A 56,667-nucleotide genomic window follows, 5' to 3' on the forward strand; every position below is an offset into this window, starting at 1 on the left:
CTGTTGGCACTGCCAAAATGGGCCGTGAAGATGACGCCATGGCCGTAGTCGATAGTCGGCTGCGAGTACATGGCATTAGCGGGCTACGTGTGGCTGATGCGAGTATTATGCCGACGATTACCAGTGGCAATACCAACTCACCCACGCTGATGATTGCGGAGAAAGCAGCCGGTTGGCTCCTTGCTGAGCGCGCTCAATGATCGGCCAACATACCGTCACACGAGCCAGCATAGCCGTGATTATAAGTGTGTTGACGCGCACGCGGGTTAGGCGCAAAATGACCCCAGTTGGTTAGCAAGTCGAACGTTGTCAGCAGCATAGAAGCGCCTCAAGCGTTAAATCTGGTGAAGGTTTCTTGTTCTACCCACTGCACTTCGGGTATTTCCCGGATTTAATTAGCTACATCGAGGATTTCGATCATGGCAACTGGCACAGTTAAGTGGTTTAACGACACTAAAGGCTTCGGCTTCATTTCTCCTGACGACAATGGCGACGACTTGTTCGCGCATTTCTCTGAAATTCAGTCTGAAGGTTTCAAATCTCTGCAAGACGGCCAGAAGGTTTCCTTCGACGTCACCCAGGGTAAAAAAGGCCTTCAGGCTTCTAACATCAAAGTTGTTTAAGTTAATTCTTAAATATTGAGATGTTAGCAATCACCGCCTAGCGTTGATTGACCAAAGAACCTCGCCAAGTGCGGGGTTTTTTGTATTTATACGATTGAGTGCAACGATACCTACCTCACACCTCACACCTCACACCTCACACCTCACACCTCACACCTCACACCTCACACCTCACACCTCACACCTCACACCTCACACCTCACACCTCACACCTCACATTTATATATTCCATTTTGATCTTTAAATGTTTCTAAAAATAACTTTTTAGAATATGAAGCTGGCCTCACAATACCTCATGTTTATTTATTGAGGGTGTTGTGGTGATGTCGGTTGATGCTTGGATTGCAGTCACGGTGGTGCTGACCATTTTTCCGCTCATGGCGTTTTCACGTCTAGGGCCGGATATCATTCTGCTGGGCGCGGTGATTGTGTTGATGACGCTGGGTGTGATTGACCCACAGCAGGCGCTGGGAGGCTTTTCCAATAGCGGTCTGTTTACCGTTGCCTTTATGTATGTGCTGGTAGCCAGCATTCGTGAAACTGGCGGTATCGATCTGATTATCCGCTATGTGCTTGGACGCCCTGTTAAAGAAAGAGGTGCGCTCATCCGCCTACTACTACCCGTCGCGACACTCAGCGCCTTTGTTAATAATACGCCCGTGGTCGCCACCTACATTCCTGCCGTCATGAGCTGGAGTCGTAGGCTGCGATTATCTCCCCAGCGACTCCTGATGCCGCTTAGTTTTGCGTCTATTCTAGGCGGGACGATTACTTTATTTGGTACCAGCACTAATTTAGTGGTGCATGGGCTGTTGTTAGAACGCTACCCCGAACTGGGTATGGGGCTGTTAGATTTAGCCTGGGTGGGTATTCCTGTGGCAGTGGTGGGGCTGGTTTATCTGATCGTACTTGGGCCGCGTTTACTGCCTTCCCGAGAAGGGGTGGCCAATGCGTTCGCCAACCCCCGCGAGTTCACCATTGAAATGGAGGTCGACCCGGCGGGCGTGCTGGTTGACCGCAGCGTTGAAGAAGCGGGACTGCGCCACTTACAGGAGCTGTTTCTGGTTGAAATTGAGCGCGCAGGCAACGTGGTGAGTGTGGTTGGCCCTGGTGAACAGTTAAAAGGCGGTGACCGGCTGGTGTTTGCGGGGACCTCCGATGCCGCAGTGGAGTTGCAGCAAATTCGTGGTTTGATTCCTTCACGGGATGATACGTCCAGTCTGGAGAAAGAGTTCAAGGAGCGCCGTTTGGTTGAGGCGGTGGTTTCTAATCAGTGCCAGTTTATCGGTCAGCGTATTCGCGACGGCCACTTCAGAACCTTGTATGGGGCGGCGGTGCTGGCGATCTGCCGAGGTGGCGAGCGCGTGAAAGGCAACCTGGGCCAAGTGCGGTTACAGCCTGCAGACGTTCTGCTGCTGGAAGCACGACCACCGTTTATTGAGCGTCATCGTCAGTCACGCGACTTCTTATTGATTAGCGAGCTGAATGGCGCCGCCCGGCCCATACACGAAAAAGCACCGCTAGCATGGGGCCTGCTGTTAGGGGCCGTGCTACTCGCTGCCTTAGGCGTACTGAGTATGCTCAACGCCGCCATGTTAGGGGCGGCATTAGCGCTTCTTACGGGGTGTTGCTCTGTGGGGGCAGCCAAGCGCGGCCTGGATACACAGGTGCTACTTACGATTGCTGCTTCTTTTGGTGTGGGTGCCGCGCTGCAGAGCTCCGGTGCTGCGCAAGCGATGGCGGGTGGGGTACTCACTTTTGTGGCGGGGAATCCTTTACTGCTGTTGATCGGCACCTATTGCGTGGTCGTGCTACTCACGGAGCTGGTGACCAATAACGCAGCAGCGGTGATTATTTTCCCAGTGGTGATGAGTGCCGCAGAAAGTTTGGGCGTTAGCCCAATGCCCTATGTAGTGGCGGTCATGTTTGCCGCTTCGGCGAGCTTTTTAACCCCTATCGGCTATCAAACCAATCTGATGGTGTATGGCCCCGGCGGCTATCGGGTCAGCGATTTTCTTCGTCTGGGGAGCGGTTTGAATATACTGACCGGCGCGATAGCGCTACTCTTGATTCCCCTGGTGTGGCCCTTTTAAGTTGAGAACGCATTTTTTTAAGCGGACTGCCGCTCGCGGTAAACGCTGGTTTGCGCTAGGGTGGCGCTTTTTAGATAAGGAATACGATTTCATGACTGCTCCTGGCGAACTGATTATTGAACCGAAAGATGGTCAACCCGCCGATGCGTGTGTGTTTATTATTCACGGCTTAGGTGCGGACGGTCACGATTTTGAACCGCTGGTGCCGGCGTTAGGGTTGCCCAAATCGGCACATGTGCGCTTTATTATGCCCCATGCACCGCGCCTGCCGGTGACGATTAATGGCGGCATGGTGATGCCCGCTTGGTACGATATTCTTGCCATGGATTTGGGGCGCAGGGTAGACGAGAGCCAGCTTAAGAAATCTGCTGAACGAATCCAGGCGCTGATCCAAGAGCAAATCGACCAGGGTATCGACAGCCAGCGCATTATTGTGGCGGGTTTTTCACAAGGGGGCGCGGTTGCCTATCACGCAGCGCTTACTTTTCCCGCGCCGCTGGGCGGACTCTTAGCGATGTCGACCTACTTTGCGACAGCAGACAATATCGTTCTCGCAGAAGCCAATCGTCAGATTCCGGTGGAAGTGCAGCACGGTAATTTTGATCCGATTGTGCCCGAGAGCCTGGGCCGCAGCGGCGCCGATCGCCTAAAAGCGATGGGCTACGCGGTCAATTATCGCCAATACCCCATGGCGCATGCGCTCTGCCCGCAGCAGGTTAACGATATTGGAAAGTGGCTAAGTACTCGCCTAAGCTGAGCGCTTATTCGTGACCGATGCAAGGATGTAGCGAAAACGAATGATAGCTTCCTTTGACGCAATAGAAGTGCTGCTGGCGCTGTGTTTAACGGGGTCGGCGTTTGTGTGCCTGTTTGATCGCCATCTGATTCGCGCCTGTTGTTTCTTCGTCGTGTTTGCAGTCTCGATGGTGTTGGCTTGGTGGCAACTTGATGCGCCCTGGCTGGCAGCGGCAGAGCTGTTGTTGGGAGTAATGCTGACGGGCCCCTGCTTTTTCTATGCGCTGGGGCATCTTTCTCCTGGCGCTTCATCGCCTCTTAAACACGATACATTCAATGAGCCTTGGTCACGGGTGGCCATGCGCGTAGTGTTGGCGCTGGCTTGGTTTGTCATGGTCGGCGCGGCTATTCGTTATGTCATCGCCGACATGGTGTATTCACCTTCGGAGCATCCGTTGCTTTTAGCGGGCGTGTTGATTGCGGCCAGTGCCTTGGGGGCGTTTGCGTTGCATCGTCATCTGCTGCGCCGTTTGCTGGCGTTCAATATTCTTGGCTCTGGGGTGTTTATGCTGCTGGCTGGCGTGGCGGGCACCTCTGCGGCTGCCCAAGCGTTGATCAGCGTGGGGCTTCTTGTTGCGTGGCTGGGGTCGATGCTTGGAGCACTGTTGATAAGGCAGTTGTTACATCTGGAAGGGGTCAAGGCCTTGGGGCGTGACGGCGCCCTCAAGGAGCGCACTTCATGATCTGGCGGTTTGGTCTCTTCGATAGCACTTTTGAACCTCTTTTCAGCACCCACTGGGCACTAATAGGCGCCTTGGGTTTGCCGCTGCTTTTGGGTCTGTTAGCCGCCCTGTTTCCCCCTAAGCGTGCCTTTCCCGTTGTGCTCGCTAGCCTGCCAGTATTGGCGTCTGGAGTGATGCTGCTGGCTGCCTTTGAACAGGCGGGGCTACTGCGCTGGCAGTGGGAAGTGGCCGGTATTCACCTGTCGCTACGCTTAAACGGGCTGAGTGTGCTGCTGCTATTAACAACACAGTTGATCGGCGTTGCTGCGGCGCTTTATACCCCTGGCTATTTACGACTGAGCGAAACCGGGCCGCTGGCACGCTGGCTATGGCCTTTGATGGGCGTTTTGTTGAGTGCGCTTTCGTTAATTTGGTTAGCCACCGACTTGCTCACCCTGTATATCGCCCTGGAGTTAATGGGACTGGCAGCGGTGGGCATGTTGATGCTTTCAGGGAAAGTTCCAGCCATCGTGGCGGGGATGCGCTATTTACTCTTGGCACTGGTCGGGTCGCTCACTTACCTGCTCGGCGTGGCGCTGATTTTAGGCCACTGGGGGCGGTTGGATTTGCAGGGCTTAGCCGAGGTAGTAGAGCCAGGTCCAGTTGCATGGTTCGCCGCCGCGCTAATAGGCGCCGGGCTTGCTTTAAAAGCTGCACTATTTCCCTTACATGCGTGGCTGACCCCCGTGCACGAGAATGCCTGGACACCGGTGAGCTCGCTGCATGCCGCACTGGTGATCAAGGCATCGCTGTTCATGCTGCTGCAGCTCTGGAGCATCCTGCTGCCGGATACGTTCTTCGCTCCGCGTGTGATCGCCTGGTTGGGCATGTTGGCGATCGTATGGGGTGGGCTGTTGGCTTGGCGAACAGACTCGCTTAAAACCTTGGTCGCTTCCTCAACCGTTGCGCAGTTGGGCTATCTGATGGTGGCTTTCCCTCTGTTACTGGGGCCGGATATCGCACCGTTACCGCGTGCCTTGGCTTGGGAGGGTTTTTGGCTGCAATTAATGGGTCATGCCTTTGCCAAAGCGGCTATGTTCATGGCTGCTGGCAACCTGATATTGGCCACTGGCGAGAGCACGCTTAAAGGGTTGGCCGGCACCAGTCGCCGTTTGCCGCTTTCACTATTAGTGTTTGGCATTGCCTCGATCACCCTAATGGGCCTGCCACCGAGTGCTGGCTTCACGGCTAAGTGGATGCTGCTTCAGGCGATGATCATTACTGAGCAGTGGTGGGCGGTGGCAGCGCTATTAACCGGTACGCTGCTGACTGCAGCCTATATTTTTCGCATGTTTCGCTACTCCTTTGATGAGACGGCGCCGCGCCATCGGTATCAGCCGTTGGCGCCGGGTATGGACTTCATTGCACTGTCTCTCGCATTAACTGCTTTCGCGCTTGGGCTACTAGCACATTTTCCGCTGGAATTGATGCATGGAGGAAGCCCATGAACGCCGCGTGGTTACCGTTAACCGCTTTGGCCACTTCGTTGCTGGTCGCCGTGACTATTTTTACACTGCCTGAAGAGGCTAGGCGGCTCCGTACGACCATTAACCTCGTGGCAGCGGTGTTTAAGATTATTCTAGTCACCCTGATGGTCAGGCGGGTCGCCGCCGGGCATGAAGACATTTTTAGCTTTCAAGTCATTGGTGGCCTTGATTTCGTACTGCGTACCGATGCACTAGGGGTGATGTTTGCCGGGCTGTCATCGCTGCTGTGGCTATGTACCACCATTTACGCCATTGGTTACCTGGAAGGTTCTGCTAATCGAAAGCGTTTCTTTGGCTTCTTCAGCCTCTGCGTCGCCAGCACGATCGGTATTGCGCTGGCTGATAACCTGTTTACCTTTCTGATTTTCTACGAAATGTTGACGCTCTCCACCTACCCGTTGGTGGTGCACAACGGTACGCAGCAAGCCCTCAATGCAGGACGCGTCTATTTGCGCTACACGCTAAGCGCGGGCGTGGTACTGCTGCTGGCTGCGGTGCTGCTGTATACCCTGACAGGGGACCAATCGTTCTCTTCTGAAGAGGGCTTGGGCGACTATTTAAACGATCATCGTGGACTGCTAACGCTGATATTTACCCTGTTAGTAGGTGGGCTTGCGGTAAAGGCTGCCATGGTGCCACTGCATGGATGGCTACCGAGAGCGATGGTGGCGCCTGCGCCAGTGAGTGCGCTGTTGCATGCGGTGGCGGTGGTTAAGGCGGGGGCTTTCGGCATTCTGCGGGTTGTTTACGACCTCTACGGTATTGAGCTGAGCGTAGAGCTGGGTGTGATTACCGTGTTGGCAGTGGCAGCGTCCATCACGATTATTTACGGTTCTTTAAGGGCGATTGCCCAGGAGGAATTGAAACCACGTCTGGCGTTTTCTACCGTCAGCCAAGTCTCCTACATCATTCTTGGGATAGGCCTGTTTGGCCCTTTTGGTACTGTCGGGGCGCTAGCACACTTGCTTCACCAGGGTTTAATGAAGGTCACGCTGTTCTTCTGTGCCGGTAACTACGCCGAAGAGTTGGGGATCCATCGCATTGACGAAATGGATGGTGCCGGTAAGCGTATGCCACTGACCAGCATTGCGTTCACCATTGGCGCGTTAGGCATGATTGGCCTACCTCCCGTGGCTGGGTTTATTACCAAGTGGTATCTCGGAGTCGGTGCGATTCAGGCCGAAATGTACTGGGTCGTTGCCGTATTGGTAGCGAGCAGCACGCTCAACGCCATCTACTTTTTGCCGATTGTACACCGCTTGTGGTTTCGACTGGGGCCATCCCATGGCAAAGGCAGTTGGCCCAAAGAGCAGCGTTTAGGCCGTTTAGAAACCCATGGCTGGCTGCTTTGGCCCATGGTGTTTACCGCTATGGTCAGCCTGGGCGCGGGGTTATTTGCCGGGCTCCCCTTTAGCCCCTTGGATTGGGCCGCTCGCGTGGCGTCCGGGGAGTATCTGCCATGATGACATTGCTGCTGGTGTTGGCACTGCTTTGGCCGCTTGGCGTTGCGGGTGGCGCGGTGTGGAATGCCTACCGTACCCCCGCCGCACAGCGGGGCTATTTTTCAGTGTTATGGCTAAGCGCTGCTTGGCCAGCGCTATTGTTGGCCTATGGCGGGGAGGCGCACTGGACAATCGATGCCTGGATGCTGGGTGGCGAATGGGAGCTAAACTCGCTAAGCCGACCATGGCTTGCATTTACTGCGTTGCTTTGGAGCATCGCCGCCCTTCATGCCAGAGGCTATTTTGCGGCGGAGCAGGAGAAGGCCCAAGCGGGGGATCAGGACGCACAGCGGCGCTTGCTAAGGCTTTCGGTGCTGTGGCCATTAACCCTGCTGGGCAACGTGCTGCTGGTCATTGCCCAGGATATCGCCAGTTTCTATTTAGGTTTTGCGCTGATGACCTTCGCCGCCTACGCCTTGGTGGTACATAGCGGTACAGACGAGGCCAAGCTGGGTGCCAAGGCTTATTTGATATTAGCCGTCGTTGGTGAAGGGCTCATTTTAGGTGGGTTTTTATGGGCGGCAGGAGAGGCCGACACGCTTTTGTTACAAGGTGTGCGTGAGGGCATCCTGGTCGCCGAGCATGGCGCCTGGATGGCCGCCTTGCTGTGTTTGGGGTTTGGCGTAAAAGCAGGCGTAATCGGTTTGCATGTATGGCTGCCGTTGGCGCATCCGGTAGCGCCTGCGCCAGCCAGTGCCGTGCTGAGCGGGGCGATGATTAAGGCCGGGTTGCTAGGCTGGATTAGTGTACTGCCATTAGGTAATGAGCAAGTGTCAGAACCGCTAGCCCAGTTTGGCAACGGTATGTTGATCGTAGGCTTGGCGGCAGCATTTGGCGCCGCGCTGTATGGCGTCTTTCAGCGCCATCCAAAAGCCGTATTGGCCTACTCCAGTATTAGCCAGATGGGCATGATGACCGCCCTGGTGGCGATGGGATTGGTCGCGCCAGACGTATGGCCGCTGCTGTGGCCAGGTTTAGTGCTGTTTGCTGCTCATCACGCGCTGGCAAAAGGCTCGCTGTTTATGGGCACCAGTATCAGCGAGCATTTACCGCGCTGGCCGCTACCATTGATATGGGCACTGCTAGCGCTGCCCGGTATATCGCTGTCGGGCGCTATCGGCGCGGGCATGGTTAGCAAGTGGGGAGTGAAAGGTCCGCTCTATGAAATGCACCATGAGTCGCTGATCAAGCTGCTCAGTTGGGCCGCTGTGGGCACTGCGGCGCTGGTGAGCGTTGCCCTCTGGCGACAGTGGCAGCAACGTCATAAAGGGGGCAGCAACCTAGAGCAGAGGGGCGCCTGGTTAGTGGCCATCATCGCAGCGTTGTTGACGCCGCTTTGGCTTCCCCTGCCTGCTGGCAGCATCGAGATGCCGCCGCTGAAAGAGTGGCAGGGGATCATGTGGCCATTTCCGGTAGGCGTACTGCTCGCGGTGGTGGGGTGGTTCCTAACGCGCCCATTGAAGGGCAAAACGCTTCCCGCGGGCGATCTATGGTGGCTCTATGCATTTGTTATTGGCGCTGTGCTGGTGCCTATCCGGGCTTTGGGTCACGGCTGCGGCCGACTGAAATCGGCAAGCGTGGTAACCGCTCAAAAAGCCGAAGAGACGTTGATGGGCCATTTAACTCGGCTATTGTCGGGGGAGTCCTGGTTGCGTCACCATACTAGCGGTTTAATGATGATGCTTGCCGTACTACTAGCGGCGCTAATGATGTGGGAAGGCCAGCAATGATACGTCTGTTAGAAAAACAGTTGTTTGGAACGCACCTAAGCAGGCATTTATCAGGAGCTCTCTGTGGGTAAGCTTGCGCGGGGTCGGCGCGCTCTGGTGCCCGGCGATATCCCGCAGCGTGGCTGGCACGATATTGCCTGGCGTGTGGTACGAGCCGCTCGCCGAAACCGTATTACCATGTTGGCCGCAGGCGTGGCTTTCTACGCGTTGCTGGCATTGTTCCCCACTATCGCCGCGGTGATTTCACTCTGGGGTCTGCTGTTTGACCCTTATGAAGCAGGCCAGCAACTGTATGAGATTAGTCGTTTCATGCCCCCCCGATGCCGCTAAATTGATTGATCAACAGGCTCAGCAGGTGGTTGAAAGTGCGGAGTCAGGTAACTTTTTGGGTGCCCTCGCCGGACTGTTGATTGCAATGTTTATTGCCTCGAAGGGGGTGGCGGTGTTGGTGATCGGCCTAAACGTGGTGTATGGCGAAACTGAAAAGCGCAGCCTGTTACACCGCAGTACGGTATTGGTATCACTGACCTTTGGCTTGATTATTATGACGCTGATTTCGCTGGGTTTTATCGCCATCGTGCCGGTGGTGGTTAACTCCCTGGCGATTGATCCGCCGTTGGATAAGATCCTTCAATGGCTACGCTGGCCAGCGTTGCTGTTCATGATGAGCATGCTGATCGCACTGCTTTACCGCTATGCGCCTTATCGACGGTCCGCGCAGTGGAGCTGGTTAAGCTATGGCACGCTTCTGGCAACGGTGATGTGGCTATTGGGTTCCGGCGCACTTTCGCTCTATGTGCGCTATTTCTCAACTTTCAGCGAGCTTTATGGATCGCTAGGTGCCGTCGTGGCACTCATGATCTGGTTTTGGTTGTCTGCATTTGTGGTGCTGTTTGGTGCGGAAGTTAATTGCGAAATGGAGCGTCAAACCTATAACGACACCACAACGGGGGAGTCGCGTCCGCTAGGTGAGCGTGAAGCGTTTGCCGCTGATACGATTGGTGCCCCCCGGCCGGATATGGGGTCGACCGGCGATTCAGAGAGTTAGACGCTGAGCATGGGACAGGGTAAGGCCCCTCCTACCCCTGAGGCAGGAGGGGGAATCATCTTTAATAGATGTACTTTATAACAACTCCTCCGCTGCCAGCGCCAAGCGTGAACGTTCAACGCTTTTCAGTGTGATGTGCCCGGCGTGGGGCCAATCACGAAAGCGCTCAACTACCGCTGCCATGCCGCAGGTGTTAGCCGTGAGATACGGCGTATCGATCTGCCCAACGTTGCCCAGACAGACAATCTTCGTATTGCGCCCCGCCCGGGTGACCAGTGACTTGAGCTGTTTGGGAGTAAAGTTTTGTGCCTCATCAATGATTAAAAAAGTGTCGTTTAAGGTGCGGCCGCGCATAAAGCTCGGTGAGCGTATTTGTACCCGCGAGCCAATCAACTGCCGCGTGGCGCCGTTGTCCCAGCTTGATTCTCCCTCCTCATTGCGTAACAGGTTGTCCATATTGTCGTGGAAGGCCCCCATCCACGGCGACATCTTCTCCTCTTCGGTGCCGGGTAGAAAGCCAATATCTTCACCCATCGGAATCGGCGCGCGGGTAAACACAATGCGCTCAAACAGCTTGGCATCCAGCGTCTGCTGAAAGGCGGCGGCCAGAGTCATAAAGGTTTTACCCGTACCGGCATTACCCGCAATGGTCACTAGGTCAATATCGGGGTCCATCAGAAGGTTTAAGGTGAAATTTTGCCGGCTGTCGTGAGCGTGGACGCCCCAGACACCTGCGTGATGGCGGTAGTTAGTCAGCAGTTGCAGACGAGCCGAGGAAGGCCCCAGTTCACGAATGATCGCCTCAAACTCGGCGCCGTTTTCGCTATCCGAGACCAGCATGCCAACGTGCCATTGGCGGGGCATATTCCCAGTGAGCTGATAGAACGTATGGTGACCAACGCGTTCAACGGTCACATCTACATTCAACGTTTCCCAGAGTGACGCACCATCATGGCCTGCTGAGGCGTAAACCTGTGCGCCTTCGATCATGGCGTCGCTGTCGGAGAAAGCTCGGTCGTTAAGGTAATCTTCAACCGGTACTTTCAATGCAGCGGCTTTTACACGGAGGTTAATATCCTTGGTGACCAGGATGACGGAGGCGTCGGGGCGTTCTTCGCGTAGGCGGCAGGTCTCCGCCAGTATGCGGTTGTCTGGGCTATCATCTAGGGCGTCAAAAAGTTTTAAGTCGCTATAGCATAAGAAGTGCAGGCGTCCTGTTTCGCCGCTGATGCGTGGAATCGAAATGCCGCGTTGGATCTCGTCAAAGGTGACTTGGCTAGTAAGGTCAGAGAGCGTACGGCTGATTTGGCGAGCCGTGCGAGCGATTTCACGAACACCGTTTTTGTGCTTATCAAGCTCCTCCAGAACTGTCATGGGGATAACGACATCGTGCTCATCAAAGTGATAAAGCGCGGCGGGGTCATGAATGAGGACATTGGTGTCCAACACATACAGCCGAGTGGCTTTCTTATCGAGTCGTACCATCGTTGGAATCACTCCTTGGTTGACGGCAACTTCGACACTGGCAGGTGCGTATTACGCCTAGATGACACTTGCCTGTGTCTCCCTCACGTGGCGTGTCCTGGCGGCTCCTTATTTAGCTATTTTTAATAGCGTGGAAGGCTTTGGTGTTTTTCGCCACAAAAAAGATTTCAACGATATGTCAGCCGGTTCTGTGTGTTAGTTCTGTGTGTTAGTTCTGTGTATCAGTTCTGGGAGGCTAAGAAGTGTGCCACTTTCGTCAATAAGGCAGTGGCAACCACGCCGCGGTTGTCGCTCTCAACGTAGCGGTAGTAGTGACTATCTAACGCAAGGTCATGGTTAAGCGTGCACAGTGTGCCCGCCTCCAGGGCACCTTTAACCAGCGGGTAAGGCAGTAGCGCCCAACCGGTTGCGTTGATAACGGCGTCGCGAATGACCTCAAACATCGTTAGCCCAAGATAATTGCCTGAAAACAGTGCTTCACTGATCAGCTTGTCATCCTGCACGTGGGTTAAACACACTTGGGTGTACTGAGCTAAGTCGTCGCGGTTAACGCTAGGCAGGCGACTCAGCGGGTGTTGAGGCGCGGCCACTAAACGCATGCTGACCGGTGCTAGGTTGGCGGCGTTGGCGTCAATGCCTTCAGCGGTGTACAGGCCAAAGGCAATATCCACCGTTTGGCGCTGCACAAACTGGGTATGCTCCTGAGGAGGTACCAAATAAACCGAAATCGCGGTGAGCGGAAACTGCTGTTTTAGGTCATGCATCACCTGACGCCAAAAAACTTCAGGCAAAGCGTCATCGCGGGCAATGCAGAGTTGGCTTTCAACGCCCTGCAAATGCTGGTGGCAGTGCTTTTTGATCCGGCTGGCGCTGGTGAGTAACCGGTAGCAGTCGGGCAGTACGCTATCGCCTACGGCGGTGAGGGTGAGGCTATTGCCAGAGCGCTCAAATAGCGCCACTCCCAGGCTGTCCTCTAACGCATTAACCGCAGCGCTAAGGGTGCTCCGCTTGAGACCGGTATGCCGCGCCGCGGCGGCAAAAGAGCCATGTTCGGTAACATCAATAAAGGCTTGAACCTGTTCCGCACGCATAATCGTTCCGCTGGACTCGTTGAGCGCCATTTAACTTGGCGCTGAGCGATTCGTGATTGTTATCACTCCCTTCTATTATGGCCCACAATTTGACTAATGCTATGGAGTTATCCGCGTGACCCCCTTTGTTGCCGAGCGCCGTGCGCTAAAATTCTCAGCCATTTCAGCTAGCCTGTTTGCGTTTACCGGGCTTGCGCTAGGGCTTACCAGCGGTTCAATCACCATCCTATTTGATAGTGGCTATTCGCTATTGAGCTTAGTGTTGGCATCGTTATCGCTGTATGCCCTCAAGCAGGCGCGCAAACCGGCGGATGATCACTACCCCTTTGGGCGGCTGACGGTGGAGCCGCTTGCGGTGCTGCTCAAAGGCGTAGTGATCGCTATGGTTTGTATCGTGTCGCTAGTGTCCGCCCTGTGGAGCCTGCTTGATGGTGGCCGTCTGGTGACGCTGGACTTGGCGCTGATGTTTGGCGTAGTCAACGTAACGGGCTGTTTATTAACCTGGTGGTGGCTGGCGCGCTACGCTCGTGTCGCGCGCTCCTCGCTGTTAGCCGCCGAGTTACGCCAGTGGCAGATGGATACCTGGCTGAGTGCCGCTGTCATGCTTGGATTTGGGCTTACTTGGGTGTTAACTCAGTCGCCCTGGGCCAGCTATGCGCGCTTTGCCGATCCTGTGATGGTGCTGATCATTGCAGGCTATTTCTTACCTATGCCGATCAGGATGGTGAAAGGGGCATTACGTGAGCTTATGTTTGGCGGCTCATGCAGCAGCGTGCGCCAGAATGTGGTGCAAGATGTCGCCGATTTTGATGTTTGCGCCGACGATGTGCGTCTGGCCCAGGTGGGCAGTTTTCTGATGGTGGATATCCAGCTCGACAAACAGCAGTTCAATGATGCCCAAGAAATTGTCGATAGCGTAGAGCAGCGTTGTAAGCGGCTAAATCTGCGCCCGGTGACAAGCCTGACACTGGTTGCTGGCTAAGATGTACGAAAAATATTGACGTTCTGTTTAAACCAATGCTATTTGGCGCTACCGACAATAGGTGTCGGCCTAATATTGATACGTTGAGGGTTGTAAAAACATGCCATTGCGCCGCTGTTTACCCGTACTGCTGCTGACCGTCATGGTCGCTGGCTGTGCAAGCTCTACCATTGCTCCAAGCTATACCTCCAGCAATCCTGATGTCATGCGGATTGGCGGTGAACGTCCCTCCAATCGGGATGCAACGGTCGAAAGCGCCGGTTCGTTCTGCCTGGAAACTACAGAACGTTGGAACGAGCATGGCCGTACCCCCGATGACCAAACGCTATGGGCGAAAGACACCCTACGTAAAGTGGTGCCTTGCAAGCAGTAATCGTTAGCAGAACCAAAACCGCCAGCTTCGATAAGCTGGCGATTTTGTACGCAAAGAGAATCGTTAGTCCTGTTTCTTTTCCGGTTTGCCTTTGCGCTTTGTACTCGCGAACTCTTCTAACTCCTTCTCGCTCATCGAGTCATACATCTCTTTAGACGAACCATAAAGTTCGCTCGGCTTGGTTTCGCCGCGCTTGGCGGAAAGTGCCGCGCCCGCCGCTTTCTGCTGTGCTTTAGAGGTTGCTGGCATTGCTGAACTCCTTTCGGTTAGCTTCCTTTTACCGACTGCACTATTAAGCATTTAACAATTAAACACTGCATTATTGAGCATAGTAGCTGGGGCGCAGCTTTCCAGAAGCATCAATCAAACCTTCCACCTGTTCTAATCGGTTGACTTTCTTTTGCCTGTCGCGCTATTAACCTAAAGGGCGAAATGCGCCTCCACAGTAAATCTTGAGTATCAACGCTGTTAACGAAGAGAGTGACATGACACCGGCTATTCATAGCGCGAAACACGCAGGATTTGCCTTTCAGCTTCATGAGTACGAGCACGACGCCTCCGCACAATCCTTCGGGTTGGAAGCAGCGGAGAAGCTGGGCGTAGCAGTGGAGCAGGTATTTAAAACGTTAGTTGTGAAGCTGGATGGCAAACAGCTGGCAGTGGGCATTGTGCCGGTAAATTGCCAGTTAGGCTTGAAGCAGATCGCCAAGGCTGCAGGGGCCAAGAAAGCAACGATGGCGGAACCATCGGAAGTGGAGCGTACCACCGGCTATGTGCTGGGCGGCGTTAGTCCACTGGGCCAAAAGCGGCGTCTGGCGACGTTTATCGATAGCTCCGCAGAAACTTTTGCCAATATTTATGTCAGTGCCGGGCGGCGCGGGCTAGAGATCGAGCTCTCGCCTAGGGATCTAGCCACCCTGAGTCAGGCCGCTTTTGTACCTTTGGCAACGTGATGGCGGCGCAGGCCGAAGCACTTTCTGGTATGGTGCGGTTACGTTTGTGCGTCACTTGCCCTCCAGGGGGCGCACGCTGTGTTTCTGATGGCCGCCCACCTGTGGCCCAAGCAAGGTAATATCGTGTCTGACTCCTCTTTCTCCTCGTTAGCGTTGCCGCAAGCTTTGCTGAGCAACCTTGCGTCCCTTGGCTACCATGAAATGTCGCCAGTGCAAGCTGAAAGCCTGCCGCCTATGCTGGCCGGACGCGATGTGCTGGCGCAGGCGAAAACCGGCTCAGGTAAAACGGCGGCCTTTGGCTTAGCGCTGCTGGCTAAATTGAAAGTAGAGAGCTTTGCGGTGCAAGGCTTAGTTCTGTGCCCCACTCGCGAGCTCGCTGACCAAGTGGCAGAAGAGCTGCGCCGTTTGGCTCGTGGTATGGCGAATGTGAAGATACTAACCCTTTGCGGGGGCGCGCCGTTTGGGCCCCAGCTTGGCTCTTTGGAGCATGGCGCGCACATTGTCGTGGGCACGCCAGGGCGTATTGACGAGCATTTGCGCAAAGGGTCGTTGACCCTCGACTCGCTCTCGATACTGGTGCTGGATGAAGCCGACCGCATGCTGGATATGGGTTTCCAGGCCACTATTGATGACATCATTGCCGATACGCCAACTGACCGCCAAACGCTGTTGTTCAGCGCGACCTTCCCCGATGAGGAGTCCTCGGGCGGCCTAACGGTGATGACCCGTGGCGTGATGCGTGAACCCGTAATGGTGAAAATCGCCGAAGTGCACGACGCCAGCACAATTCAGCAGCACTTTTATAGCGTTGCCGATGAAGACGCGCGATTTGACGCCCTGCGTCAGCTACTGCTGACCTATCGGCCTGCCACCAGTGTAGTGTTCTGCAACACCAAACGTGAAACCCAAGCAGTGGCTGAACAGCTAACGGATGCCGGGTTTAGCGCCGTGGCGCTGAATGGCGATTTAGAGCAGAAAGACCGTGACCGGATACTCATCCTGTTTGCTAATCAGAGTGCCTCTATTCTAGTGGCCACTGACGTTGCCGCCCGAGGTTTGGATATCGCCCAACTGGACGCTGTGTTCAATTACCAAATTGCTCGCGAGCTTGATGTCCACGTGCACCGGGTAGGTCGCACGGGTCGCGCGGGTGCCAGCGGTATTGCGTGTACGTTAGTGACCCCTAAAGAAAGCTACCGCTTAGAGCGACTGGAAGGGTTGCTGGAACAGCCTATTGCGACTGAAAGCTTGCCAAAGCCCCAGCACTCATTGCCGTTTGAGCCGCTCATGGCAACGCTGCAATTAGCCGGTGGTAAGAAAGATAAACTGCGCCCCGGCGATATTCTTGGTGCGCTGACCAGTGAAGGCGGCTTGCGCGGCGAGCAAGTGGGTAAAATTAAAGTGCTCGCGCGCAGTGCTTATGTGGCCGTTGAGCGCGATGTGATTCAGCAGGCTCAGGCCAAACTCGAGCGTGATAAATTAAAAGGGCGGGCTTTCCGTGTTCGCCGTATCCGTTATTGAAAGCGTACCAAAGAGGAGCCGACGCAGCTAACCATGAAAATCCCTAAGCGATTACAGCCCCTCGTCGATGATGGCATGATCGACGAGGTGCTGGTTCAGTTAATGAGTGGCAAAGAGGCGCAGGTCTACGTGGTGCGCTGCGGTGAAGATGTACGCTGTGCCAAGGTGTTTAAAGAGGCCAAACAGCGCAGCTTTAAACAGGCCGTTCAGTACCAGGAAGGACGTAAAGAGCGCAACAGCCGCCGTTCACGGGCAATGGCCAAGAAAACCCGTTACGGCCAGAAAGAGCAGGAGCAGGCATGGCTCAATGCCGAAGTCGATGCGCTTTATCGTCTTGCCTCTGCGGGTGTACGGGTGCCCGAACCTCACGGCTTTGTCGACGGTGTACTGCTGATGGAGATGATCAGCGATGCCGAGGGGAATGTGGCACCGCGCTTGGATGAAGTCACGCTTACCTCAGAGCAGGCCGTTACCTACTACGCCAAAGTCATTCAAGACGTGGTTAAAATGCTTTGCGCGGGTTTGATTCACGGCGATTTGTCGGAATTTAATGTGCTGGTCGATGCCTCTGGCCCGGTGATTATCGATCTACCTCAGGCCGTTGACGCGGCAGGCAACAACAGCGCAGCGGCAATGCTGTATCGCGATGTGGATAACATGCGTAATTACTTCGGCCAGTTCGCGCCAGCGCTTCTGAACACCGAATATGGTAGAGAGATGTGGGCGCTGTATGAAACCGGTGAACTACACCCGGATAGTAAGCTCACTGGCCACTTCGATGCCGACACTCATATTGCGAACGTCGATGAGTTGATGGAAGTCATCGACGATGCCAAAGAGGAAGAGGCTGAACGTCAGGCGCGTATGCGCGACGATGACGACGACGGCGAGATTCCGCAGCCTTATTGAATCAGCGCACTTGATAGCCCTTGAGCAATAGTTCGTGAAGAACAGCCCTGGAAGAACAGCCCCGGTCAATAGCCATAGCTGACGTTAATCGATATCCTTAGCTTGTTAACGGTTGTTGGCCGCTCGCTTCTTGGCAGGGCTGCCAGTGAAAACATGGCTAAGGTGAGGAGTGCGTGTGAGGGGCAGCGTAAAGGGAGTGTCGGCAAGGAGTGCAAAAGCGCTATTAACATCGTTAGCCATTGGCGCCATCGGCGGCACGCTGTTTCAACTGACCGGTTTACCCCTCGCCTGGATGCTAGGCCCATTGATTGCCAACCTGCTGGCTTCTTCAAAAGGCGTGAGGGTCGCAGTGCCCGAGCCGCTGCGCAACGTATTTCTAGCAATAATGGGGATGGTGTTAGGTAGCCAAGTGACGCCCCAGTTAGCGAACCGCGTACTGGACTGGCCTGTTTCCGCCGCGCTATTACTGCTGGGGGTCGCCGCTTCCACCGCCGTTGCCGCTGCCTGGTATCGCCGCTGTGGTTTTGACCCGGTCAGTGCCTGGTTTGGCGCTTCTCCTGGCGCCATGACAGCGATGATACTGCTGGGAGAAAAGTGTGGCGGGGACCCTCAGCGCATTGCGGTTGCCCAGTCGCTACGCATCATTTTAGTCATTCTCTTTTTGCCGCCCCTATTTTGGGCCTATCAAGGAGGGGGTGAGGGGATAGGGCCTGTGCACAGCGGCTTGGAGCATGGTTGGATGCTACTGCTTATCCCGCTATTGTTGCCGCTAGGCCGCTGGCTGCGCATTCCCAGCTCGGCACTGTTGGCACCCCTGCTGATGGCTGCTCTGTTATCCGGTTTTGATATTGCTAGTCTCGCTCTGCCAGGGTGGGGAATGAACGTGATGCTATGGGTCTTGGGCAGTGCCATTGGGTCGCGCTTTCAAGGTATGACGCGCAGGCTTTTTGGGCGTTATTTATGGCAGTCTGGCGTTGCTACGCTGTTAGCGCTGATAGTGTTGGCACTGTTTGCCGAGCTAATCCACCAGCTGTTGGGCGTCGGGCGCGATGTGGCGCTACTGGCGCTGGCACCCGGTGGCATTGGTGAAATGGCGATCCTAGCGGTAGCGCTAAATATCGATCCGGTATTTGTTGCCTTCCACCACTTACTGCGAATGGTCACCCTAATGATCATTGCCCCGTTCTGGGCGCGCTGGCTTATGCGCCGTTCAGCCGCCTGATACTCGAACAATCAAACGTTAAATTATAAAGAACCCAAAGACCGTCAATACCAACGCCAGTGACGTAAGGAAACATCATGCTATCGCGTGTTTTACAGCCGCTATTTCGTTATTTCGAAACACGGGTTAACCCTTACCCGGAAGGCGAGGTCAAAACGCCGCCTAAAGGCTTAATGCCGTTTATTGTGCACTTTTCCCGTCCGATGCTGCCGCTGTTACTGCTAATGACGCTGTTCACGGCGCTGGTGTCGGCGGCTGAAGTGGTTTTCTTCAGCTACATGGGTCAACTAGTCGATTGGCTGGGCAACGTTGAACGTGCAGGCTTTTGGGCTGAAAACGGCCTGTGGCTTGCTGGCCTGGGGCTAGTGCTGCTGATCGGCTTGCCGCTGTTGGTGCTGATGCAGTCACTGGTCACCCATCAGAGTATTTTCGGCAACTACCCGATGATCGGCCGCTGGCTATCCCACCGCCATATGCTGAGCCAGAGCCTGGCATTTTATCAGGACGAATTTGCCGGGCGGGTGTCGCAAAAAGTGATGCAAACGGCGCTGGCGATCCGCGAGACCGTCACCAAGGTGATGGATTTATTGGTCTATGCCATCGTCTATTTCACTGGCGCGGCCTACCTGCTGGGCCGGGCGGATCTGTTGCTGCTGATTCCGCTGGGCTTATGGCTAGTGGGCTACCTGGCGATCATGCGCTACTTCGTACCGCGTCTGCGTGATGTCTCCATGGATCAGGCGGACGCTCGTGCCCAGATGACCGGTCGCGTGGTGGACAGCTACAGCAATATCCAAACCATCAAGCTGTTTGCCGATACCGAGCGCGAGCAGCGCTACGCCAAAGACGCGATGGAAGGCTTTATGGTCACCGTTCACCGCCAGATGCGCTTAGTAACGATCATGAGCGTGGGATTGACGCTGCTCAACACGGCGCTGTTGGTGGGTACTGCGGCCATGGCGATCAGCGCCTGGTACACGGAGGCGATTTCCCTGGGCGTTTTGGCGATTGCCATCGCGCTGGTCATGCGTATCCGCTTTATGTCCGACTGGATTTTGTGGGAAGTCGCCGGGCTGTTTGAAAATATTGGCACGGTTCAAGATGGCATGAACACCATCGCTCAGAAGCCAACGATCAGCGATGCGCCCAATGCGAAAGCGCTTCAGGTTCCCCATGGCGAAATTGTGTTTGACGCGCTGCGCTTTCAATACGCCCAGGCGAAAGGGGAGAGTAAAAACGTCTTTGATGGACTCAGCCTGACCATCAAGCCCGGCGAGAAAATCGGCCTGATCGGCCGTTCCGGCGCAGGTAAATCTACCCTGGCCAATCTGCTGCTGCGTTTTTATGACTTGCAAGGTGGGCAGATATTGATCGACGGGCAAAACATTGCCGAGGTGACTCAAACCTCCTTGCGCCACCAGATTGGCATGGTTACCCAGGACACCTCGCTGCTGCACCGCTCACTGCGTGACAACATCCGTTACGGCAGCCCCCACGCCAGTGATGACGACGTTTGGAACGCGGTGTGCCGCGCCCATGCAGATACCTTTATCAATGATCTGGTCGACCCGAAAGGGCGTCGCGGACTGGATGCCCATGTGGGCGAGCGCGGAGTGAAACTTTCCGGCGGGCAGCGCCAGCGGATTGCGATCGCCCGGGTGCTGCTCAAAAATGCCCCGATTCTGGTTCTGGATGAGGCCACCTCGGCGCTGGACTCGGAAGTGGAGGCCGCTATTCAAGAACAGCTGGATACGCTGATGGAAGGCAAAACGGTGATTGCCATTGCGCATCGGCTGTCGACCATTGCCATGCTCGATCGGTTAATTGTGGTGGATGAAGGGCGCATGGTGGAAAGCGGCACGCATCAGCAGCTGCTTTCACACAACGGCATTTATGCCAGCCTCTGGCAGCGCCAGTCAGGTGGCTTCCTGGGGCTTGATATTGATGGCAACGACCCCAACCAACAGTAGATACATACATCACTGTACATATTTGAACTGTACATACTGAGGTAACGATGAAAGCGATCAAGCTGAATCAGCCTGGCGGTTTGGACAAGCTGGACGTTGTCGACATGGACGCGCCTGGTGAACCGGGCCCTGGTGAAATCCGAGTGCATCTACACGCCAGCTCGCTGAATTTCCACGACTATGCCGTGGTCGCCGGAATGATTCCAACGGAAGACCTGCGCATTCCCATGTCTGATGGGGCCGGAGTGGTAGAGGCGGTCGGTGAAGATGTCAGCGAATTCGCGGTGGGCGACCACGTGGTATCCACCTTCTTCCCGCATTGGCTGGAAGGCCCGGCTAGAGTAGGCGATTTTCGCACTACGCCGGGCGACGGCGTAGACGGCTATGCCCGTGAGCAGGTTGTACGCCCCGTGGAGTGGTTTACTCATCAGCCCAAGGGTTACAGCCATGCTGAGTCAGCGACGTTAACGACCGCGGGCTTAACCGCTTGGCGGGCCTTAGTGGTCGATGGTGACATTAAAGCGGGTGATACTGTGCTGGTGCTGGGCACCGGAGGGGTCTCCATTTTTGCACTGCAGTTTGCCCGCCTGATGGGGGCGCGTGTGATCGCCACCTCATCGTCGAATGAAAAACTGGCGCGGCTGCGGGAAATGGGCGCCGAGCACACCATCAATTATAAAGAGACGCCTGAGTGGGGTAAGCGAGTTAAAGAGCTTACCAACGGTGAAGGCGTTGATCATGTTGTCGAAGTGGGCGGCCCTGGTACGCTACCGCAGTCCATTGAAGCAGTAAAAATTGGTGGTCATATCGCCCTGATAGGCGTGCTCACGGGGCGTGAGGGTGAGATACCGACAGCTAAATTAATGGCCAAGCAGGCGAGTTTGAAAGGCTTGATCGTCGGCAGTCGTCGCCAACAGATCGAAATGATCCGTGCACTCGAAACGTTCGATATGCATCCGGTGATTGACCGGGAATTTCCGCTGACAGAAATCGCTAACGCCTTTCACCACCAGGAGTCTGGTCAGCACTTCGGTAAGATTTGTCTAACGTTTTAAGCCAGTTGGCATAGTCATTTCTACAATCGCTATAGCCAGAAAGCTTGCACGCCTAGCCGAACTTGTGGGCGTGCAAGATCAAATTCACGTTATTCCGGCAATAGGCTATAGACTACCCCCTTTACTTCAAGCTCAAGTATTTCTTTGTAGGGCACTGTAATCCCTTCCACATCGCCTGGCGTACGGTAGCTGTTTTTAATTTCAGTTTCTGGAATTACTTTCACGCCTAACAAGCCGACATGCTGAATTCTGGCACTAAATCGATTACCTTCATGCTCGATCAATAGCCGCTCACCAGCAATGCATTTTTCTAATTTGGCGTGTAGCTCTTCTTCGCTGACCTGAACAACACTCATCGCTTTCTCCTTTAGCTGTTGCCTACGACATCCGTCCTATAAGAGCGTTAAATACTGCTTTTAACGACTTTATTTTAGACTATAAGTTCGGTTATGAGGTTAGCCTTTAGGAATGCCGTGCTAAAGTGCTGGTATTTCTAGCGACAGGAATAGGTACATGGGGGAGCAGCCATCATCAGCCGACACACCTTTGTGGGAAGTCGTTGAGCTTGATCAATTTCATACCCCCGAGCAGACCCAGGCCAGCCAGTGGAGACGTTCATTACGCTCGGCGTCAACATGGCTAGTAGGCAAGAGCGCTGCCGAGCAGCAAGTGAAAGAAGAGAGCGAGCTACACGCGCTACCTGAGGTTCGGCTGGCGCATCTAGTGCCACCCATCGATTGGTCGTTTGCAGCTAAGGCGTTAGCGCAACAGCTTGAAAGCTGCGAAGCACCGGTCACCTTTTTTATTACCCCACCTCATAGCGGCCATACATCGGTGGTTAAACAGTGGGCGGAAGAGCACCAAGTTGCCTGTTTATCGCCACCCACGCTTAACGAACTCACCAAGGGGGGCACTGAGTGGGTAGAGCGCTGTGTCAATCAACAAAAGTGGGCAGTGCCGGCCCTTGAGCGCCACTTTTTACGCCATACCCAAGGGATTCAGGGTATTCGTGAGTTTCTTGAGCGCGCTTTAAGCGGCCGTCTGGGACAGGGCGTGATTGGCTGTGACAGCTGGGCCTATGCGTATCTTCAGCAGGTGATCGGAATTGATGGCGCGCCGGTGTTTACCCTGCAATCGATGGAGGGTGAGCAGCTGTCACACTACTTTGCGGCGATGGCGACTCATGAGGGGCAGCCTCCAGCGGTCTACAGTACGCGAACCGGCAAGCAGGTATTGTCCGATTCAGCATCTGAGCAAAACGGTAAAGCGCCTAATAAAGAGCTCCTGCGCTTAGCGGCTCACTGCCGTGGTCATATAGGACTTGCTTGGCACTACTGGCGCGAGCGGCTGCGTGAGCCAAAAGCAGAAGATGAAGAGGCCCTATGGCTGGTGGATGCCCTCGCCGAGGCGGAGCTTTCCGCCGACACCGGGGATATCGCCACACTGGTACTGCATGCGTTACTGGTTCATGGCGGTCTGGATGACCACGCTCTAGGAGATGTGCTGCCGTTCTCACACCATGAAGCACTGAATGCCCGTTTAGCCCTGCAACGCAAAGGCATTATTTCAAGTTGCGAAGGGCGCTGGCAGATCACACCGCTAAGCTACGCGAGCGTTCGTCAGTTATTGGAATCGCGTAATTATCTGGTCGACCCTCTTTAAGCAGCCCTTCTCGATAGGCCCACGGAGGGCATTCCATGGAAGAACAACAGAAGTACGCGCGACTGTTTAACGATATCGATAGCCAAACGCTGATTACGTTAGGTGTTGTGCTGCTAGCAACCATTGTGCTGATTATTGTCAGCCAACGCGGGCTGAACTGGATCGGCAATCGAATGCACGGCCAAGTGCGTTTTCGTATTTTCGCCTTGGTGCCGATGACACGCTTGCTGATATTGATTACTGCGCTTGCCATCATCGTACCGACTATTATTGAGCCGTCGCTACGCAACATGGTGACCGTGATGGGGGCGCTGGGCTTAGCCATTGGCTTTGCCATGAAAGATTACGTCAGCAGCCTGATAGCGGGCGTTGTCTCAGCGGTAGAGCTGCCTTATCGGCCCGGTGACTGGGTGCAGATTGAAGATACCTACGGCGAGGTCAAGCACGTTGGCTTGCGCACCGTTGACATCCAAACCCCTGACGATGACTTGGTCTATGTGCCGCATTTAAAGCTGTGGGATCACGCCGTTTATAACGCCAACAACGGCGGTACCAGCCTGCAGTGCGTGGCGAGCTTTTATCTTCACCCGGAGCACGAAGCAGGCTGGGTGCGCAAAGCATTGCGCGATGTGGCGCTAACCAGTGCCTACCTGAAGTTCGATAAGCCAATTATTGTCGTAGCTGAAGAGAAACCCTGGGGTACCCACTATCGCATTCGCGCCTACCCGGTGGACCCTCGCCAGCAATTCTTGTTTATTACCGATCTCACCTTGCGTGGCAAAAAAGTGCTGAGTGCCGCGGGCGTACAGTCAGCGATGTTGCCACCGGATGCGGCCTTGGATACTCGCAACGCGGTGGGCTCGGCTTCCTCAAGAGGTAGTGATTAGCTCTCGCTTTCCTCGGGCAGCTCACCGCTGTGATAGACGTTTTGCACGTCGTCCAGCTCGTTGAGCATGCCCAGGAATTTTTCAAACATTGCCACGTCATCGCCTTCAACCGGCGTGGTGGTTTGCGGTAGAAACTGAATCTCGTCAACCTCAAAGTCAATTTCACCGAATGCATCCAGTAGCGCCTGTTTCGCTTTGGCGTAATCGGTATGCGGGGCGAAGACCGTAATGCGCTCGCCTTCCTGCTCGATGTCGGTGACATCGACATCGGCTTCCATCAATGCTTCCAGTACGGCGTCTTCATCGCTTCCGGCGAAGGAGAAGATAGCGCAGTGGTCGAACATATGGCTCACACTACCGGGCGTACCAATTTTGCTCTTGGTTTTGGTAAAGCAGCCGCGTACATCGCCAAAGGTGCGGTTGGGGTTGTCGGTTAGACAGTCGACAATCACCATCACATTGCCGGGGCCAAAGCCCTCGTAGCGCGCGGCAGAGAAATCTTCCCCACCGGCACCGCTGGCTTTGTCGAGCGCTTTATCAATGACGTGAGAGGGTACCTGATCTTTCTTGGCACGCTCCATTAAACCGCGCAGTGCTAAGTTACCGTTCGGGTCGGTACCACCAGCTTTAGCGCAAACGTAAATTTCGCGCCCGTATTTGCTGTAGACCTTGGTCTTTGCATCGGCCGTTTTGGCCATGGATTCCTTACGGTTCTGAAAAGCCCTACCCATGTTGCCGTCCTATGTATGTTTTCTAGACCTAATTTTTCTAGACTTAAGTTTTCTATATGCCCCGCGCACTGAGTAGCGGGGCGGGTGTCTTCAAAAGAGTGAAAAAGAGCGAAAAAGCAAATTTTACCCAACAGCGTACCATGCTAACAGCGTTATTTAAGAAGCTGGCCGAAGTGTTACTTGGCTTAGCGTATACTGGCGCTTACGCCTTATATCGTGATATCGACCTCTCAAGGAGACAACCACATGCCATTGACGCTGTGGCTATCACTTGCCGCGATCTGTGCCATGGGCGCTATGTCGCCGGGGCCAAGTTTGGCACTGGTACTACGCCACACACTAGGCGGCGGCCGCTTTGCTGGCGTGACCGCCGCAATATTTCATGCCCTGGGTGTGGGTTTTTACGCGCTATTGACCGTGTGGGGCTTGGGGGCATTAATTGCCGGCTTTCCGTTACTGTTTCAACTGATCACTTGGTGCGGAGCCGCCTACTTAGCATGGCTGGGAATTAAAGCACTGCGGGCCGGTCAAGCGGGCGCCTTACAGCCGACAGTGATGACTACTACCCGGGGCCAAGCAGCCAAAGAGGGCGTGCTCGTCGCGTTAGGTAACCCTAAGCTGATCCTATTTTTTGTCGCCCTGCTAAGTCAGTTTGTAACCCCGGACATGAGTGCGCTGGCTAAAGCGATTATAGTGCTAACAGCGATGATTATTGATGGTGGTTGGTACGTGTTGGTGGCTGTGCTGCTTTCCTACTCACGCATTTTGCCTTGGCTGCAACAGCGTGCCCACTGGATTAACCGCATTACCGGGGTACTGCTGATCGCGCTGGCGCTAAGAGTGGTCGCTGGGCCGCTGGTGTAAAAAGTAGAGTCGTGGCATGGTGATAGCTATGCCGTTTGAGGTTTTGTGGGGTCGAGTGATGCAAATTTACGACCAAGACTGCTATACCCACCAAGGGCTGCCGTTTAACCTACGCGCGCTGCGTGGCCAAGTACTGCTGGTGGTCAACGTTGCCAGCCAATGTGGCTTTACCCCTCAGTTAAGCGAGCTGGAAGCACTTTATCAGCGCTATCGGGACCGTGGCTTTACCGTGCTTGGTTTCCCCTGCAACCAATTTGGCCGCCAGTCACCCGAGAGCGCGCAAGCCTTTTGCCAGTTTGGGGAACAGAAATTTGGGGTGAGCTTTCCACTGATGGAAAAGGTTAGCGTCAATGGCAGCCAGGCCCATCCTCTGTTTTGCTGGCTTAAACGGGAAGCGCCCGGTGTGATGGGGACCCAATTGATTAAGTGGAATTTCACCAAATTCTTAATAGGCCGCGATGGCAAAGTGATAGCGCGCTTTGGGCCCCGCGACCATGGGAGCCCGCTGCGTCTGGCATTAGAGCAAGCGCTGGATCAAGCCTATCCATAACGCTAATCTGTAAAACAAGAGTGAGACTGCCTGAAAAAGTCAGCCTAAATCTGTTCTCCCCGCCCGACAGCGACGCGGTTCATTAGCGCATTCCAGCGGTGGCGAACCATCATCGTGGTCAATCCCGAAAACAGCGCCCAGCTTTTGCGTCGCCAGCCCTTCAAGCGCATGTTGTGATTAACCAACTGCTTCATCAGCTTATAATCATCAAATTGTCGCCACTCGCTAGCGATTGAAAGTTGGTGGCGAGACATCACCGGGGCCATTTCCAAGCGAAACATCCACTCAAGTTCACTCAGGGTCATATCGTAGCGCTGCACGACCTCTACCATATGGGCGTAATCGCGTTCGCTGGGTTCACGATCCAGCCACAGCGGGGCTAGCGCTAGCCAAAGGTCACCACGTTCATCTACTAGCTGCTGTGCATTCATGGTCGCCTCATTGGAGAAGTCGGTGCTTAGGCAACTATCGTGACGTGAAAGCGCCCCTAGCTCAAGGGCGGACAATAGCGCACGGCTACACAATAGCTCAAGAGCGGACACACGGCACGGAGACAGCTAGAATAGCCCCACTGAGTCAAAATGTTGCCTTGGCAAGGCGATGTTGGTAACCAAATCAATCCTATAACGAGGTTCACTGTGATTATTAAACCCAAAGTGCGCGGCTTTATTTGTACCACCACTCACCCCATTGGCTGTGAGCAGAATGTTCGCGAGCAGATTGAAGCAACCCGCACCCGCAGTTTGGATAAGCAGGCTGGCCCGAAAAAAGTGTTGGTGATAGGGGCTTCGAGTGGCTATGGCTTGGCCGCACGTATTACCGCGGCGTTTGGCTATGGGGCCGATACGCTAGGCGTCTTCTTTGAAAAGCCCGCCACCGATAAAAAGCCGGGTACTGCCGGTTGGTATAACAGTGCGGCTTTCGATAAGTTTGCCAAGCAGGAAGGGCTTTACAGCAAGTCGATCAACGGCGATGCGTTCTCCCATGAAGCGCGGGAAAAAGCCATTGAGCTGATCAAGCAGGACATGGGCGAGATCGATCTGGTGGTCTACTCGCTGGCATCGCCCGTGCGTAAGCTGCCGGACAGCGGCGAGCTGAAGCGTTCCAGCCTGAAGCCGATTGGCGAAACCTACCGTGCCACCGCAATCGACACTAATAAAGACGCCATCATTGAAGCGGAAGTAGAGCCTGCCACCCAGCAAGAGATCGACGACACCATCACCGTCATGGGTGGCGAAGATTGGGAACTGTGGATGGATGCCCTTGACCAAGCCGGTGTGTTGGCGAAAGGCGCACGCAGTGTGGCATTTAGCTATATCGGTACCGAAATCACCTGGCCGATCTACTGGCATGGCGCGTTAGGTAAAGCCAAGGAAGATCTGGACCGTGCTGCCACGGCAATCGACAGCAAATTAAAAGCGAGCGGCGGCGGCGCCAACGTTGCTGTACTAAAATCGGTCGTTACCCAGGCGAGTGCGGCGATTCCGGTGATGCCGCTGTATATCGCCATGGTCTATCGCATCATGAAAGAGCAGGGGCTGCACGAAGGCACTATTGATCAATTAAACCGCCTATTCGGCGAGCACCTCTACTCAGCCCAAGGACAGCGGGGCGAACTCGTGACAGATGAAGCTGGGCGTCTGCGTTTGGATGACTGGGAGCTACGTGACGACGTTCAACAAGCTTGTCAGGATCTATGGTCAGAGGTGACGACCGATAACTTGTTCGACATTACCGACTATGCTGGTTATAAGCACGAATTCTTGAAGCTGTTTGGTTTCGAGCGTGACGACGTAGATTACGATGCTGACGTCAACCCAGAGGTTACGTTCGATGTCGTCAATCTGTAAGTCATTCACCTAGGCGTTAGTGACGCCTATTCGACCGGAACGCGGGAGGTGTTTATGGATACTAAGGAAAGCAAAACCCCGGAAGAACAGAAAGAGCACATCATTGGTGAGCGGGTGCCTGAGGATTTTGAATCTTCCAAGCCACATCTTCAGCCTGAAGCCAAGAAGCGCCCCGGCGGGATGTATAAGTTACTCCCGCTGGTGATTATCATTCTTGGTGTGATCGTGGTGAGCATTATTGTGCTAGGCATCATTAATCGGGGTAACTAGCGAGTCACCATGCTGACGTATTGCCGGGCCGAGCGCCCGGCAATTTTGTTTTGGCAAGAGCGTTTAATATTTAGAAAGAGGCTTATTACTTTCAATAGTTGTTAAATTTCGTCTATAAATTCGTCAGAGGACGAAAGTTCTGCTAAGAAAGGAAGAGGTTATAAAAAGTTAATACCTTTCAAGCAGGAGGATATATGACACGAGTAGCACGCGTGGAGCCTATCAGTCAAAAGCGAGACAATAAGCTTATTATTTCGGGTTGGCGAGTGATAGATGTAACTGAGCCTAGTGAGCCTCAGGAAATCTCTCAACATGAAACTGAACCTCAAGCCATTGACGCTGCACGGCGTTTTGAAGCCAAAACAGCCGAGGAGCTTGGCTCCGACCCTGATGATGCTCAGGATTATGATGCGTCGGATGAACAGGCGGGTAAGCGTTTTCCTGGGTAGTTGTATTATTAATCAGCTAGCCAGTCTCGGTGTAATATTCAGTATGTAAATAGCTGCACAGTGTTTTTTAGCGCTCTATTAGCTAAGGGCTAAATAGTAAAAGTGGTAGTGAATACTTTGTCTACATAAATAATAGATGTAGTTGGCAAGTGGTTAATGTTTATTAATCTTTTATAAGAAATTCGTTTTGGCTTTGATTTAGTACACTTCGGTGTACTAGCTTTTTATGTGTAAACCAACACAAGGAGAGATTGTATGAAACGGACAGCATTAGCAATTGCCATCGGTGCGGTTTGCGCAGGCTTATCAGCTGGCGTTCTTGCTCAGGAAGAGAACGAGAATGACACTGATCGCAGCAATCAAACGACTCAGCAACAAGACACAAACGCGCAAGAGCAGCGTAGCAACGACGAAACTAGGGATATCAACGTTGAACAAAAGCCTGCTGAAGTAGAAGTAGAGCAAGAGAAACCTGATATCACAGTGGAGCAGTCTCAACCTGAAGTCACCATTGAGCAACCTGAGCCCAATGTGACCGTTGAAGACGCCGAGCCTAATGTCACCGTTGAGCAAACTGGCGAGCCTGAAGTGACGGTTGAGCAAGCGGAAGATGCTCAGGTCGATGTTAATCAAGACGAGCAAGAGCGCCAGCAGAATAATCAGCAGAGCGACCAAGCTGCTCAAAACCAAACTGATCAAAATGACCAGTCCAACTCACTGATGTCACGTCAGGTCAGTGACCTGGAAGGGATGACCGTGATGAATCAGGAAGATGAAGAGATCGGTGGAGTACAACATATTGCAAAGCACGATGAGTCTGGCGATTTGTTTGCTATCGTTTCGGTAGGTGGTATTTGGGGCTTTGGCGCAACGGACATTGCGCTGCCTATCAATGACATGCAGCTTGAAAATGATCAGCTCGTTGTCAACACAAACTATGGCGAAGATGAAATTGAAGCTTCATCGAATAATTACCAAGAAGATGAGTACAGCGAAGTGGATGGCAACATGACGCTATCTGAGGCGCAGCAACAGTAACGCAGCAACACTAACAGAGGTGCTGTTTGATACAGTCAATCGTTAGTGACTAATGAAGAGGGCAAGGCGGATACGCCTTGCCCTTTTTGGTAGCTGCGCTAACGCTATTAACGCGGCGACATCTTTTTTTATGTATGAGTAACAAGCGCTGCCTTCATTTGCGCAATTGGGTAAGATGGTTATTTATCCAAGCCGTTGGCGGTTCTCATGCAGTTTCTTCAATAATTATGCAGTCCAATCACTTAGCATCAAAAGCAGCGATAGCCCGTCGGCGGGTCGCGTTTATGCTACTGCCGGGATTCTCGCTGCTGACCCATGCCAGCGCGCTGGAGCCGCTGCAAATGGCGAACCAGTTAAGCGGCCAGATGCTTTATCACACTGTTACGCTAAGCCTCAGCGACGAACCGGTGCGCAGCGGTGCACAGCTTTCCCTGATTGCACAGCATGAGCTGGGTACCGCACTGGGGCCGCTTGATTTGTTACTGATATGCGCGCCCACGCCGCTTCCCTATACATTGCCAGCAAAGCTTAACGAGTGGTTGCGCGGCCACCAAGGGCGCGGTGTGGCGCTTGGCGGTTTGGCCGGGGGGACGGAAGTGCTGGCACGCTGTGGGTTGCTGGAAGGCTATCGTGCCACGCTGCCTTGGCAGCGCTTTGAGGCGTTTGCACAAGCCTACCCGCAAGTCACCCTCTCCCAGCAGCTGTTCGAAATTGACCGCGACCGACTGACCTGCGCCGGCGGCACGGCGGCAATGGATCTGATGCTGACGCTGATAGGTCAGCACCACGGCGCACGCTTGGCAGAGCAGGTCTCGGAACAGTTTGTGTGTGATCGCATTCGGCTGGCGGACGAGCGCCAGCATGTGCCACTACGCACCCGCCTGGGCCATGCGCCCAAAAGCCTGATAGATGCCGTCACGCTGATGGAAGCCAATATCGAGGAGCCGCTCTCGACCCTTGAGCTGGCCGAGCACCTGGGGATTTCCCGGCGCCAGCTGGAGCGACTGTTTAAGAAGTATCTGCAGGCGGTGCCAAGCCGGTACTATCTGGATTTACGCTTACAGGAAGCGCGCAAACACCTGCGTGAAAGTGACCGGCCGGTAGGCGATATCGCTTTCGCTACCGGTTTTTCCTCCGGCGCGCATTTTTCCACCGCCTACCGAAATCATTTTGGCATGACACCCAGAGAAGAGCGTCTGGGTTAGAAAGATTCAGGTTAAGGTATCGACAATGCCGCCTTCCACGCGCAGTGCCGCTCCCGTGGTGGCGCTCGCTTGGGTCGATGCGGCATAGACGCTCATGCTAGCCACTTCTTCAGGTGTTGCTAAGCGTTGGATGATAGAAGTCGGGCGGTTCTCTTTAACAAAGCGTGCCTCCATTTCCTGCTGAGAAATGCCCTCTTTCTCTGCCATTTCACCAATCATCGTGAGCACGCCTTCAGAGCGCGTTGGCCCAGGCAAGATAGCGTTGACAGTTACCTGCGTGCCGCTGAGCACTTTGGCCAGCCCGCGCGAAACCGATAGTAGTGCTGATTTCGTCATGCCGTAATGCACCATCTCGGTCGGGATGTTGATGCCCGATTCACTGGAGATAAACTGGATGCGGCCCCAGTCGCGGTCGCGCATGCCTTGGGCATAATGGCGAGAAAGGCGCACGGCACTCATGATATTGATGTCGAAAAATTGTTGCCAGGTCGCGTCATCAACCTCGAAGAAGTCCTGTGGACCAAAAATTCCCACATTATTGATCAGGATATCTGCGCTGGGTTGCTGCTGGATCAGTGTTTGGCAGCCTTCAGCGGTGCCGAGATCGGCGGCTACGCCTTCTACCTGGGCATTCGGGGCATCCTGTTTAATGCTGGCTATTGCCTCCTCTACACGTGCCTGCGAACGGCCTGTGACGACAACCTTGGCGCCAGCGTTGGCAAGCCCTTGGGCAATCGCAAAGCCGATACCCGCCGTCGAGCCGGTAATGATGGCGTGCTTACCGCTTAGATCAATCTGCATAGGGTGTACTCCTCTCTTCCTGAGTGTCAGTACGTCGCGATAGCTATCTATTCAAGACGCTCTATCCAGCTATGACGTTATCGCTTGCCAATAAGTATGGGGCTCTTATAGCGTTCTTCAAGGCGACAGCGCGGCGCAATGGGCGTCGCTATTCATAATTTGCCGTCCCATTGCTGAAAGCGGTTAACCGCGTTGGCCCCTTATACTGTTTTCATTCCTTCCCTCCACTGGAGATAACGCCCATGAGCCATACCCCAAGCCGTCAAGATTACGACCACTACATGACGCCCAACTACTCTCCGCAGCAGGTCATTCCCGTGCGTGGTGAAGGTAGCCGCTTGTGGGATCAGCAGGGGCGGGAATATATCGATTTCGCCGGGGGCATCGCCGTCAACTCCCTGGGACACTGTCACCCGGTGCTGGTCAATGCGCTGAAAGAGCAGGGCGAAAAGCTCTGGCACCTCTCTAACGTGTTTACCAACGAGCCCGCATTGAACCTGGCCAAAACGCTGGTCGAGCGTACATTCGCTGATAAAGTGTTTCTATGCTCTTCAGGCGGTGAAGCCAACGAGGCCGCGCTGAAGCTGGCACGCCGCTGGGCCGTCGATAACCATGGCGAACAGAAAGACAAGATCATCTCGTTTTATCAATCTTTCCACGGTCGTACCTTCTTTACCGTCAGCGTGGGCGGCCAGCCCAAGTATTCCCAGGGCTTTGGCCCGGTGCCGGGCGGCATTCATCACGCCAACTACAACGACCTGGAAAGCGTTCGTGCGCTGATGGGCGACGACACCTGCGCGATCATGGTCGAGCCCATGCAGGGCGAGGGCGGCATCGTGCCCGCAACACCAGCATTTCTCCAGGGCTTGCGCGATCTGTGTGACGAACATAACGCGCTGTTGATTTTTGACGAGGTGCAAACCGGCGTGGGTCGCAGCGGTGAGCTCTACGCTTACAAGAACTACGGCATCACCCCGGATATCCTGACCAGCGCCAAGTCGCTGGGCGGTGGTTTCCCCATTGGCGCCATGCTGGCCACCGATGACGTCGCCAAGTCGCTGGTCATTGGTACTCACGGCTCCACCTACGGCGGCAATGCGCTGGCGTCTGCCGTGGCACTGGCGGCCGTCGAGTTTATCGATACCCCTGAAGTGTTGGATGGGGTGAAAAAGCGCCACGATCTGTTCCGTGAGCATCTGGAAACCATCAACCGCAAGCACGGGGTGTTCAAGGAGATTCGTGGTATGGGCCTGCTGATGGGTGCCCAGATGTCGGATGCCTATGAAGGTCGCGCCAAGGACATTCTGCCGCTGGCCATCGAAGAGGGCTTGATGGCCCTGATTGCAGGACCCAATGTACTGCGCATGGCACCTTCGCTGGTGATTCCCGAGGCGGATATCGCCGAAGGCATGGTTCGGCTAGAGCGTGCCATTGAGCGGCTAGTTGCCTCAGCATGAGTGAGCAGCCTACTGGGTTAACAGAGGGGGCGTCGAAGATGCTGGTAGTGCGACCCGTTAAAGCGTCGGATCTCCCGGCGCTCGAACAGTTGGCTGAGCATGCAGTGCCCAGGTTGACCAACTTGCCTGCCAATCGCGAGCGGCTTCAGGAGCGCATCGCGCGCTCCCAGGAGGCTTTCAATGGCGAGGTCGAGTTTCCAGAAAACGAGCACTATACCTTTGTGCTCGCTGACGATAGTCGTGAGGAAGTGTTGGGAACGGCCACTATCCGTGCCCAGGCAGGTGCCAATGAGGCTTACTATACCTATCGTCAGGAAACGCTGATTCACGCCTCGCAGCAGTTGAATGTGCGTCGTGAAGTTCAGACACTGGCACTTTCCCACGAAGTTTCGGATGCCACCCTGCTGTGCGCTTTTTCGCTGAATCCCCGCTATAAGGGCACCAGTGCCGAGAATCTGCTGCGTCGGGCGCGGTTGATGTTTATTGCCCAATATCCAGAGCGCTTTTCGCGCATCCTGGCGGTCGCGTTCCCCGGCTACCTGGATACTCGCGGTGAATCGCCGTTTTGGGAAAGCGTCGGCAGGCACTTCTTTGCCCGCAGCTTCCAGGACATCAACCACGTTGCGGGGGTGCGCTCGAAAAGTTTCATCGCCGAAGTGATGCCCCAATTCCCGCTCTACCTGCCGCTGTTGACGCCCCAGGCGAGGGCCGCCATTGGTCGTGAACACCCCGCCCATGAAGAGGCGCTGGAAGAGATGCTGGCAGAGGGTTTTGTGCGTTCGCGCCATGTGGATATTTTCGACGCTGGGCCGATTGTCAAAGCCGAGCGTGAGCGGCTGGAAACCTTTCGTCGAGCCGCCTGGCACCCGGTGCGCATACGTCCCGAACACGCTTTGCCAGATGCCGAACCGGCGATGATTGCCAACCAGAAGCTGGGTGATTTCCGCTGTATCGTCGCGCGTTATGCGTTGTCGCCCACGGGCCAGTTGATGCTGTCGGCGGAGCACGCCGAGCGGCTGGGCGTTTCGGAAGGGCGAGCCGTGCTGGCCGCACCGCTTACCTTACCCGCCGCGGTGGACGCGCTCGATGAAGGAGAAATGTAATGCGCATTCGACCCATTGCCCGCAATGACCTGGATGGGCTGCAGGCGCTTGCGCAGCAGGCCGGTGTAGGGTTTACCTCGCTGCCGGATAACCGCGAGTTTCTGGCCGGCAAGATAGAAGCCGCCGCCAGTGCCTTTGAAGAGCGCACCCCGGTGGATGACCGGCTCTACTTTTTTGTTCTTGAAGATGAAGAGAGCGGCGAACTTGCTGGCTGTTGTGCCATTGAAGGCCAGGTAGGGCGCGAAGTGCCGTTTTACAACTATCGACTGGGTACCTTGGCGCACTCATCCATTCAATTGGATCTTCACCGCACCATCGACACGCTGTTTTTAAGCTCCGACCACACCGGCGATGCCGAGGTGTGCTCGCTGTTCCTGCGCCCGGAGTATCGTGGTGAAGCCAATCGCCACTTACGCAACGGCGCGCTGCTTTCCAAAGCGCGCTGGTTGTTTATCGCCCAGTTTCGTGACCGATTCCCCAATAAAGTGTTGGCGGAAATGCGCGGTGTGTTCGATGAGAACAACACCAGCCCTTTCTGGGAGAGCCTGGGCAAACACTTCTTCCCCATGGATTTCAGCGAAGCGGACCGACTCACCGGCTTGGGGCAGAAGAGCTTTATCGGTGAGTTGATGCCCAAGTTCCCGATCTACACCACCTTTATGGCCGAAGAGGCGCGCGCCTGTATCGGCCAGGTACATCGCCACACCCGCCCAGCACTGGAAATGTTGAAGAAAGAGGGATTGCGCTGGGAAGGCTATATCGACATTTTCGACGGTGGCCCCACGGTGGAAGCTTACATCGATGATGTGCGCGCTATCCGTAATTCAAGGCTATGTCAGGTTGAGGTGTCTGCCGCTGCCCGTGAAGAGAGCGTCAGCCGCTGGCTGGCGGCTACCACCCATATGCTGAACTTTACTGCCAGCTGGATAGGTCGCGCGCCCGCCGACGACAACACTATCGTGCTTAACGAGCAGGAAGCGAGCCGCTTGGGTGTCGCTACCGGTGATTACCTTCGCCTGTTGGAAACCTGAGCCCGAAAGCCTGTACGTACATAAGCCCGCATTTACATGGCAAGGAGAGAACGATGCACGCCCAACAGCAGCAACTTATCAATGGCGCCTGGCTAGCAGGCGACGCCGCGTCGTTGAGCAAGCATGATCCCGTTTCCGGTCAGCTGCTCTGGCAGGCCACCACGGCCAGCGCGGATCAGGTCAAGATCGCCGTAAAGGCTGCCCGCAGCGCCTTTCCTGGCTGGGCGCGCACTCCCTTTGCCGAGCGCCAGGCCCTCGTCGAGCGTTTTGCCGAGGTGCTGAAATCCCGAGGGGAGGCGCTAGCCGTGGCGATTGCCTCTGAAACCGGCAAACCTCTCTGGGAAGCGCGCACTGAAGCGGGTGCGATGGTGGGCAAGGTCGCACTATCGGTCAAGGCTTATAACGAGCGTACCGGTGAGCGTGAAAAAGCCGTTGGCAATGCAAAAGCCGTATTGCGCCATCGCCCCCACGGCGTGATGGCGGTATTCGGCCCCTATAACTTCCCAGGCCACCTGCCTAACGGCCATATGGTTCCTGCGCTATTGGCGGGCAACACCGTCGTCTTCAAACCCAGCGACCAGACCCTGCTGACCGCCGATTTAACCCTTCAGTGCTGGCTGGAAGCCGGGCTGCCTGCTGGGGTGATCAATCTGGTGCAGGGAGGCGTCGCCGTTGGTCAAGCGCTGGCAGGCAACCCCGGTATTGATGGCCTGCTGTTTACCGGTAGCGCCAAAGTGGGCGGTATGCTGCATCAGCAGTTTGCCGGACAGCTGGATAAAATCCTTGCGCTCGAACTGGGTGGCAACAACCCGCTGGTAGTGAAGGACATTGATGACGAGCGTGCAGCGGTACTCACCATTCTGCAGTCGGCGTTTCTCTCCGGTGGCCAGCGCTGCACCTGCGCTCGTCGTTTGATGGTGCCGGAGGGCGCCGTGGGCGACCGGCTGATCGATGCGCTTTCCGAGGCGATCGCTAAGCTGCACGTGGCGGGCCAGTTCGAAGAGAACCCTGCGCCATTCTATGGCGGTTTGGTGAGCGTAGCGGCGGCAGATGGCCTGCTCAAGGCGCAAGAGGAACTGGAGTCCATGGGCGGTACGGTGATCAATCGCATGCGTCGCTTGGAAGAGAACACCAGTCTGTTAAGCCCCGCGCTGATTGATGTGACGGGCCTGGACGTTCCCGACGAGGAGCACTTTGGGCCGCTGCTGAAAATTCATCGCTATCGCGACTGGGATGAAGCGCTCTCGCTTGCCAATAATACCCGCTACGGGCTCTCCGCCGGGTTAATTGGCGGCGATCAAGCCGATTGGGACGACTTCCTGCTGCGCATTCGCGCGGGCATCGTCAACTGGAACCGCCAGACCACCGGCGCTTCCGGCGATGCGCCCTTCGGCGGCGTAGGTGACAGCGGCAACCACCGCCCCAGCGCTTATTACGCGGCAGACTACTGCGCTTATCCGGTTGCTTCCATGGAAGCCGACACCCTGGAGATGCCTGAAACCTTGCCACCAGGAGTGAGTCTATGAACGGCAGTGCCTTCAGCCATATCAGGGAAGTCAATTTCGACGGCTTGGTCGGCCCTACCCATAATTACTCAGGGCTGGCAGTCGGTAACGTCGCTTCGATGAGCCACGGTGGCCTGCTCTCCAATCCCAAGGAGGGCGCGCTACAGGGTCTGGCCAAGATGAAGTCGCTGATGGACGCGGGCTACGCTCAGGGCGTGCTACCCCCACAGCAGCGGCCTGATGTTGGGGCACTGCGTGAGCTAGGCTTCAGCGGCAATAATAGCGATGTGCTGGCCCGCGCCGCCAAAGAGGCACCGCAGCTGCTGCGGGCGGTATGTTCGGCCTCCAGCATGTGGACCGCTAACGCAGGCACGATTACTCCCAGTGTCGACGCAACGGATGGCCGGGTGCACTTCACGCCGGCCAATCTGCAGTCAAGCTTTCACCGCTACCTGGAGCCGCAAACCACCGGAAGGGTACTGCAAGCTATTTTCCATGATGAGCAACATTTTGCTCATCATCCCGTGCTGCCTGCCACGCCGGCCTTTTCCGATGAAGGGGCGGCCAACCACACGCGCCTTTGCGGCGAATACGGTGAGCCAGGCGTTCATCTGTTTGTATATGGCCGCCAGGCGTTTGGTGACGTGCGTAGCGGCGAGCGTGAGCCCCAGCGCTATCCCGCCCGGCAGACTCTGGAAGCCAGCCAAGCGGTAGCCCGCCAGCACGGGCTTACGGAAGCGCAAACCGTCTTCGCCCAGCAGCACCCGGATGCCATCGATGCTGGCGTGTTCCATAACGATGTCATTGCAGTGGGCAACGGCCCCGTGCTGCTCTACCACGAAATGGCCTTTCTGGACGAAGAGGGCACGCTCGATGCGTTGCGTGCGAAAATGAACACGCCGCTGATTCCCGTGCGCGTGCCGGTCGAGGCGGTGAGCATGGAAGACGCGGTCGCATCGTATCTCTTCAACTCCCAACTGCTCTCCAACCCGGACGGCACCATGACGCTTGTGGTCCCCGGCGAATGTCAGGAGCGGGAAGCGGTCTGGCGGACGATCCAGGATCTCATTCTGGCGGGCAATAACCCCATCGGCGAGGTGATCGTCAAAGACGTCAAGCAGAGCATGCGCAACGGTGGCGGCCCCGCCTGCCTGCGCTTGCGTGTGGTGCTAACAGAAGCCGAACGTGCCGCGCTCTCTGGCCGCGTGCTGCTCAACGATGCACTTTATGACGACCTTACTGCCTGGGTGAATCGCCACTATCGCGACCGCCTGGCTCCCGACGATCTCGCCGACCCGCAGCTGGCGGAGGAGTCGCTTGCGGCACTGGATGAACTCACCCAGTTGCTCAAGATCGGCCCTGTGTATCCTTTTCAGTTGGGGTAGGAATAGCGTAAGCGGATTCAATATTGATAGTGTCCATGCAACGCGAAGGAAGGGCCATCACATAGACCTGAAGCAAGCACCAGGAGTCGAGATATGACGCCTATCATTCGGCCGACTGACGACAAGGCGTTCGCGGAAGAATTAATTCGCCAAAATATGTCCGGCTATTACCAACAGCTGGATATGCGCTGGGATACCGACCTGTTTGATAAACAGTGGAGTGAGTTAGACAGTTACGAATTAATTATTAACGCTAGCCCAGTAGGATTGCTATGTATCAATCACGATCAAGACGCCTACTATATTCGGGAGCTGCAAATTGCCTCGGCTTGGCAGCGCCAAGGCCTGGGGACAGCGGCAATCCACTTTACGGCTGACACTGCCCAGCAAGCGGGCATTCGCCTACTTCGGTTGCGCGTGTTTTGTATCAATCCAGCCATCACTTTGTACGAGCGCATGGGGTTTAGGATATTGAAAACCGCAGCGGGAATGCACGCCATGGAACGTCGCATTCTGTAGCCGTACAAACAGGTTTGTATAAAAGCTCTTATCTACTCTTCGTGGCGTCCTGCCATGATCATCACCCCATCTTTTTGGCTGCTCTATCAGGCACCTGTTTCGCTTTGCCAATGTTAAGCAGGGCGATACCGGCACCAATCAATAAGATGCCAAGCAGCAAGCCTTCGGGGGCGGTTTCTCCCTGTAACAGGATGGCGACCGGCACACCCACCACGGCACCGACAGAGCCCAGCAAGCTCAGAAATACCGGGCCGCCGCTTTTCTGTAGCAGGAAGAGCAGTAAAAACTGACCCGCGAAAACCACCGCCTGGATGGCAATCAAAAACATCGGCAGAGATCGATCCATGGGCACGTGAAGTGAGAAGCCTGGCAGTAGGCCCACCCCCAGCAGCAGAATAGAGGCAGCTATCAGCATCCCTGGCGCCAGCGCATCGCTGGATACCCCCACTGGCCAGCGCAGGGTTCGATAGAGGTTGCCGATGGCCAGCAGCACAGGGCCAATCAAGGCGAGAAGAATCCAAAGGTAGTCAGCATCAGGGGCGGAAAGCTTATGGAAAGCCAGGGTGAAGGCTCCCGCAAGGGCTGACAGGACGCCAGCCGCACGCAAGAGCTGAAAGCGCTCCATTTTTAACGTTAAAGCACCAACGTAGGTGAGCAACGGTGGCAGCGTGATGATCAATGCCACAAATCCTGCTCCGACATGGGGGATAGCCGAAAAGAAGAGCAGGTTGGCGCCCGCCACGCCCAGCAGCGCAGAGATCAGGTAGTACTCGACGCTGCGAACGGTCAACGGTGGCAGATTGCGGCGATAGGCGGCGAGCGCAAGCAAAATAAGTGCCGCCCCTGAAATTGACCAATACAGAAAAGAGAGCGCGGGCAGTTGCATATCGTGGGCAAATTTAGCCAAATTAGTCGATAGGCCCAGCAAGGCACCCCCTGACAACAAGTACAGTAGCGGAGCAAGCCAGGCTCGTTTGGTTGAAAGCGTACGGGTGGCGCTGGATAGTGGCATTGGCGAAGTTCTCGAGAGCGGCGTTTCAATTGATATCTTGATATCAAGTTATGTGTGATTAATCTTGACGTCAAGATAACTGGGTGCAAAATACACCGATGGATCATGTAGACCACATACTCAAACAGTGGCGGCAGGAACGGCCCGACCTCGACGTAGCCCCGATGGGTACCATCGGGCGGGTCAAACGGCTGAACCACACCTTGATGCGCGCGATGGAGAAGACCTGGGCAAAATATGGCCTGACGGATGCGGGCTTTGACGTATTGGCCACGCTGCGCCGAGAGGGAGCGCCCTATGCGCTATCGCCGAGCGATTTGATGGCATCCACCATGGTGACCTCAGGCACCATGACTCACCGTATCCATCAATTGGAAAAATCAGGACTGATCGAGCGGGTCAAGAACCCTGATGATGGTCGCGGTTTTCTGATCTCTCTTTCGCAGCGCGGATTTGATCTGATCGACGAAGCGGTGGCTGCCCATGTAGAGACACAGGCGCAGCTAGTGAGTGGGCTGACTGACGAACAACGTCAGCAACTGGATGAGTTGCTGACGCAGTTCCTGGCGGAGTTTGAGCAGGAGTGATCGCTCTTGCCATAGGGGGGCGCTGTCACTTGATCCATCGATCAGGCACCAGAGCTTGTGGTTACCCTCCGCGCAGCCCTTCAGTGATCGCCTCCATAAACGCGCGCAATCTGGCCACATGGCGCAAATCTGGATGGGTGAGTAGCCAGAGCTGAGTCGTCAGCACGTCAATCGGTTCGCTGAGCCTGAGTAGCGCTTCATCGGCATCACCAAGATAGCAAGGCAGTACCGCAATGCCCGCCCCGTGGCGTACCGCCAATTGCATCCCCAGCATGCTATCCAGCCGGTAGGCCGCGTTTTTACCCACCATCCACTGTTCAAGTGCTGTATCGCCTAGGTGAACATCGGGGCCTATCCAGTTCGCTGTTGCCAAGGATGCAGGATCCAATGGCAACGGCGTGTTTCGCCAATATGCCTTTTGACCATACATTGCCAGGATGATATCGCCTGCCTTGCGACCTACTAGGGTTTCGGGTGGTGTTCGAGTCGGACGGATCGCGATATCGGCCTCACGTCGCGTCAAACTGTGAAGCTGGTTGGAGATGACCACTTCCAGCGTGATAGCCGGATAGGTTTGTCGAAAGCTTGCCAGCAGCGGGGAGAGCAGGCCCGTGAAAAGTGTGTCGGTCGTGGTGATTCGCAGGCTACCGGTAAGCGTTAAATCCTGCCCGATGATTCGGCGCTCTGCGCCGTTGATCTCATGCTGCACGCGGCGGGCCGACGCTGTTAAATCGTCGCCTGCCATGGTCGGCGTATAGCCGTTACGGCTGCGCTCAAAAAGAGTAACGCCCAGACGTCTCTCCATCTCGCTCAGGCGCCTGAAAACAGTGGCGTGGCTGATCCGCAGCGTTCGGCTGGCGCCGGATAGCGAACCCGCCTCGGCAATCGCTAGCACAATTTCTAGGTCGTCCCATCTTATCCGTTGTTCATTCATGCAAGCCTGGTTCTCATTTTTAGCCAATTTTTGAGCATATATGAACAGGTTAGTGTGTCGTTGAACCAATCGATAGGGGAAGCGCAGTATGAATGTTTTGATCGTCTTGGCTCATCCTGAATGCAAGTCGTTTAATGGCGGCCTAGTAGATGAAGCGGTAGCACAGCTGATAGGCGAGGGTCACACAGTGGAAGTGGATGATCTTTATGCTGAGCAGTTTGATCCAGTGGAGCGCGCTGGGCACTATCCGCATAGCGCTGTGGCATCGGACTACTTCTATCCCCTCAATGAGCAGCGGGCTCACCACGAAGAAAACACATTGCCGCAGGACGTCCAGCGGGAGTTGGCGCGGTTGGAGTGGGCTGACTTGGTGATCTTCCAGTTTCCCTTATGGTGGCACGCCCAGCCTGCCATTTTGAAAGGCTGGTTTGATCGGGTGCTGGTGTATGGAGGACGCTACACGAGTCGCATGCGTTACGATAAAGGCTACTATCGTGGCAAGAGGGCCATACTTTCAGTGACCACGGGCTCGCCTGAAAAGACATTTCAGCCCTTTGGTCGTGCAGGCAACATGGTTCACTGGCTTTGGCCGATTCATTCATCACTGTACTACGTTGGCTTTGACGTACTGGCGCCCCAGGTGAGCTACGGCATTCAAGGCGGCGGTATTCGTTATCAACCGGAAGCTGACCTCCCGGGTCACCTGGAGGCTTGTAAAGCGGCCTGGGCATCTCGGCTGAAGAGCCTAAATAGTGAACTGGCCATCCCCTTTGCTGGCTGGGGCGACTGGGACGAGGACGGTGTATTACGCCAAACAACGCCACTGCGATGGAGGCTGGGCTGACCTCGTGTAGACTCTTTACTCGTCTATAAACCAGATCAGCAAAAGGTCCGACAAGCGCCATGACCCCCTCGAATCACCGTTTTACCGATGCTGAGCGCCGTGGGCTTTACCGCGCCATACACGAACGGCGCGACGTGCGCTCGCAATTTCTGCCCGACCGGATTCCCCCTGATGTGCTGGCCCGTCTTTTAGAAGCTGCACACCATGCGCCGTCAGTAGGGTTTATGCAGCCCTGGGATTTCATCGTGATTGAACGTCGTGACGTCAGGGAAACCGTGCTGGCGATGTTCGAGCAGGAGAACCGGAAGGCCGCCGAGCGCTTTGAAGGCGAGCGCAAGGAGCATTACCGCAGCCTTAAACTGCAAGGCATCCTGGAAAGCCCACTCAATCTCTGTATTACCTGTGACCGAAGCCGGGGCGGCCCGCATGTGCTGGGGCGCAATAGCATTGTCGATACCGACCTGTTTAGTACCTGCTTAGCAGTGCAAAATCTTTGGCTGGCGGCGCGGGCTGAAGGTATTGGCGTTGGCTGGGTGAGTATTCTCGATCAAGAGCAGCTAAGCGCGGCGTTGAATTTGCCTGAACATGTCTATCCTCTGGCGTATCTCTGCCTTGGCTATGTGAGCGAGTTTTTAGATCAGCCGGAGCTTGAAGCAAAGGGGTGGCGGAGTCGGTTGGCATTGACTGAGTTGGTGCACCACGATACTTGGGGGCAGCCCCTAGCCAGCCAATGGTTCGACCCTCTATAGCGCTAATACTTATTTGTCGCTAATGTATCCGTTTGTGCTAAATAAGGTTTGGAGCGAACTATGCGAGGCGATATCACTATTCAGCGATTAAACGCGGACGCTCCTAGCGCTGAAATAGTCGCGTGCTGGACATTTGAAGCCTGGGGACACTTGCACCCTGGGCTTACTAAAGAACAAGCCATTGCACGTTTAAAAGCAGAATGTGGGCACGCTGGTGTGCCAACGATATTTGTGGCCTTGAGTGAAGAAACGCCAGTGGGGACTGCCAGCCTCATTGTCGATGATATGAGTATTCGCCGCGACCTTACCCCATGGCTTGCCTCCGTGTTTGTTGTGCCCGAATGGCGGGGGCAAGGAATTGCTTCTGCATTAGTGCGTCGGGTAGAAGTAGAAGCAGCCGAGAACGGGATTGAGCGCTTCTATCTCTATACCCCCGACCAGCAGGCGCTCTATCGGCGCTTTGGTTGGCAAGATGTAGAAAGCCTTGAGTACCGGGGCGAAAACGTCACGGTGATGTCGCGGCAGTTGGGGCTTTAAGGTGCGCTTATGATCAGTGGCCGCGCATTACGCTATTTTGATACTGTGGCCCAGTGTCACTCCTTGCGCCAAGCCGCAGCTCAGTTACATATCGCCCCCACGGCAATCAGCCGTCAGATTGATTTACTGGAGCATCAGTTGGGGGCTCCACTGATCGAACGCGGCCCTAACGGTATTAGTTTGACGGCAGCAGGAGAGCTATTGGCTGCCCAGGCCCAGCGAACCCTACGCGATCTTGAACGGGTACAGGAACACATTGCCGACTTGAAAGGCCTACGAACCGGCCGGGTCAGTCTGCAAGTAGCGGAGGGAGTCGTCGCCGGACTGCTGGCGCCGGCATTGGCCAACATGGGGCTACGCTATCCTTATCTTCGCTTTGATATCGGCACCGCTAGCGCCAGCCATATGATCGAAGCGCTGCGTCGTGGGGACGCTGATATTGGCCTGTCGTTCTTCATGCCACGCCATGATGACATTGTGCCGTTCTCCAGTTCTGACTTGCACCATCATGCCGTCATGGCGCCTGCTCATCCCTTGGCAGATGCTAATGAGTTAAGCCTTGCCATATTGGCAGAGCATCGCCTGATTCTGCCTGATGAATCCTATGGTGTGCGTCAGGCGCTCGAGCGAGCTGCCCATCATCAAGGGGTGGCGTTGGCACCTACCTTCAAGACCGCTTCCTTGGAAACCCAGAAAGCCCTCGCGCTTAACGGTGCGGGCGTGCTCATCCTTCCGCCGATGGCCGTGGCGCGTGAGTGTCAGTCAGGTGAGCTGGTGAGCATCCCGTTGTCACCTCTGGAGCTTGAGCCGGCGCGGATTGATCTTTGCGTCTATCGTCATCGCCAGCGCAGCTTTGCCACCGAGGCGTGCCTCTCGTTACTGGCGAGTGCCCTGCAAACGATGACGGAAGCGTCGTCTTGAAAGCAATGTGCACACAAAAAGTGGACACGCTGTGGTCAATATTGAAATAGCAGAAGACACTGAGTGGGTTCATGCTGACATTAGTGGGAATGACGACATGATAACAACAGCAAAGGTGATGTGATGCCCGAACTACACCAGTTGACCGCTACTCAATTACTCGAAGGTTACCGCACTCAAGCATTTTCTCCTCTGGATGTTGCTGAAACACTGATTTCCCATATTGATCAATGGGAACCGCATATCAACGCGCTTTACACCTATCGCCCCGAGTCGCTGCTGGAAACCGCGGAGGCCTCGACCCGGCGTTGGGCCAAAGGCGAGCCAGGCGGCGCACTGGATGGAGTGCCGATAACCCTGAAAGAGCTGATTGCCACCAAGGGAATGCCAGTTCCTGGAGGGACAGGGCTGGGGGAGCAGGCCGTTGCTCGAGAAGATGCGCCTCCGGCTGCGCGGCTTGCGGAAGACCATGCGCTGGTGGTGGCGAAAACCACCTGCCCTGATTTTGGCATGCTGTCATCAGGGCTATCGTCCTTTCATGGTCTGACTCGTAATCCCTGGAAGCTGGCATGTAATACCGGCGGTTCCAGCTCGGGCGCAGGCGCTGCGGCGGCTGCCGGGTTTGGGCCGCTGCACGTAGGTACCGATATCGGTGGTTCGATACGGTTGCCCGCCGCGTGGTGCGGCGTAGTGGGCTTTAAGCCGACCCTGGGTCGTATACCGATAGACCCGTATTATGTGGGCCGTTGTGCAGGGCCCATGACGCGCAGTGTAGAAGATGCCGCGCTAATGATGACAGCGCTGGCCCGGACGGATCGGCGCGATGCAATGCGCCTGCCGCCGGAAGAGATCGATTGGCTGGATTTATCGCTAGAGATGAAGGGCCTGCGCATAGGAGTGATGATGGAGGCAGGCTGCGGCTTACCGCTGGATGACGAGATTCGCCGTCATGTCGAGCAGGCAGCAAAGCAACTGGAAGCCGCAGGTGCAACGCTGGTGCCTTTAGCACCAGTGTTGACTCGAGAGATGCTGGATGGACTGGATCAATTTTGGCAGGCTCGTCAGTGGGGAGAGCTGATAAAGCTCTCCTCTGAGGAGCGCGAAAAAGTGCTGCCTGCGATTTTGGCCTGGGCAGATGGTGGTGAACGTTTAAGTGGCGTAGCCGCGTTGCAGGGGTTTCAGCAGACGATGGCCATGCGGCGTGCTACTGAAGCGGTATTTGATAAGGTCGATGCGGTAATCTCACCCTCAACGCCCACTATCGCCTTTCCTGCCGAGTGGCCATCACCCAGCAATGATCCGCGCCAACCGTTCGAGCATATTGCCTACACCGTGCCCTGGAACATGGGGGAGCAGCCTGCAATCTCGCTTAACGCTGGATTCAGCAGTCCAGCAACGTCACCGGCCCTGGCCGCTAACATGCCTATTGGTGTGCAGTTGATTGGCCCACGTTTCGACGATCATTTCGTGCTGAAATTGGCTCATCAATTGGAGACGCGCCTGGCGTTGCCATTACGCTGGCCGATGCTGCCAGCGTAATGGCAACTGTCAGTTAACATCGGTCTTTACATGACTCTGCCTCTGAATACGTTTAATCATTAATAACGAAGGGAATGCTCATGCGACGCTTTTTGGTACTGCCCACCTCTCGGGCAGGGTGGGGGTTATTGATTGCTTTCGTGGCACTGGTGCTGGCGGGAACTTGGCCAGTGATTGGCCTGGTGAACCGGGCAACGCTAGTGTTGGGGCTCCCGTTAATGGTGGTATGGAGCTATCTGGTTATTTTTACCTGCGTGGTGGTCATGCTGATCGGTAATCGGATTGTGGAGCGAGACGACCATGAATAGCCCTTGGCCATTGCTGATAACGCTGACGTATGTGGCCATTGCGATGGTGATTGGCCTGCGCGCCAAGGCAGGCCGCTCCATGAACAGCCTGGAGGAGTGGGGCGTAGCGGGTCGCAGCATGGGGCCGGTAACGCTCTACCTGCTGATCGCCGCCGGTAGTGTGAGTGCTTACACCTTCATGGGTGCGCCCGGTTGGGCTTATTCCAAAGGTGTCGCGGTATTTTATGTAGCGATTTACCTTGCCTATCTCGCGTTGGTCGCATGGTACTTCGGCCCGAAAGTGTGGCAATTCGGCGAGCAGTTTGGTCACGTAACCCAAGCAAGCGCTATATCTGACCGTTACCAGAGCCCTGCACTGGGGGCACTGGCGGCACTCGTTATGGCGATTGGCTCTGTTGCCTATGCGGTGCTTCAAACTATCGGCTCTGCCTATATTTTGTTTGTGATGAGCGGCGGCTTGATACCGATTTGGCTGGGAGTCGTGCTGGTGTTGGCCTGTATTGCCGTGTATCTCTACGTCAGCGGACAGCGGGCGATTGGCCGCACCAATGCCTTTCAAGGCGTGCTGATGCTAATCGTTGCCTGGGCCGTCGGCCTGTGGGCCGTCCATAGCGCCACTGGCGGGTTGAGTTTTGCTGGGGTGTTCGAACGTATTCAGACCGAGCATGGCGAGTTTCTCACCTTGCCAGGCGCCGGTGGCGATATGAGCTTTAGTTTCTGGACGACCTCAATCATCGTTTCGATGTTCTCGTTCATGCCACCCGTCTGGACGCAGTGGATGAGCGCTTCCTCCGCGCGCACCATTCGTCGTAGCGCGACGTGGCTGCCCACTTATTACGTAGTGATTTTGCCTATGGTAGTGGTGGGCTTCATCGGCATTTTTTCGCTGCCTGAACTCGCCCGCGCCGATACTGTGGTACTCGAATACGCCATGCAGCATTTGCCTGTCGTACTGGTCGGGTTGCTGGGAGCGGGCACTCTGGCGGCCTCTATGTCCTCCAGCGAACCTTTTATTCACTCGGTGTCGTTGTCGCTCAGTAAGGATGTGATTCAGCCCGTGTTGAAGTTATCCGACGCTGTCACCGGCAAGTTGGCGCGACTGTTGATCCTACCCATCATGTTCTTGGTGATAGCGCCACTGGCAATTGCCGAACCCGGTAGCCTGGTGATGATTCTGTTGGTGGGGCTGGGCTTTGCCTCCCAGGTAATGCCTGCGTTCATCGGGATGTTCTTCTGGCCGCGAGCGTCTCGCCTGGGCGTGATGGCCGGTATCGTGGTGGGCTTTTTGATTACCACAGCATTTACTATCCTTTGGCCACACCCGATGGGTATTCATGCAGGCTTTTGGGGGCTAATGCTCAATCTGCCGGTATTTATTGTGATCTCATTAATGACGCCATCTACCAACGCAGAAGTGGTTGAGCGCTTCTTTCGTATCGCAGCTCCACGCGGGTTAACACGCTTAGGGCGCAAGGGTGGATAGTAAACGCTGACTTAATCTATTCATGTTCATCGCTTACCCTTGCAGATAACCGCTTTTATGCTCCGAGCGCTTTTTACGCACCGGGCAAACACAGCGAATGAATGCACTAACAAAGGCAACGCAATGAGCCATGCACTGACTGGACATAACCGCCCTCAGCAAGTGATTGAGGCAACCCATCAGGCGAACAAGACATTGGCCACGGCCACGCGCCAAGCCAAGTACGCCAAAATGGCTGCGTCGCCTTACCGATTTTATCGGGGAAGCAATCATCTTTTCTGGCAAGACGTTTGGCATGATTGGCGCTTTGCCCTGTTCGGCGGCTGGCCGGAAACCCAAACATGGCTGCAAGGCGATGCTCACGCCTATAACTTTGGCGCTTATGGGCATCATGATGATCAGGTGCGCTATGGTATGGACGACTTCGACGATGCGTTAATTGGCGATTACCAGTACGACGTTTGGCGACTGGCTATCAGCTTAGTACTGGATGGTCGCGAGAACGCGGAGCTGGATGCCAAGGCGATTGATAAAGCCCTTAAAAAGTTAATAGAGGGCTATTACCAAACGCTGGCGGATCATGTCGATGGTAAACCCATTCACGCCGTAACTCTCGACACCGCCAAGGGCCCGCTGAAGCCGTTCATGAATAAGGTGGCGGATAAACAGAGCCGTGCGCGGATGCTCGAGAAGTGGACGACGCTTGATGATCAGAAAGGCCGTCAATTTGCCGAACGGCCCGGTAAACTCGCTAATCTACCGGCGGATGTCGCCAGCCAGCTAGGCCGACTGATTGAGCAGGAGTACCAGCAAACGCTGCAACACGCCTTTAAAGAGAGCGACCCTCACCATTTTCGTGTGAAAGATACGGCTCGACGTCTGGATGCAGGTACCGGCTCGCTGGGCGTGGAGCGCTACTACGTATTGATTGAAGGAGGCGTTGAGCACGAGCACGACGATATCATTCTGGATATCAAAGAGCAGGTGTCGCCAGAAGCGTTCCAGCTGATGGACAAGCCACAGCAGCAGGCATGGCGAAAGCTATTTCCCAATGAAGGTATCCGCCATGCTGCGGCATTCCATGCCATTGCCGAGCACCCGGATGCTTATCTTGGCTGGCTAACCATGAACGGCAAGGTGTTTTCGGTTCGCGAGCGCTCGCCGTTCAAGAAAGACATGCCGACCCATAAGCTCTCTGGTGGTAAGTCGTATAAAAAGCTGGCGCAGCAGTGGGGGGGAATTCTTGCCCGTGAACACCTGCGCGGTGCCCAGGCGCTTAATCGAGGTGACGCGACACGCTTTGCTAAGGCGGTAGGTCAGCGGTTAAAAGGGCGGGAAGCACAGTTCGTGGAGGTAGTATCAACCCTGGCGGTGGCTTATGCCGACTGCACTGAGCAGGATTATGCAGTGTTTATTGATCACTTTCTGGCGACCGATTCACCCTAGTCGCCAGGCCGATGGAAATGCCTGCTGGGGCCAGCATGAACTGCTGAGCGTGATGCGATTCAGCCCATACTACACAGCGGTTACGGCCGCTGTGCTTGATCAGATAAATTGCTTCGTCGGCGAGTCGCAGCAAAAAAGCCGGACCCGCGGGGCCCGGCTTAAGGTAATTCCTGCGGTTTCTTGATGGCGCTATTAGTGGCCGCTGACGGCACCACCGACGATTCCACTTCGGAAGTCACTGTCACTGCCGCTTCGGCTTTTAAGGTGGTTAGCCACCGTGTCCTCAGGGGAACCCGCCATTTCACGGAACATGCCCATCGAACCAAGCAGTGCAGAGGATTCATAAGGCACGAATACCCGCTCGCCATTCTTCGCCATGTTGGGCAGTACCTTGATATAGCTTTGGCCTAGCAGGTAGCCCACCACCGTGCGCTTATTCTCTTCGCTATCGCCAATGGCGCTCAGCACCAGCTTGATCGATTCCTGCTCACCCTGAGCGCGCAGAATAGCGGACTCTTTATCGCCTTGAGCGTTAAGAATCGAAGATTCACGCTGGCCCTGGGCCATGGCAATTGCCGCTGATTTTTCACCCTCTGCTTCGGTAACGGTGGCACGGCGTTTACGCTCCGCGGCCATCTGCAGACGCATGGCGGTTTCCACCTCTTCTGGCATGGCAATATCCTGCACTTCTACACGGGAGATTTTGACCCCCCACTTGGAAGCAGGCTCTTCCATGGCAGCCTGAATCTCGTTGTTTACCTCTGCACGGGACTCAAACAGTTTATCCAGCTCCATTTTGCCGACTACTGAGCGCAGCGTGGTTTTTGCCAGAACCTCGACGGCTTGGCTCATGTTCTCTACCTCATAGACCGCCCGCTTTGGGTCAATGATCTGATAGTAAAGGGCGCCGTTAATGCGCACGGTGACGTTATCGGTGGTAACGACCGGCTGGCCTGGGAAATCCATCACCGTTTCGCGGCGGTCGATACGGGTTTCGTCTGTGGTGATAGCGGTGTAGTCCTCACCCATTTTGCGGTAACGCAGCATGGTGATCGCACGAGGTTGTTCGATAAACGGGATGATGATGTTGATGCCGCTTTCTAAAACGCGATGGAATGAACCAAGGCGCTCCACCACCATGACTTCCGATTGGCGAATAATGATCAGACCTTTAGAAATGATCAGTACCGCGATCACCACAATAATAAGGCTTATTAATAAACCTGGGCTAATAGGTAAATCCATTGTTAAGGCTCCTTGCGTTGGGAATCGTCTTCGTGAGGGGCTATGTCATCAGGCTGATGTAACGCGACTAGCGCAGTGGTGCCTTCAAATCGTTTAAATATGACCAGCGTACCGCTGGGTAGCTCGGTTTCAACGCTTTCAACGACGCGGAGACGGTAGAAATCGCCGTTAACTTTAATGCCCGTGGCATCATCAAAATCTCGACGTAGGGTGGTGTAGCGATTACCTTTCTCGACGCCCGTGCCCGTGGTGCCGTAAGCCACGCCACGGGGAGAGAAACGAGGACGAATGACCATAATGCATAGCGGCAGCAGTACCCCGGTAAAAATAGCCATGCTAAGCAGTTGCCATGGGAGCGTTAACCCCAGCGCAGTAACGGCCGCCGTTAGCGCTGCGGCAATACCCAGTGCAAGCAGTACCATCGCGCCAGAAGTCAGCTCTGCCAAACTTAATAGTAGGGCGAGTACCAGCCAGCTGTAAGCCGGATTCCAGTCCATGTGCTCTCCAATGCAATGTATCGGTGATGCTTACAGGGTAACCCACTTGGCACGTCTTGACCTGTGGGCTGCCTGTAGGTTTTAAACTTTAATTACTACTATTGCCCAAAAGAGCATTGCTATGCCGATTTATACCGACAGCCCATTGTCCACATCCCGACCACTCTTCGCTTTGAAAACGGCTGCAAGCCTATGTGTCGTAGCTGGAGTGCTGATCGCGCCGTCTATCTATGCCCACGAGCATGGACACCATGGCAGCCACGGCGAGCACAGTGCCACCGCTGATACCCACGGCGACAACACTGCCGTAGCCGCCTACCAAGCTGCCAGTGAGCGTATGCATGAAGACATGGCAATGGCGTTCACAGGAAATCCCGATGTCGACTTCGCGCAAGGCATGATCCCCCACCACGAAGGCGCCATCGCCATGGCGGAAATTGTGCTGGAACACGGCGAAGACGACGAGATCCGTCAACTGGCCGAGGAAATTATTGCCGCTCAGGAGAGTGAAATTGCTTTTTTGAAAGCGTGGTTGAAACGTCAAGGCCTCTAAACGTGATGTCGCCACTGAGTTGTGCCAATCATGTCGAGGAGAGTGCTATCCTGCCTGCCTTCATAAACAGTGAAAATAAAGGAGAAGGGCGTGTCGGGCGTTGTCTACTGGCTGGATATGGCGGGTGTCATCGTGTTCGCGCTGTCGGGCGTGATTTTGGCGTGCCGTTCGCGCATGGACCCGATCGGCATGCTAGTGTTGGCAGCGGTGACCGGTATTGGCGGGGGTACGCTGCGTGATTTAGTGCTCGGCGTTCGGCCAGTGTTCTGGGTGACAGACCCGACCTACCTGTGGGTGATTTTAGCCACCGTGGGTGTGTCGGTAATGGGTTTTCATTATATCCACCGCCTGTCGCGGGGCTTTTTGCCAATCGCTGATGCGTTCGGCCTTGCGCTGTTCACCGTTATTGGCGCCCATAAAGCACTGCTGCTGGGCACGTCTGGCATGGTGGCAGTGTTGATGGGCATGATGACTGGCGTGGCGGGCGGCATGATCCGTGATGTGCTGGCCCAACGAATTCCCATGGTATTGCGCGAAGAGATCTATGCCACCGCTGCGATGGCGGGAGGGATCGTTTACGTGGCACTGCATGCTTTGAGTGTGCCGCTCACTATAGCGATTGCCGCTTCATTAAGCGTGACATTAGGGCTACGTTTGGCGGCGATCCATTGGCATTTGGCGTTGCCGGTATTTGCCTGGGTCACGGTGCCGCCGAAAACCCATGATGAGACGGCAGCGCCGCTCTCCACGCCGCAAAAAGCTAAAGAACGAGTCAGGATGATTCGTCGTGAGCGCAAAAAACGCTAGGCAACGGTTATTTGTGTTACCTGCCATTCGCCTCCCGCCAGCGGTCAAACCAGCGGCGCGGTTGAATAAAGCGCAAGGTTGGTTCGCTGTCTTCAAGTTCAACCCCTAATCCAAGCACGCCAAGGCGCGCATAGAGCGCGCCATTGGCACTGCGGTCTGTCAGAGCGACATCCGAAAGCAGCAGTAGTGGGCCGCCGGTGAGCGTCAAGTCGCTAAGGCTAATCTGCTCGCCGCTGATCTCTAGCTGTGCAGTGCCCTCGATATCGTGAACATTTAACAGTCGCCCTAACCAGTCGCTATCCCTTGCTCGGGCGAGAAATAGCCGGGCGAGCAAGCCCGTATCGCGCATTTCCAAACGTAGTTGGCTGGCTAGTCGAACAGGGTCTTCCCACGCTAACTGCGCATCAAACATTGAAAGTTGCACCCACCAACCCGCATCCGATGAGCCGTTTTCACTCTGAAGGTTAACGTTTTCCAGGCGTAGGAAAGAGTCATTAGCAGTAAAGCGGCGTGTATTCAGATCGCCGTCGGTGAGGTGCAAATACAAGTGCACATCGCCCCGTAGGCGCTGATCCAGTAGCGCCAGCTCGGCACCAAAGGCGCGCAGCGTTATTTCTCCTTGGGCGTTCAATCCTTCCAGCAGCCATTCGCTGGCTAGACTGGCTTGCCCGTCAAGCAAGGTGATGCCCGCCCCTTCTGGCAGGTAGCGGTTGTAACGGGTGAAGTCGGGCACCTCGGTAATCGGTAGCGCAATACGCGTGGTGAAGTGCTCGGGTTGGGGCGATTCAAGCACTTCGCTAAACTGCTTGGTTTGCGTGGTGAGGGCAAAGTGGCGCCCCTGCATGTGTGGGCTGTCATCGTCTTGGCGCTTTAAGTCAAAGCGGGGAATGCCAAGCGTGAGCTGGGCCTGCTCGGTGCTATCCAACTGGGCGGTGAGTTCGCCGCGTCCGGTGGCGAGATAGTCTAAAAAAGTGACTTCTAACTGGTCGGCATTGACCCGCAATCGAGTCGGTGCCAGCAGGCGGTTATCGCGAAAGGCGCCCTGAGCAAAGAGCTGGCCTTCGCCAGCAATGGCCAAACCATGGGCGTCAGGCAGAAACGCATTTAAAAAGCCTAGCCGTTGCACACTACCTTCAAGTGCAAACTGACCACTAGGCACGCTATTGCGGCGCTGAAAACGTCCGTCGGTTAACACTAATACGCTCTCTAGGCGCTCGCTAGGTCGGTCGATATCGGCCACTTGCCAGCTCAGCCGGGTGCCGCTGATGTTCAACTCTGAACCATCCATCGCTACTTGCTGGAGTGGCAGGAATAGCTGCATATCACTGGTTAACGTGCCCGCCTGTTCGCCGTGCTGCCAGCGAGTCGCTAGCCCGTTTCCAGCTAAATGCACCTCACCGCTGAGTTGCTCTGACGTCATAGTGAGCTGGCCGTGACTCGTGGCTTGGCCGCTAAGCAACTGCAGAGGTGCAGGGGTGGGTAAAATGGCCGCTAAATAGCTCTGTAACACGCTAACATCGGGCAGGCGAGCCGCTTGCCAGCTGAGCATGGCGGTGGCTTCATCAGGCGCTTTTTGCGGATTAATAGGGCTTGTGGCGATAATGTTGATGTCAGCGTCGTCAAGTAGCAGGCGCTCTTGGTGATGCAGCGTGGCATCGTTAAAGATGAGCGTGGCTTCCATTATCTCTTGCGGCGTTAACCGGGCATTGAGTGAACCGCTGCCTTGGGCGATAAAGCCGAGCGTATCGGCTGCCAGTTCCGGTGCTTGAATGTTCAGTTGAGCATCGTATGGGCGCGACTCGCGAATGCTGGCTGAGGCATCCATTTGGCCATGGCCAGAAAGGCGGATGCCCTGTTCGTCAGCATACGCCGTAAGATAACGGTCAAGCATGTCCAAACGGATGATATCGCCCTGTAATGCCAAGGTAGCCGCTGTGGGAAGGTCGAGCTGATCCAGGCGTTGATTGGGAATTTGGGTCGCCAGGCGAAGCTCAGCGTGCTCTGCATAGGGGTGCGGCTCGTCCAGTTCTACTTCAGCCAGTTCTATTTCAGCTAGCTCAACATCGGCAAGCTGGGTCGAAAAATGCAGTTGATCGCTCTCAACTGCCAAGCGAACCTGGCCTTTACCGGTGGCGGTGTGACGTGGTGGTGGGTTGTCAGCGATTAGCCAGCGGGGTGAGTCGCTTGGAGCACGTAAACGCTGCTCATCTACCGCTAAGCGCAACACTGGCGCGTCCAGCATTAATTCGCTACCGGGCTGTAACTTACCAGCGGTTAGCTCAAGTGTGCCGGTGAGTGCGCCACGCCCCTCCAGGGTTAGCCAGGGCAGGGCGTCTAAATAGGGCATAAAGACATCCCAGGCATCCGCTTGGGCATTCAACTGAAGCTGTGCCGAAAGCGCCGCCAGCAGTTTGGGGTTAAGTTGGCTACTGGTGGCGTTGACGGGGGTTATCGTGTCGAGTGTCGCATCAGCGGTAAGATCAATATCGTGCACTAGGGTTGCTTGATCACTCAGGCGAACTAAACGACCATTAGTAATGGCGAGCGAAACATTAGGGATAGCTAGGGTGTCGCGACTCAATGTGGTCTCTACTACGTGTAGCTGGCCTTCCGCTTCCAGCGCGATATCACCGACGGTCAGGCGGCGAATGCCCTCAGCATCGAGGGCATTAATATGCAGCTCGCCGCGTAGCAGGGCCAGCAAAGAGAGCGAAAGGGTCGCGCGTTCAGCCTCAATGGAGATGGGTAAGGCTTCATCTTCACGTGCGAGATACAGCCCCTCGACTTCCCAGCGGCCAGGGTGTCGGCTGGCTCCTTGCTCCCAGCGGATGTCGATGCCTTCAAATTGGGAAATGCGTTTGGGTAGCCACTGACTATTAAGCAGCCAATAGCTGCCCGCTACCCAGATCAGGATGATAAATAGCAAGCCAATCAACACCCTGAAAAGCAGTCGGGGTAGGCGATTTTTACGAGTGTTCACGTCTGACATAGTGGCTTCCCTAGCAGATAACTCCTGTTGGGGCGTGTTTTATGGCATTATGCGCGGCGTTGGGCAGTGACGGGTTTTCGATTTCAACGCTAGGCAGGCAACAAACGCCATGTTCAAGGATTTTTATACGCAGCGTGGAGATTATGTGGTGATCTCCGCAGAGCAGGCCAGTCGCTTCGCCAAAGGCGTGGCGGGTGACTACAACCCTATTCATAATCCGGATGCACGCCGCTTTTGTGTGCCCGGTGATCTGCTGTTTGCATTGGTGCTCACAAAGTTTGGGTTGTCGCGGCAAATGGAATTTCGCTTCACCAACATGGTGGGCGCCGATACACCGCTAAAGTTCAGCGAAGCAGACGACGGTACACTTCATGTCTGTGATGAGAGCGGCAAAGGTTACTTACAGGTAGTGCGTAGTGGTGACATTACCCACGATCCCGCTGTGGTGGAGGCGTTTGCTCGTTGCTATGTCGCGTTTTCAGGTAAAAATTTTCCGCACTATCTCAAACCTTTAATGGAGCAACATGGGGTTATGTTTAACCCTAAACGCCCGCTGGTGATCTACGATAGCATGGGTTTTTCACTTGAGCGTTTAGATGGTTTTTCGCCGGGATTGACGCTGAACCACTCTTCGCTAGAGGTTCACGGTAAGCGTGCCGATGCCCGCTTGGAGTTCTCGATCGAGTCCGCTGGTGAAGCGGTGGGGGTGGGCTCTAAGAAGCTTGTCGTGAGCGGCCTATGCGATTACGACGCCGATGAAATGGCCGCTATTGTAGAAGAGTTTTATCGTCTCAAGGCTGCATACGAAACCGCCTCGGCTTAAACGCTGCTGCTTGCTTAGCCTCTTGCGAGGCTAAGCGTTGTTTCTTCCCCTATTCGCTAGGCTTTTTCTCTACCGTTAAACCCACGGTGGTAATGCGGCCACCGAGTGTTTCCAGTACCGTCAGCCTCATTCCATCAATGTGTATTGAGACTCCCACCTCAGGCTGGCTGGGGAGAGTATCGCGAATCAGCGAATCCAGCGTTGTTTGTCCATCCTCTGCTTTGATCAACAAGCCATACGAATGGCATAAATCGTCTATTTTGGTGCTACCTTTGAGCTTTAGCTCCTGGTCAGGCAGTTCGTCGCTGACGACCCCAACGGCCTCTGAAAAGACACAGTCAATAAAGGCTCGTGTTTCCGGTCGTAGCACCACAAATAGATGGTCACCCGCCATTAGCTCTGTCGAGCCCCGTGGGGGGATCACATCTTTTCCACGGGTGATCATGGCGACAACGGTGGTATCCGGGAGGGCCATTTGTGAAAGCCGCCGCCCCGCCGCACGCGGGTGATCACTCAAGGTGTACT

Annotated in this window: 56 protein-coding genes and 1 pseudogene (2 of these 57 running past the window's edge); 44 read left to right on the forward strand and 13 right to left on the reverse strand. The window is 55.3% G+C overall.

Features of this window, described 5'->3' with window-relative positions; genetic code table 11:
* The 9 genes and pseudogenes from CXF87_RS18610 to CXF87_RS18655 form a co-directional block, all read left to right on the forward strand.
* On the forward strand, window positions 1-200 hold the final stretch of the coding sequence (locus CXF87_RS18610; RefSeq protein ID WP_101147727.1) for a GMC family oxidoreductase. The gene continues 1,483 nt to the left of window position 1, outside the view; only the last 200 of its 1,683 coding nucleotides appear in the window; its start codon lies beyond the left edge, outside the window; the stop codon is at window positions 198-200.
* A gap of 219 nt (window positions 201-419) precedes the next feature.
* Window positions 420-623 (forward strand): cold-shock protein, encoded by a 204-nt coding sequence (locus tag CXF87_RS18615; protein ID WP_008958127.1) that lies wholly within the window; start codon window positions 420-422, stop codon window positions 621-623.
* A 323-nt stretch (window positions 624-946) separates the two neighbouring features.
* Entirely contained in the window at window positions 947-2,716 is a 1,770-nt protein-coding gene (locus tag CXF87_RS18625) for an SLC13 family permease (RefSeq protein ID WP_101147729.1), read from the forward strand.
* Window positions 2,717-2,807: 91 nt separating this feature from the next.
* Complete coding sequence (locus CXF87_RS18630) at window positions 2,808-3,473, forward strand: alpha/beta hydrolase (protein WP_101147730.1); 666 nt, start codon at window positions 2,808-2,810, stop codon at window positions 3,471-3,473.
* A gap of 40 nt (window positions 3,474-3,513) precedes the next feature.
* Window positions 3,514-4,194 (forward strand): hydrogenase subunit MbhD domain-containing protein, encoded by a 681-nt coding sequence (locus CXF87_RS18635; protein ID WP_101147731.1) that lies wholly within the window; start codon window positions 3,514-3,516, stop codon window positions 4,192-4,194.
* Window positions 4,191-5,681 carry a complex I subunit 5 family protein gene (locus tag CXF87_RS18640; protein ID WP_101147732.1) on the forward strand — a complete coding sequence of 497 codons (1,491 nt, stop codon included), beginning with the start codon at window positions 4,191-4,193 and terminating at the stop codon, window positions 5,679-5,681. The genes CXF87_RS18635 and CXF87_RS18640 overlap by 4 nt, the downstream gene beginning before the upstream one ends.
* Window positions 5,678-7,183 (forward strand): complex I subunit 5 family protein, encoded by a 1,506-nt coding sequence (locus tag CXF87_RS18645; protein WP_101147733.1) that lies wholly within the window; start codon window positions 5,678-5,680, stop codon window positions 7,181-7,183. Before CXF87_RS18640 ends, CXF87_RS18645 begins: the two co-directional genes overlap by 4 nt.
* Window positions 7,180-8,952 (forward strand): complex I subunit 5 family protein, encoded by a 1,773-nt coding sequence (locus tag CXF87_RS18650; protein ID WP_101147734.1) that lies wholly within the window; start codon window positions 7,180-7,182, stop codon window positions 8,950-8,952. Before CXF87_RS18645 ends, CXF87_RS18650 begins: the two co-directional genes overlap by 4 nt.
* 63 nt (window positions 8,953-9,015) lie before the next feature.
* A pseudogene (locus CXF87_RS18655) lies at window positions 9,016-10,000 on the forward strand (YihY/virulence factor BrkB family protein).
* Between the two features lie 75 nt (window positions 10,001-10,075).
* Here the strand turns inward: CXF87_RS18655 and CXF87_RS18660 are convergent.
* The gene (locus CXF87_RS18660) at window positions 10,076-11,485 is read right to left on the reverse strand and encodes a PhoH family protein (RefSeq protein WP_101147735.1); all 1,410 of its coding nucleotides are present in this window, start codon (window positions 11,483-11,485) and stop codon (window positions 10,076-10,078) included.
* A 221-nt stretch (window positions 11,486-11,706) separates the two neighbouring features.
* Window positions 11,707-12,576 carry a LysR family transcriptional regulator gene (locus tag CXF87_RS18665; RefSeq protein WP_101147736.1) on the reverse strand — a complete coding sequence of 290 codons (870 nt, stop codon included), beginning with the start codon at window positions 12,574-12,576 and terminating at the stop codon, window positions 11,707-11,709.
* Window positions 12,577-12,691: 115 nt separating this feature from the next.
* On the opposite strand from CXF87_RS18665, the gene CXF87_RS18670 reads away from it, so the two are divergent.
* Window positions 12,692-13,558: a cation diffusion facilitator family transporter gene (locus CXF87_RS18670; protein WP_101147737.1), complete on the forward strand. Its 867-nt coding sequence runs from the start codon at window positions 12,692-12,694 to the stop codon at window positions 13,556-13,558.
* A gap of 100 nt (window positions 13,559-13,658) precedes the next feature.
* Window positions 13,659-13,931, forward strand: coding sequence for a hypothetical protein (locus CXF87_RS18675; RefSeq protein WP_101147738.1), 273 nt, complete (start codon window positions 13,659-13,661; stop codon window positions 13,929-13,931).
* A 63-nt stretch (window positions 13,932-13,994) separates the two neighbouring features.
* On the opposite strand, the gene CXF87_RS18680 is transcribed toward CXF87_RS18675, so the two are convergent.
* Complete coding sequence (locus CXF87_RS18680; RefSeq protein WP_101147739.1) at window positions 13,995-14,180, reverse strand: DUF3008 family protein; 186 nt, start codon at window positions 14,178-14,180, stop codon at window positions 13,995-13,997.
* Window positions 14,181-14,416: 236 nt separating this feature from the next.
* Here CXF87_RS18680 and ybaK point away from each other — a divergent pair, with 236 nt between their 5' ends.
* The 6 genes from ybaK to CXF87_RS18710 all read left to right on the forward strand — a co-directional run bounded on the left by ybaK (window position 14,417) and on the right by CXF87_RS18710 (window position 21,561).
* Window positions 14,417-14,884 carry a Cys-tRNA(Pro) deacylase gene (ybaK, locus tag CXF87_RS18685; RefSeq protein WP_101147740.1) on the forward strand — a complete coding sequence of 156 codons (468 nt, stop codon included), beginning with the start codon at window positions 14,417-14,419 and terminating at the stop codon, window positions 14,882-14,884.
* Window positions 14,885-14,971: 87 nt separating this feature from the next.
* Window positions 14,972-16,405 (forward strand): ATP-dependent RNA helicase DbpA, encoded by a 1,434-nt coding sequence (gene dbpA / locus CXF87_RS18690; RefSeq protein ID WP_198556145.1) that lies wholly within the window; start codon window positions 14,972-14,974, stop codon window positions 16,403-16,405.
* Between the two features lie 33 nt (window positions 16,406-16,438).
* On the forward strand, window positions 16,439-17,314 hold the full coding sequence (locus tag CXF87_RS18695; RefSeq protein ID WP_101147741.1) for a PA4780 family RIO1-like protein kinase: 876 nt from the start codon (window positions 16,439-16,441) through the stop codon (window positions 17,312-17,314).
* 196 nt (window positions 17,315-17,510) lie between these two features.
* Complete coding sequence (locus CXF87_RS18700) at window positions 17,511-18,536, forward strand: AbrB family transcriptional regulator (RefSeq protein ID WP_101147742.1); 1,026 nt, start codon at window positions 17,511-17,513, stop codon at window positions 18,534-18,536.
* Window positions 18,537-18,613: 77 nt separating this feature from the next.
* Window positions 18,614-20,506 (forward strand): ABC transporter ATP-binding protein, encoded by a 1,893-nt coding sequence (locus CXF87_RS18705; RefSeq protein WP_101147743.1) that lies wholly within the window; start codon window positions 18,614-18,616, stop codon window positions 20,504-20,506.
* Window positions 20,507-20,553: 47 nt separating this feature from the next.
* Entirely contained in the window at window positions 20,554-21,561 is a 1,008-nt protein-coding gene (locus CXF87_RS18710) for a zinc-dependent alcohol dehydrogenase family protein (RefSeq protein WP_101147744.1), read from the forward strand.
* A gap of 89 nt (window positions 21,562-21,650) precedes the next feature.
* Here CXF87_RS18710 and CXF87_RS18715 read toward each other — a convergent pair whose 3' ends face one another.
* A complete protein-coding gene (locus CXF87_RS18715; protein ID WP_101147745.1) occupies window positions 21,651-21,917 on the reverse strand; it encodes a hypothetical protein in 267 nt (88 codons plus the stop codon).
* Window positions 21,918-22,074: 157 nt separating this feature from the next.
* On the opposite strand from CXF87_RS18715, the gene CXF87_RS18720 reads away from it, so the two are divergent.
* Complete coding sequence (locus tag CXF87_RS18720) at window positions 22,075-23,223, forward strand: hypothetical protein (protein ID WP_101147746.1); 1,149 nt, start codon at window positions 22,075-22,077, stop codon at window positions 23,221-23,223.
* Window positions 23,224-23,258: 35 nt separating this feature from the next.
* Window positions 23,259-24,110 (forward strand): mechanosensitive ion channel family protein, encoded by an 852-nt coding sequence (locus tag CXF87_RS18725; RefSeq protein ID WP_008958105.1) that lies wholly within the window; start codon window positions 23,259-23,261, stop codon window positions 24,108-24,110.
* Here CXF87_RS18725 and CXF87_RS18730 read toward each other — a convergent pair.
* On the reverse strand, window positions 24,107-24,841 hold the full coding sequence (locus CXF87_RS18730; protein WP_008958104.1) for a YebC/PmpR family DNA-binding transcriptional regulator: 735 nt from the start codon (window positions 24,839-24,841) through the stop codon (window positions 24,107-24,109). The two genes, CXF87_RS18725 and CXF87_RS18730, sit on opposite strands and share 4 nt — an antisense overlap.
* 246 nt (window positions 24,842-25,087) lie before the next feature.
* Between CXF87_RS18730 and CXF87_RS18735 the strand changes: the two genes are divergently transcribed.
* A complete protein-coding gene (locus tag CXF87_RS18735; RefSeq protein ID WP_101147747.1) occupies window positions 25,088-25,705 on the forward strand; it encodes a LysE family translocator in 618 nt (205 codons plus the stop codon).
* A gap of 58 nt (window positions 25,706-25,763) precedes the next feature.
* Window positions 25,764-26,255 (forward strand): glutathione peroxidase, encoded by a 492-nt coding sequence (locus tag CXF87_RS18740; protein ID WP_035586876.1) that lies wholly within the window; start codon window positions 25,764-25,766, stop codon window positions 26,253-26,255.
* A gap of 44 nt (window positions 26,256-26,299) precedes the next feature.
* On the opposite strand, the gene CXF87_RS18745 is transcribed toward CXF87_RS18740, so the two are convergent.
* Entirely contained in the window at window positions 26,300-26,686 is a 387-nt protein-coding gene (locus CXF87_RS18745) for a DUF7079 family protein (RefSeq protein ID WP_101147748.1), read from the reverse strand.
* A gap of 207 nt (window positions 26,687-26,893) precedes the next feature.
* On the opposite strand from CXF87_RS18745, the gene fabV reads away from it, so the two are divergent.
* The 5 genes from fabV to CXF87_RS18770 all read left to right on the forward strand — a co-directional run bounded on the left by fabV (window position 26,894) and on the right by CXF87_RS18770 (window position 31,067).
* Complete coding sequence (gene fabV / locus CXF87_RS18750; RefSeq protein WP_101147777.1) at window positions 26,894-28,105, forward strand: enoyl-ACP reductase FabV; 1,212 nt, start codon at window positions 26,894-26,896, stop codon at window positions 28,103-28,105.
* 54 nt (window positions 28,106-28,159) lie between these two features.
* Entirely contained in the window at window positions 28,160-28,375 is a 216-nt protein-coding gene (locus CXF87_RS18755; RefSeq protein WP_008958099.1) for a hypothetical protein, read from the forward strand.
* A 194-nt stretch (window positions 28,376-28,569) separates the two neighbouring features.
* Entirely contained in the window at window positions 28,570-28,824 is a 255-nt protein-coding gene (locus tag CXF87_RS18760) for a hypothetical protein (RefSeq protein ID WP_101147750.1), read from the forward strand.
* A gap of 255 nt (window positions 28,825-29,079) precedes the next feature.
* A complete protein-coding gene (locus tag CXF87_RS18765; RefSeq protein ID WP_101147751.1) occupies window positions 29,080-29,862 on the forward strand; it encodes a PRC-barrel domain-containing protein in 783 nt (260 codons plus the stop codon).
* A 227-nt stretch (window positions 29,863-30,089) separates the two neighbouring features.
* Window positions 30,090-31,067: a GlxA family transcriptional regulator gene (locus CXF87_RS18770; protein ID WP_442906381.1), complete on the forward strand. Its 978-nt coding sequence runs from the start codon at window positions 30,090-30,092 to the stop codon at window positions 31,065-31,067.
* Window positions 31,068-31,073: 6 nt separating this feature from the next.
* Here CXF87_RS18770 and CXF87_RS18775 read toward each other — a convergent pair whose 3' ends face one another.
* Window positions 31,074-31,868 (reverse strand): SDR family NAD(P)-dependent oxidoreductase, encoded by a 795-nt coding sequence (locus CXF87_RS18775; RefSeq protein ID WP_008958095.1) that lies wholly within the window; start codon window positions 31,866-31,868, stop codon window positions 31,074-31,076.
* A 242-nt stretch (window positions 31,869-32,110) separates the two neighbouring features.
* On the opposite strand from CXF87_RS18775, the gene CXF87_RS18780 reads away from it, so the two are divergent.
* The 6 genes from CXF87_RS18780 (at window position 32,111) to CXF87_RS18805 (ending at window position 38,868) form a co-directional block, all read left to right on the forward strand.
* Window positions 32,111-33,325: an aspartate aminotransferase family protein gene (locus CXF87_RS18780; protein ID WP_008958094.1), complete on the forward strand. Its 1,215-nt coding sequence runs from the start codon at window positions 32,111-32,113 to the stop codon at window positions 33,323-33,325.
* Window positions 33,326-33,363: 38 nt separating this feature from the next.
* The gene (locus tag CXF87_RS18785) at window positions 33,364-34,428 is read left to right on the forward strand and encodes an arginine N-succinyltransferase (protein WP_008958093.1); all 1,065 of its coding nucleotides are present in this window, start codon (window positions 33,364-33,366) and stop codon (window positions 34,426-34,428) included.
* Window positions 34,428-35,459, forward strand: a complete 1,032-nt coding sequence (gene astA, locus CXF87_RS18790) for an arginine N-succinyltransferase (protein WP_008958092.1) — start codon at window positions 34,428-34,430, stop codon at window positions 35,457-35,459. The genes CXF87_RS18785 and astA overlap by 1 nt, the downstream gene beginning before the upstream one ends.
* A 53-nt stretch (window positions 35,460-35,512) precedes the next feature.
* The gene (astD, locus tag CXF87_RS18795; RefSeq protein ID WP_101147753.1) at window positions 35,513-36,985 is read left to right on the forward strand and encodes a succinylglutamate-semialdehyde dehydrogenase; all 1,473 of its coding nucleotides are present in this window, start codon (window positions 35,513-35,515) and stop codon (window positions 36,983-36,985) included.
* A complete protein-coding gene (gene astB, locus CXF87_RS18800; protein WP_101147754.1) occupies window positions 36,982-38,349 on the forward strand; it encodes an N-succinylarginine dihydrolase in 1,368 nt (455 codons plus the stop codon). The genes astD and astB overlap by 4 nt, the downstream gene beginning before the upstream one ends.
* A gap of 93 nt (window positions 38,350-38,442) precedes the next feature.
* Complete coding sequence (locus CXF87_RS18805) at window positions 38,443-38,868, forward strand: GNAT family N-acetyltransferase (protein ID WP_101147755.1); 426 nt, start codon at window positions 38,443-38,445, stop codon at window positions 38,866-38,868.
* Between the two features lie 61 nt (window positions 38,869-38,929).
* On the opposite strand, the gene CXF87_RS18810 is transcribed toward CXF87_RS18805, so the two are convergent.
* Complete coding sequence (locus CXF87_RS18810; protein WP_101147756.1) at window positions 38,930-39,880, reverse strand: DMT family transporter; 951 nt, start codon at window positions 39,878-39,880, stop codon at window positions 38,930-38,932.
* 98 nt (window positions 39,881-39,978) lie between these two features.
* Between CXF87_RS18810 and CXF87_RS18815 the strand changes: the two genes are divergently transcribed.
* Window positions 39,979-40,467, forward strand: coding sequence for a MarR family winged helix-turn-helix transcriptional regulator (locus tag CXF87_RS18815; RefSeq protein ID WP_101147757.1), 489 nt, complete (start codon window positions 39,979-39,981; stop codon window positions 40,465-40,467).
* A gap of 61 nt (window positions 40,468-40,528) precedes the next feature.
* On the opposite strand, the gene CXF87_RS18820 is transcribed toward CXF87_RS18815, so the two are convergent.
* Window positions 40,529-41,401 (reverse strand): LysR family transcriptional regulator, encoded by an 873-nt coding sequence (locus tag CXF87_RS18820; protein ID WP_101147758.1) that lies wholly within the window; start codon window positions 41,399-41,401, stop codon window positions 40,529-40,531.
* 88 nt (window positions 41,402-41,489) lie between these two features.
* On the opposite strand from CXF87_RS18820, the gene CXF87_RS18825 reads away from it, so the two are divergent.
* From CXF87_RS18825 to CXF87_RS18860, 8 genes are all read left to right on the forward strand, one after another.
* Window positions 41,490-42,245, forward strand: a complete 756-nt coding sequence (locus CXF87_RS18825) for an NAD(P)H-dependent oxidoreductase (RefSeq protein ID WP_101147759.1) — start codon at window positions 41,490-41,492, stop codon at window positions 42,243-42,245.
* 59 nt (window positions 42,246-42,304) lie between these two features.
* The gene (bluB, locus tag CXF87_RS18830) at window positions 42,305-42,994 is read left to right on the forward strand and encodes a 5,6-dimethylbenzimidazole synthase (protein WP_101147760.1); all 690 of its coding nucleotides are present in this window, start codon (window positions 42,305-42,307) and stop codon (window positions 42,992-42,994) included.
* A 60-nt stretch (window positions 42,995-43,054) separates the two neighbouring features.
* On the forward strand, window positions 43,055-43,531 hold the full coding sequence (locus CXF87_RS18835; RefSeq protein ID WP_101147761.1) for a GNAT family N-acetyltransferase: 477 nt from the start codon (window positions 43,055-43,057) through the stop codon (window positions 43,529-43,531).
* 9 nt (window positions 43,532-43,540) lie between these two features.
* Window positions 43,541-44,452 carry a LysR family transcriptional regulator gene (locus tag CXF87_RS18840; RefSeq protein ID WP_101147762.1) on the forward strand — a complete coding sequence of 304 codons (912 nt, stop codon included), beginning with the start codon at window positions 43,541-43,543 and terminating at the stop codon, window positions 44,450-44,452.
* A gap of 123 nt (window positions 44,453-44,575) precedes the next feature.
* Entirely contained in the window at window positions 44,576-45,991 is a 1,416-nt protein-coding gene (locus CXF87_RS18845; protein WP_101147763.1) for an amidase, read from the forward strand.
* A gap of 80 nt (window positions 45,992-46,071) precedes the next feature.
* Entirely contained in the window at window positions 46,072-46,299 is a 228-nt protein-coding gene (locus CXF87_RS18850) for a hypothetical protein (RefSeq protein ID WP_101147764.1), read from the forward strand.
* Window positions 46,292-47,782, forward strand: a complete 1,491-nt coding sequence (locus tag CXF87_RS18855) for a sodium:solute symporter family protein (RefSeq protein WP_101147765.1) — start codon at window positions 46,292-46,294, stop codon at window positions 47,780-47,782. The genes CXF87_RS18850 and CXF87_RS18855 overlap by 8 nt, the downstream gene beginning before the upstream one ends.
* 123 nt (window positions 47,783-47,905) lie before the next feature.
* Entirely contained in the window at window positions 47,906-49,228 is a 1,323-nt protein-coding gene (locus tag CXF87_RS18860; protein ID WP_101147766.1) for a DUF2252 domain-containing protein, read from the forward strand.
* A gap of 192 nt (window positions 49,229-49,420) precedes the next feature.
* On the opposite strand, the gene CXF87_RS18865 is transcribed toward CXF87_RS18860, so the two are convergent.
* Both CXF87_RS18865 and CXF87_RS18870 read right to left on the reverse strand, forming a co-directional pair.
* The gene (locus CXF87_RS18865; RefSeq protein ID WP_008958078.1) at window positions 49,421-50,473 is read right to left on the reverse strand and encodes an SPFH domain-containing protein; all 1,053 of its coding nucleotides are present in this window, start codon (window positions 50,471-50,473) and stop codon (window positions 49,421-49,423) included.
* A 2-nt stretch (window positions 50,474-50,475) separates the two neighbouring features.
* On the reverse strand, window positions 50,476-50,970 hold the full coding sequence (locus CXF87_RS18870; RefSeq protein ID WP_101147767.1) for an NfeD family protein: 495 nt from the start codon (window positions 50,968-50,970) through the stop codon (window positions 50,476-50,478).
* A 121-nt stretch (window positions 50,971-51,091) separates the two neighbouring features.
* Between CXF87_RS18870 and copM the strand changes: the two genes are divergently transcribed.
* Both copM and CXF87_RS18880 read left to right on the forward strand, forming a co-directional pair.
* Window positions 51,092-51,523, forward strand: coding sequence for a CopM family metallochaperone (gene copM, locus CXF87_RS18875; protein WP_101147768.1), 432 nt, complete (start codon window positions 51,092-51,094; stop codon window positions 51,521-51,523).
* 90 nt (window positions 51,524-51,613) lie between these two features.
* Window positions 51,614-52,330 carry a trimeric intracellular cation channel family protein gene (locus tag CXF87_RS18880; protein ID WP_008958075.1) on the forward strand — a complete coding sequence of 239 codons (717 nt, stop codon included), beginning with the start codon at window positions 51,614-51,616 and terminating at the stop codon, window positions 52,328-52,330.
* Window positions 52,331-52,346: 16 nt separating this feature from the next.
* On the opposite strand, the gene CXF87_RS18885 is transcribed toward CXF87_RS18880, so the two are convergent.
* A complete protein-coding gene (locus tag CXF87_RS18885; protein ID WP_101147769.1) occupies window positions 52,347-55,319 on the reverse strand; it encodes a hypothetical protein in 2,973 nt (990 codons plus the stop codon).
* 109 nt (window positions 55,320-55,428) lie between these two features.
* Here CXF87_RS18885 and CXF87_RS18890 point away from each other — a divergent pair, with 109 nt between their 5' ends.
* The gene (locus CXF87_RS18890) at window positions 55,429-56,142 is read left to right on the forward strand and encodes a DUF3581 family protein (protein ID WP_101147770.1); all 714 of its coding nucleotides are present in this window, start codon (window positions 55,429-55,431) and stop codon (window positions 56,140-56,142) included.
* Window positions 56,143-56,191: 49 nt separating this feature from the next.
* Here the strand turns inward: CXF87_RS18890 and CXF87_RS18895 are convergent.
* Window positions 56,192-56,667: part of a cation:proton antiporter domain-containing protein coding region (locus CXF87_RS18895; protein WP_198556144.1), annotated on the reverse strand (this coding region is incomplete at its 5' end). The annotated region continues 398 nt past the right edge of the window; the window shows 476 of its 874 annotated nt.

Source organism: Halomonas sp. MES3-P3E, from assembly GCF_002836035.1.
GTDB lineage: Bacteria > Pseudomonadota > Gammaproteobacteria > Pseudomonadales > Halomonadaceae > Vreelandella > Vreelandella arctica.

Coding starts and splice junctions, on each gene's coding strand:
- CXF87_RS18615 (WP_008958127.1), top strand. CDS start 420: ATGGCAACTGGCACAGTTAAGTGGTTTAACGACACTAAAGGCTTCGGC.
- CXF87_RS18625 (WP_101147729.1), top strand. CDS start 947: ATGTCGGTTGATGCTTGGATTGCAGTCACGGTGGTGCTGACCATTTTT.
- CXF87_RS18630 (WP_101147730.1), top strand. CDS start 2,808: ATGACTGCTCCTGGCGAACTGATTATTGAACCGAAAGATGGTCAACCC.
- CXF87_RS18635 (WP_101147731.1), top strand. CDS start 3,514: ATGATAGCTTCCTTTGACGCAATAGAAGTGCTGCTGGCGCTGTGTTTA.
- CXF87_RS18640 (WP_101147732.1), top strand. CDS start 4,191: ATGATCTGGCGGTTTGGTCTCTTCGATAGCACTTTTGAACCTCTTTTC.
- CXF87_RS18645 (WP_101147733.1), top strand. CDS start 5,678: ATGAACGCCGCGTGGTTACCGTTAACCGCTTTGGCCACTTCGTTGCTG.
- CXF87_RS18650 (WP_101147734.1), top strand. CDS start 7,180: ATGATGACATTGCTGCTGGTGTTGGCACTGCTTTGGCCGCTTGGCGTT.
- CXF87_RS18660 (WP_101147735.1), bottom strand. CDS start 11,485: ATGGTACGACTCGATAAGAAAGCCACTCGGCTGTATGTGTTGGACACC.
- CXF87_RS18665 (WP_101147736.1), bottom strand. CDS start 12,576: ATGCGTGCGGAACAGGTTCAAGCCTTTATTGATGTTACCGAACATGGC.
- CXF87_RS18675 (WP_101147738.1), top strand. CDS start 13,659: ATGCCATTGCGCCGCTGTTTACCCGTACTGCTGCTGACCGTCATGGTC.
- CXF87_RS18680 (WP_101147739.1), bottom strand. CDS start 14,180: ATGCCAGCAACCTCTAAAGCACAGCAGAAAGCGGCGGGCGCGGCACTT.
- ybaK (WP_101147740.1), top strand. CDS start 14,417: ATGACACCGGCTATTCATAGCGCGAAACACGCAGGATTTGCCTTTCAG.
- dbpA (WP_198556145.1), top strand. CDS start 14,972: ATGGCCGCCCACCTGTGGCCCAAGCAAGGTAATATCGTGTCTGACTCC.
- CXF87_RS18695 (WP_101147741.1), top strand. CDS start 16,439: ATGAAAATCCCTAAGCGATTACAGCCCCTCGTCGATGATGGCATGATC.
- CXF87_RS18705 (WP_101147743.1), top strand. CDS start 18,614: ATGCTATCGCGTGTTTTACAGCCGCTATTTCGTTATTTCGAAACACGG.
- CXF87_RS18710 (WP_101147744.1), top strand. CDS start 20,554: ATGAAAGCGATCAAGCTGAATCAGCCTGGCGGTTTGGACAAGCTGGAC.
- CXF87_RS18715 (WP_101147745.1), bottom strand. CDS start 21,917: ATGAGTGTTGTTCAGGTCAGCGAAGAAGAGCTACACGCCAAATTAGAA.
- CXF87_RS18720 (WP_101147746.1), top strand. CDS start 22,075: ATGGGGGAGCAGCCATCATCAGCCGACACACCTTTGTGGGAAGTCGTT.
- CXF87_RS18725 (WP_008958105.1), top strand. CDS start 23,259: ATGGAAGAACAACAGAAGTACGCGCGACTGTTTAACGATATCGATAGC.
- CXF87_RS18730 (WP_008958104.1), bottom strand. CDS start 24,841: ATGGGTAGGGCTTTTCAGAACCGTAAGGAATCCATGGCCAAAACGGCC.
- CXF87_RS18735 (WP_101147747.1), top strand. CDS start 25,088: ATGCCATTGACGCTGTGGCTATCACTTGCCGCGATCTGTGCCATGGGC.
- CXF87_RS18740 (WP_035586876.1), top strand. CDS start 25,764: ATGCAAATTTACGACCAAGACTGCTATACCCACCAAGGGCTGCCGTTT.
- CXF87_RS18745 (WP_101147748.1), bottom strand. CDS start 26,686: ATGAATGCACAGCAGCTAGTAGATGAACGTGGTGACCTTTGGCTAGCG.
- CXF87_RS18755 (WP_008958099.1), top strand. CDS start 28,160: ATGGATACTAAGGAAAGCAAAACCCCGGAAGAACAGAAAGAGCACATC.
- CXF87_RS18760 (WP_101147750.1), top strand. CDS start 28,570: ATGACACGAGTAGCACGCGTGGAGCCTATCAGTCAAAAGCGAGACAAT.
- CXF87_RS18765 (WP_101147751.1), top strand. CDS start 29,080: ATGAAACGGACAGCATTAGCAATTGCCATCGGTGCGGTTTGCGCAGGC.
- CXF87_RS18770 (WP_442906381.1), top strand. CDS start 30,090: ATGCAGTCCAATCACTTAGCATCAAAAGCAGCGATAGCCCGTCGGCGG.
- CXF87_RS18775 (WP_008958095.1), bottom strand. CDS start 31,868: ATGCAGATTGATCTAAGCGGTAAGCACGCCATCATTACCGGCTCGACG.
- CXF87_RS18780 (WP_008958094.1), top strand. CDS start 32,111: ATGAGCCATACCCCAAGCCGTCAAGATTACGACCACTACATGACGCCC.
- CXF87_RS18785 (WP_008958093.1), top strand. CDS start 33,364: ATGCTGGTAGTGCGACCCGTTAAAGCGTCGGATCTCCCGGCGCTCGAA.
- astA (WP_008958092.1), top strand. CDS start 34,428: ATGCGCATTCGACCCATTGCCCGCAATGACCTGGATGGGCTGCAGGCG.
- astD (WP_101147753.1), top strand. CDS start 35,513: ATGCACGCCCAACAGCAGCAACTTATCAATGGCGCCTGGCTAGCAGGC.
- astB (WP_101147754.1), top strand. CDS start 36,982: ATGAACGGCAGTGCCTTCAGCCATATCAGGGAAGTCAATTTCGACGGC.
- CXF87_RS18805 (WP_101147755.1), top strand. CDS start 38,443: ATGACGCCTATCATTCGGCCGACTGACGACAAGGCGTTCGCGGAAGAA.
- CXF87_RS18810 (WP_101147756.1), bottom strand. CDS start 39,880: ATGCCACTATCCAGCGCCACCCGTACGCTTTCAACCAAACGAGCCTGG.
- CXF87_RS18815 (WP_101147757.1), top strand. CDS start 39,979: ATGGATCATGTAGACCACATACTCAAACAGTGGCGGCAGGAACGGCCC.
- CXF87_RS18820 (WP_101147758.1), bottom strand. CDS start 41,401: ATGAATGAACAACGGATAAGATGGGACGACCTAGAAATTGTGCTAGCG.
- CXF87_RS18825 (WP_101147759.1), top strand. CDS start 41,490: ATGAATGTTTTGATCGTCTTGGCTCATCCTGAATGCAAGTCGTTTAAT.
- bluB (WP_101147760.1), top strand. CDS start 42,305: ATGACCCCCTCGAATCACCGTTTTACCGATGCTGAGCGCCGTGGGCTT.
- CXF87_RS18835 (WP_101147761.1), top strand. CDS start 43,055: ATGCGAGGCGATATCACTATTCAGCGATTAAACGCGGACGCTCCTAGC.
- CXF87_RS18840 (WP_101147762.1), top strand. CDS start 43,541: ATGATCAGTGGCCGCGCATTACGCTATTTTGATACTGTGGCCCAGTGT.
- CXF87_RS18845 (WP_101147763.1), top strand. CDS start 44,576: ATGCCCGAACTACACCAGTTGACCGCTACTCAATTACTCGAAGGTTAC.
- CXF87_RS18850 (WP_101147764.1), top strand. CDS start 46,072: ATGCGACGCTTTTTGGTACTGCCCACCTCTCGGGCAGGGTGGGGGTTA.
- CXF87_RS18855 (WP_101147765.1), top strand. CDS start 46,292: ATGAATAGCCCTTGGCCATTGCTGATAACGCTGACGTATGTGGCCATT.
- CXF87_RS18860 (WP_101147766.1), top strand. CDS start 47,906: ATGAGCCATGCACTGACTGGACATAACCGCCCTCAGCAAGTGATTGAG.
- CXF87_RS18865 (WP_008958078.1), bottom strand. CDS start 50,473: ATGGATTTACCTATTAGCCCAGGTTTATTAATAAGCCTTATTATTGTG.
- CXF87_RS18870 (WP_101147767.1), bottom strand. CDS start 50,970: ATGGACTGGAATCCGGCTTACAGCTGGCTGGTACTCGCCCTACTATTA.
- copM (WP_101147768.1), top strand. CDS start 51,092: ATGCCGATTTATACCGACAGCCCATTGTCCACATCCCGACCACTCTTC.
- CXF87_RS18885 (WP_101147769.1), bottom strand. CDS start 55,319: ATGTCAGACGTGAACACTCGTAAAAATCGCCTACCCCGACTGCTTTTC.
- CXF87_RS18890 (WP_101147770.1), top strand. CDS start 55,429: ATGTTCAAGGATTTTTATACGCAGCGTGGAGATTATGTGGTGATCTCC.